The following is a 57671-nucleotide window of genomic DNA, read 5'->3' on the forward strand; positions in this document are numbered from 1 at the left end:
TCTTCGCCTACGTCTGCCCGCCCCTGACCACCGCCCGCCAGCCCTTCCAGGCCTCGGCCACGGAAGGGATCCGGCTTCTCGTGCACGCCATCGAGAAACCCGACACCGACCCGCCGCCCGCGGTCGAACCACCCGCCGAACTCATCATCCGCGGCTCAACCGCACCCCCACCGACCCTTCGAACCTGACACGACCTCGTACAACCTGATCCGTCGTCCCGGGCGCCCCCTCCCGCCCGAGACACGAGACCCGCCGCATGCCTGTCCCGCAGCGAACCCATCGTTCACAAGCCGTGCTGCACAACCGCCCGGTCGATCTCGGACAGCACGCCCCTTGAACTCCGCCGTCCTCTTGCCGTACTCGGCCCCAGGGACGGCGGGTACCGAAAGACACCTTCCCCTTCCCTGCTCCGGGAGCCGCACATGTCCCCTGCCCAGCCAGGCGCCAGATCCGGCGCCGCGCCACGCCTCCGCCCAGTCACACCCCTGTTGCTGCTGCTCGCGCTCATCATCGCGGCGGCCACCCTGGTCCTGCCCGCCGCCGGCCGGGCGGACGCCATCTCCCGCCCTTCTCAGACCATGTACACCCCGCCGTCGGGCGCGCCCGCCCCCGGTTCGCTCTACCCGCGGGCGATACAGCTGCAGCACAGCGGCTCGTCCAACGGCACCATCCTGGCCACCTTCGAGCAGTACACCTCCGGCACGCCCGTGTTCCCGATCTACCGGAGCACCGACAACGGCAACTCCTGGACGAAGCTCTCCGATGTCGCAGACACCCAGAACGGCTGGGGCATGCGCTGGGAGCCGCAACTGTTCGAACTGCCCACCGCCATCGGCAACTTCCCCGCCGGAACACTCCTGATCGCGGGCGACTCCGTGCCCGGCAACCGGTCCGCCACCAAGATCGACATGTACGCCAGCACGGACCACGGCGTCACCTGGAGTTTCGTCACCAACATCGCCACCGGCGGCCAGGCCACCGCCAGTAACGGCTTCACCCCCGTGTGGGAGCCGTTCTTCCTCGTCAACGGCAACCGCCTCATCGTCTACTACTCCGACCAGCGCGACCCGAACCACGGCCAGAAGCTGGTGCACCAGGTCAGCACGGACGGCGTCAACTGGGGTCCCGTCGTGGACGACGTGGCGAACCCCAACTACAGCGACCGCCCCGGCATGGCGACGATCGCGCAGCTGCCCAACGGCAACTACGTGATGACCTACGAGTACGGCGGCGCGCCGGAAGGCAACTTCGCGGTCTACTACAAGATCTCCGCCGACCCGGAGGCGTTCGGCAGCGTCACCGGCATTCCGTTGAGAACGACCGACGGCACTGTCCCCTGCTGCAATCCGTTCGTCACCTGGCTGCCCACCGGTGGCTCCAACGGCACGCTCGTGGTCAGCGCCCAGAACAGCACCGATCTGTTCCTCAACACCCAGAACGGCGCAGCGGGCGCCTGGACCCGGATCCAGTCGACCGTCGCGGGCGGGTACAGCCGCGGGCTGCACCCCCTCCCCGACGGGCACAGTCTGCTGGTGCTCAGCGGCGGCTACAACGGCTCCAGCCTCAACCCCGTCACCTACGGCACGATTGATCTGGGCGGCGGTATTTCCGACGGTGCCACCTACACCCTGTCCAACGCGAACAGTGATCTGATGCTCGCCATCGCGGGCGGTTCCACCGTCAACGGCACGTCCGCGACCCAGCAGAGCGCCGACAGCGCCACCGACCAGCAGTGGCGGTTCGTGCAGCAGCCCTCCGGCTTCTTCAAGATCTTCAACGTGGCCAGCGGCAAGGTCCTCGGCGTGGAGAACCAGTCCACCGCCAACGGCGCCAGGATCCTCCAGTGGGACGACAACGGCACCCTCGACCACGAATGGGCTGTAGCCCCCCATCCCTCCGGCGGCTACAGCCTCACCAATCGCGTCACCGGCAAGTACCTGGAGATCCCCAGCGCCTCCACCGCCACCGGCACCGCCGCCGGCCAGTGGAGCGGCACCAACTGCGCCTGCCAGCGCTGGAACTTCACCCAGACCGCCCTGCCCCCGCTGGGCACCGGTCAGTATGTCTTGGTCAACAAGAACAGCGGCAGGTACCTCGACATCCCCGGCGCATCCACCGCCGCTGGTACAGCGGCCCAGCAGTGGCACAACTCGGCCTGCTCCTGCCAGCTGTTCACCTTCCAGTCCGCCGGCAACGGCGCCTGGACCATCAGGAACGCCAACAGCAACCTCAACCTGGACATCCAGGGCGCGTCCACCTCGGCGGGCACTGTCGTGGTCCAGAACACCCCCTCCACCGCCGACTCCCAGAAGTGGACACTCGTCGACGCGGGCGACGGCTACTTCAAGGTCCGCAACGTGAACAGCACCCTCGTCGCCGGCGTCGCCCAGTCCTCCATCACTGACGGAGCGGCCGTCGTCCAGTGGAACAGCCTCAGCGTCGACGACCAGCTCTGGAAGATCATCCGCATCAACTGACAGCGAGGAAGCCGACCAATCGACCCTGACCACCAAGCCGGTCCCGCCGACCAGAAGTCGACGGGACCGGCGTCACGAACAACCGGCTCCGGGACTGCACAACCAACGATCCGTGGGGTGCTACCGCGCTGCCGTGGTCCAGCGAAGTGCGAGGCCCTCGGCATCCGTTCACGCGCACGGCCTGACGGCCTGGTGGACCGAGGTGAAGCAGTCGATCAGGTAGCGGGCCGCACCGCTCAGGACCTGGAGGCGGAACCGCGCCTCCCCAGCGTCCGAGGTGCCCGGATACGGGCCATTGGTATGCGTGATCTGCCGCAGTCCGTGAACGAAGGAGCCTCCGTCGTTGTCGGGCAGGAAGCTCTGGTCGGCGAAGTACCTCGAGCATCGCCCTCAGCTGGCCGTTCGCCGCTTCGAAACGCTGCTCCACCAGGTTGTCCACGGCCTGGAGTCCACCTTGTGGCACTGCGGTTCGCGGCCGTAGCGGGCCATTGACGATGGCGCTTACGTTGTCGCCGAGTGGCCGCCCGTCCAACACCTCTCCGACAGCTCACCCACCGTGTCGACAAACCCTTTCGCCGCGTACGACATCGTCCTGATCATCCTCGCCGCCACCTCCGCCGGGGACTCCCTCGCCCTCGGCCTGCTGTGGGCAAGGCTCCCGCTCGTCCGCCGCGGCTCCTGGCTGCGCTGACCGCGCGAGGATCAGCCTCCTAGACTTTTCCACAGGGTTTTCCACAGGCTCTGGATCGCAGGCCAGCTGCTATGGCGGGGCATCGCCGACGCTCGACGTGGCGTGCGGGCCCAAGCGCCACGCCCGACCTCTGCTCGCCCGGCCGAACGCCTGGCTCGCTCCTCGACGTCCATAAGTGAAATCAGAGTCGGGCGACTCGTACTCCTCGGGGCGTCAACGCCACTTGGGCTCCACTCGACGCTTTGGCGCGCGTCAATGAACGACATGAGCGTTGTCCGCGCGCTCTGCGGACACAACAATCCGCCCCAGTTGATGTCACCGCCAGTCGGATCGAGCAGGACATCTGCGCCGTGATGGGCCGCCGACCACAATCGGATGCCGTCCGGCGCCGCCGCACGAGGCTGGGTCTGACCGCGCCGCCGCCCGGATTCTTCCGTCAGAACGCTCCGCCGTTGGCGTAGATGGTCTGGCCGCTGATCCATCGGCTGTCGTCGCCAGCCAGGAACGCCACGATGTCGGCGATGTCAGCGGGCTCGGCCATCCGGCCCAGCGGTGGAATCTGAGCCGCCACGTCCTGTACCCCAGGGGTGAATCGGGCCGCGGCCATCGCTTCGGTGTTCACCGGACCGGGCGCGACGCTGTTCACCGTGATCCCACGTGGGCCGAGTTCCTTGGCCAGTACCCGGACGAAATGATCGACCGCCGCCCTGGTGGCGCCGTAGACACCGGTGTCCGACGGACTCACGGCGGTCACGATGCTGGACATCACCACGATCCGGCCGCTGTCACGCAACCGCCGGGCGGCTTCCCTGAGCGCTGTGAAGGTGGCTCTGGTGTTGGTGTCGAAGAGGAGATTGTAGTCGTCGTCGGGGGTGTCGACGAAGGCGGAGAAACGGGTGATGCCGACGTTGTTGACCAGCATGTCCAGCCCACCGAAGTGCTCGTCGGCGGCGTCGAACAGACCGCGGAGCGAGGCGGGCTCCGTGACGTCGGCGTGCACCGCCACCGCCTTCCCCCCGAGATCCTGGATCCTGGCCGTCACGTCCTCGGCGGCTTCGCGGTCGGAGCGGTAGTTGACGACAACGCTCATGCCCGTGGCCCCGAGCCGCTCGGCGACAGCCCGGCCGATACCTCGCGAACCACCCGTCACCAGCGCCACTTTGTCCGTCTGCACTGTCAGGTCCTGACCTTTCTCGTACGGCATCACGTGAGTTGAGCATGGCGTCGGCCGCGGTCCACTCCGTGGCCTTCTCCATGTGCTCGGCAGCAATCGGCATCCAGTAGGTGCAGGGGGCAGCCCTGCCTCGGCGAGCCGCCCGAGGTCATCGGTGACGTTCGCGGCGGCGGGAGCATCGCCGCCGAGCGGTCGTCCCGGCAGCGGTTCCAGGGCAGCCACCCCCGACGGGACGAGAAACTGCGCCGTCTCGATCGTCAGACGCTCGTCGCCCGCAGTGCTGTCGGCCGCCTCCGCCAGGCGGTGTCGTACGTCGGTGTCGCCGCCGAGACCGCTGTCGGAGACGGCGGTACGGGGCTTACGGAAGTTCTGTTCCGTGCTCGGCCGCGATTGTCCCGGTGATGTCCCACAGTTTGGCCGTGTGGGTGGTGTCCATGGCGAGCTTCTCGGGCGAGAAGCTCGTCGCGTTGCGCAGCACGGTGCCGTTGACGTCTTGTGCCGAAGCGGCGGTGAGCACGCGCACGGCGTTGCGCGCGGACCGCTCCGGCGGCATTCCGAACCTCACGGCCAGGCGGTTGACGGGATGCATGTTCTTGTCTCCCATCACCTTGGTCTTGGTCGGCCCCACGCAGAACAACGTCAGCGTGACCGGCCGGTCCGCCCAGCGCCGGGCCGCTTCCTGCACATGGAAGTAATTCAGTTGGTGGTTGGGCAGCATTGATTTGAAGAACCCCCACGTACGCCGCTCGAACTGGAGATCGTCCAAGTCCGGCATGAACAGCTTCGACGCGATCCCCCGGACACTCCCCGAACCATGAAGGATGCGCCCGTCGCCCGAGGCCGCGAGTTCGTCGACCAGCAGGCGGTTGATGACGGCCCGCGCGAGGTATCCGATCGCGAAGTGGGACTCCAGCCCGTCGGCCGTGGTCTTCCTGGTCCTGGACACCGACAGGGCCGTGTGCATCACACCGTGCAGTTCCGGGCGCCACCGCTTCACTCCTGCCGCCGCCTCGGTGGCGCCCGCCACCGTGGAGAGGTCACCGGCCAGGAAGTCGGCGGAAGCGGCCCCAGCCGCTTTGATCTCGGTGGCGGCCGCTTCACCAGCTGCGCGACCCCGGCCCACGATCAGGACGTCGGCTCCTCGGCGGCCGATCTCGAGGGCGGTGGCGTGGCCGAGGCCAGTCGAGCCCCCGAAGAAGACGAAGTTGGTTCCGCGCAAATCGCGTTCGACGGTCATTGAAATCTCCAAAACGGTCGGTGGAGAAGATACGGAGCAGGTGAATGCGAGGTGGTCACGCCTCAGCCAAGTGCTCGGCGAAGAACTCCTCGATCCGGTGCCAGGCATCGGCGGCTGATTCGGGTTCAGGTCCGATGCCTGCGATCCGGGTAAGGGGCCGCATCCAACGCGGGGCGTTCTCGGCGGCGTTGAGGAAGGAGTGCCCGGCAGCGGGGTACTCCTTGACGTCGTGCGGTACGCCCGCCTGCGCCAAGGTGGTCTCCAGTCTGGCCGCAGTCCCTCTGAGCATCCGGTCCCGGCCGCCGAAGCTGGCCACCACAGGACATGAACGGACAAGAGTCCGCTCGGCGTCCTTGGGCAGCAGGCCGTAGTTGACGGAGGCCGCGTCGAACGCGCCACGGCCCGCGAGGACCAGGGCGAAGCTGCCGCCCATACAGAAGCCGATGACACCGACTCGCCCGCTGCAGTCGGGGTGCGCGGCCAGGGTCCGTCGCGCGGCTTCCAGGTCGGCGTAGGCACGACCTCGGCCCGACGCCGCGGCGCGCATCGTCGCCACCAGACAGCGGCGCACGCCGCCGTCGGCGAACAGGTCCGGCATGAGCGTCAGGTAGCCCGCCCCGGCGAGCCGTTCGGTCTGGCGCAGCATGACCTCGTCCGCCCCAAGCGCCTCGTGTACGACGACTACACCGGGCCAGGGACCGACACCATCTGGCCTGGCCAGATAACCGAGCAGGCGGCGTGAACCGCCGAGAGGCGTACCGAGTGCGGTCAGATCGACCGGCGTGGGAGTGGGCATCGAGTTCTCCGAAGGGCGGAGCGAGAGGAAGGTTGGGAAACATTCCCCTTGGACGGTGTCCAAGGGGATTCACTAGTATCATTGGACGGTGTCCAAGACGTCAAGTTCGACCGAATCCCGCGGCCCCGCCCTTCGCGCCCATGTCGGCCTCACCAAGGCGCAGATCATCGCCGCCGCGATGGATCTACTGGATGAGGACGGCCTCGACAAGTTGTCCCTGCGGGCCGTGGCCGGCCGACTCGGAGTACGCGTCAACGCCGTGGCCTGGCATGTGAAGGACAAGAGCAGTCTGATCAGCGCAGTGACCGACGCGATGATGGCCCACTGCGTACCGTCCCCACTGCCCGAAGATCCGGAGGAACGGGTCCGCGCCCTGCTCACGGCACTGCGCACCACGCTGCGCTCCCACCGGGACGGCGCACGTCTGGCGCGCGAGGGCTTCTCCCTGGACCAGCCCCACCAACTGGCGTTCGCCGAGGCGTTCAACACGGCTCTGCACGCCACAGGCCGCACGCCGCAGGCAGCCGCCTGGACAGCGTGGACTCTGGTCTACTTCACCATCGGCCTGGTGAGGGAGGAACAGACTCCACCGCACCGCACCCTCTGCGCCCAGGCCGCTGCGGCCGACCCTGCGGACTTCCCCTCCCTCGCGGCGACCATCAAGCACCTGACGGCGGAAAGCTTCGACGACCGCTTCGCGTTCGGCGTCGATCTGATCCTCACCGGGCACTCGGCCGCGCCGGCAACAGCAGACTGACCCATGCTCACGCGAGCGCCGGCCGAACTCGCACCCCGATCTCCGATCCTGGTTGCGGCGGCGAGCCTGTCGGTCGCTCTGCAGGCCCCTCAGAGACCTTGAGACGAGCGAAAAGCCCGACGCCTCCGCGCCGGCTGGCCGGTGCGGATGCGTCGGGCATGAACTCCCCTGCGTCAGTGCTGGCCGGGGCGGTCGCGGCCGACCGTCAGCTGTGCCGGGCGGTAGGTGACGTAGGCCGCCCCGTCCAGACCGAGTGCGGTCGCGGACCGCTGGAGTGCGGCCGGGGTCGCCGCGTCGTCCCAGTGGCCGGTGCTGACCCGGTGTTCGAGTGCGTGCAGGGCGGCCACGGTCTCGGCGGTGGTGAACGTGCAGTGCCCCTGCCGCTCGACGAACGCCTGCCGTAGCAACGCACCGTCTCCGGAGGCGCGTACGCGGGAAGCGAAGCGGCTCTCCTGCTCCACGGGAACCAGGTTGTCGGCCGTGGTGTGGATGTCTAGCAGGGGCACTTCGAGCCCCTGGCCCGCGGTGAAAGTTCGCTGTGCGGTACGGACGGCTGCCGGATCGGCAGTGATGCCGGCTCCCGCGGTCAGGGTGCTCAGGTCGGTGCGCAGGTCGAGGCCGGCGGCCCGGTAGAGGGCACGGACCTGCGGCGCGTGGACGGAACCTGCCAGCAGTCGGGCGTAGTCCACGCCCTTGTTCCAGGAGTTGTTGCCGCCCGCGGACTGCTCCATGGCAAACCTGCCCCCCTCGACGAACGACAGGATGCCCTGGGCGAACCACGCATACTGCTGCTCCTGCTGGCCCGCCCAGTCGGTCGCCGGGGGCTGCTCCTGTCCGGGCGCCCAGGCGGGCAGGTTGAGGAAGGCCGCGGCCAGTGCGATCCGGGCGCGGCCCTGCGGGGTCGCCTGGGCGGCGGTGACGGCGTCGGTGAGCTTCTTGGCGGTGGCAGCCGCGTCGGCGGCGGAGTCGAAGCGGACCAGCTTGACCTCCTCGCCCGGCAGCAGCAGCCGGGCGAGGGTGTACTCGGCGTCCAACTGGTAGTTGTCCAGGTCGACGCCGCCCGCGACCAGGCCGCACTGACCGAGCGCGCCGTCGATGCGTCCGCCGCCATCCCGGGCCAGCTGCGCATTGACGAGTCCGCCCATCGAGTTACCCATGGCCAAAGTTCGCTGCGGGGTGCCTATCTTCGCGATGACGGCGTCGAGCGTGGCGAACTGGTCGCGTTCCGCACTGTTGAGAGCCCACATCGGGCCATTGGGGTCGTACGACGACCCGGCCAGCGCATACCCCTGGCTCAACAATTCGGTGCGCACGGCGTCGGTGGGAGCGTTCCGGGCGACAAGGGGGCCGAAGCCGTGGCTGAACAGCAGCAGGGTGCCGTTCCACTGTTCGGGGACGTCCGCGACCCAGGTGGCGCCGTCGGCGAGGGTGCCGGTGAGATGACCAGCGACGTGTGCGTCCGCTTGTGCGTCCGCCGAGGGAAGCGGGGCCACGAGGGCCGTGGACGCCACCACAGCCGTGGAGGCCAGGGCGATACGGATGCGGCGGGTGCGGGGACGGGCGCTGGCATTCATGGGGGGCTCCCTGAGGGCGGCCGCAGAGCGGGCACACGGGCAGATACTCAGTGCACTGAACGAAGACGCAAGGAATCTAGGGCTATTTTCTTGCGTGCGTCAATATTGTGCACAACGTCATTGAGGGCGTCAGTGCCGAGTCCGCGTCCAGCATGAGGGCAGGCTCTCTGACCTCGGTGAATCCGGTACAGGGGAAGGTTTCCTCCCCCTCACAACCAGCCGATCCGGTGCCATGCTGGCAGCCATACCCCGCAATTCCCTTTCGAGGAGCAACCCCCTCATGCCTTCCCCCTCCCGCCCCACGGTCGCCGTCGCCTTCCACTCCGGATACGGCCACACCGCCGTCATCGCCGAGGCCGTCGCCCGCGGAGCCACGGAAGCCGGCGCCGACGTGATCTCCATACCCGTGGACACCATCACCGACGAACAATGGGCACAGCTGGACGCCGCCGACGCCATCATCTTCGGCGCCCCCACCTACATGGGCACCGCCTCCGCCGCCTTCCACACCTTCGCCGAGGCCAGCAGCAAGCGCTGGTTCACCCAGAGCTGGGTGAACAAGATCGCCGCCGGGTTCACCAACTCCGGCGCCAAGAACGGCGACAAGTCCTCCACCCTGGGCTACTTCTTCACCATGGCCGCCCAGCACGGCATGCACTGGATCAGCCTCGGCGTCCAGCCCGGCTGGGCCTCCACCCAGGGCAGCGAAGACGACATCAACCGCCTCGGCTACTTCGTCGGCGCCGGCGCCCAGACCCCCACCGACGCCGGCCCCGAAGCAGTCCACAAGTCCGACATCGCCACCGCCGAAGGCCTCGGCGCCCGCGTCGCCCAACAAACCGCATACTTCCGCGCAGGCCGCACCGCCCTCGCTGCCTAAGTCTCACAAATGGTTCGATCACCCGATCGGGTCGCTTTGATGGCCGTACTCCACGCCAGGGACGAGAGTCGGACATGAGCCAGCACTCACCGGCCGTCGGCCTGCGGCTCGGGCCAGAGCCCGCGAGTGAACGAATCGACACACACGCACATACGGGCGCTTGCGCGCCGACCCAGAAAAAGAGGTTGTGACGATGGACAGCAACGCGACTCTTCCCAGCGTGGGACAGACCTGGCTGGCGGACCTCGGCCCGGACACGCCGCTCGGCCACTTCACCGTCGAGATCACCTTCGAATCGGCGACCCAGGTCAGCTTCGAGGTCACCAGCGGTGCCATCAAGGGCCGCAAGCAGACCATGGAGTACACGACCACCCAGCTCCGCGACGGCCTGTACGTCGTCCGCTGGACCGAGCCCGACGCCGGTGACCACGTCACCCACATCGAGGACTACACCGAGGGCACCTGCATGGCCAGCTCGGTCATCGGAGGCAACTTCGTCCAGCTCCACGGCAAGTGGACCCGCGTCCGCTGAACGCGCGAAGCGCCTCGGGCCCGCCGACTTCGGTCGGCGGGCCCGAACTGTTTACGCGGTGAGTGATGGTCTCGCCGCCAAGACATCAGCGCAGCCGCTGCTCCATAAAGGTGACGACGGTCCGCCACGTCGGGGTCACGGGACGGGCTGGTGCACTGTGCCCGTTCCGGGTGCTCTCGGCATAGGCCCCCGCGCGGGTGTCGTCATCGGTGAGCATGTCCTCCACCGGTCCGTGCCCGGCCTTCGGGAGCGACACGAGCGTGGCGTCGTGACCCGCGGCCACCAGCTTGCGGTACAGCAGACGGCTCTGGTCGTACGGCACGAACGGGTCCGACTCACCATGGAAAATGAGGAACGGCGGAGTGCGCCGCCCCCCGATGTAGGTGAGCGGACTTGCGGCGGTGACCTCGGCGGGACACGCCGCGATGGGGCAGCCGAGGAGACGTGACTCCGGGGAGCGCGCGTCGGAGTGGCAGTCCGTCAGTCCGAACGTCGAGTTGAACTCCTGGCAGTTCCCCAGCATGTGAGCGTCCATCTCCAGGAAGGCCGTCGGCGGGTAGAACGGCACGGCCGCCTGGACGGCGCTCGAAGGGTCACGTGGGCCGATGTCGCCTTCCAGTTCGGGGATGTCGCCGGTGACCGCGGCCATCGCCGTGGTCCAACCGCCCGAGGAGTCACCCATGATGGCGAGGCGACGCGGGTCGAGGTTGTATTTGTGCGCGTTCACGCGCAGCCAGCGGATGGCTCCCTTGATGTCGTACAACTGGGCCGGGAACCGGGCCTGCGAGCTGGAACGGATCGACACCCCGGCGACGGCGAAGCCGTACGGGTTGAGGTGTGCGGCCACCTGGTCGGCACCCCGGCGCCCGCTGTCCGCCATCCATCCCGAGCCGCTGGAGTAGATCACCAGCGGGACCGGCCGTTCGGAGCGCGGGACATAGAGGTCGAGCAAGTGGCCCTCGCTACCTGCCGGTTGGGCCGGGGCATACGCGAGGTCCTTGGTGACGGTCACCCTTGTGCCTGTCGCTTCGGGAGCGGGGGTGGCGGGGGCGACCGCCGCAGCCGTGAGCAGAGCCACGGCCGCGGCGGTCGCCAACACCGCGCGAGGGATGTGCCCTGAGCCGAACCGCAGAGGGCGTAATCGGCTACGGGAAAACATCGCGTCGTCTCCTCTTCGTCAGGGGTTGAGGGAACGCGGGGCGCCCCGTCAGCCGTCCAAGGCGCTCGCGGCGGCGACGGGCGCAGGGGCCGGCACTCCATTTCCGCCGAGTCGCCGGGCGAGCGGCACGAGGGCGATCGCGATCGCTCCCACCAGCCCTGCCAGGGCGAAGGTGGTGAAGCCCCAGCTCTGGTTGCCGCTGTCGGCGAGCGCGCCGATCAGCCATGGGCCGATGACGGCTCCGGTACGCCCGACTCCGGTGACCCAGCCCAGGCCGGCGGCGCGCTCGCTGTCGCGGTAGACGGTGTTGGTGGCGGCGTAGACCATGACCTGCGCGCTGAACAGCCACACACCGGTGACGGCGACGACGACGTAGGTCACGCCGAGCGGCAGGTGAGCCTTCAGAAGCAGAGCGCCGACGGCGGTAAGCACGAACCAGATCGCCGACACCCGCACCGCGCCGAATCTGTCGGCGGTGCGGCCAGCGATCAGTAGGCCCACGATGCCGCCCGCGTTGATCACCATCAGGAAGCTGACCGAGGAGCTCAGGCCGTAGCCCTCGGCACGCATCATCTGCGGGAGCCAGGTGCTGACGCCGTAGACGAGCAGCAGACCACAGAAGGAGGCCAGCCACAGCAACGGCGTCGCCCAGCGGGACCCTGGCCGGAAGAGATCACGTACAGCGGCAAGACGGCCCTGGGCGCCGGCGGCGGGGGCCGCGGCGACGGTGGGCCGGGGGATGCCGTAGCGGTCGGCGACGGCATCGGCCTTGTCGCGCTCACCACGTGCCAGCAATACGCCCGGTGACTCAGGCAACAGCCTGAGCAGCAGCGGAACGGCGATCGCGGCTGGAAGTACGCCCGCCCAGAACACCCAGCGCCAGCCGGCGGCCGGGGCCAGCGTCAGGCCGAGCCCGGTCGCGGCCATGCCCCCGAAGTGGTACGACGTCATGAGCAGAGCGGTGGTGAGGGCGGCCCGGCGCGGCGGCGCGAACTCCATGACCATCGCCAGGCACAGCGGCATGAGTCCGCCCAGGCCGAGTCCGGAGACGAACCGTCCGAAGCCGAACAGGCCGATTCCGCCCGCGAGGGCGCAGACCGCCGAGCCGACAGAGAACAGTGTCACACTGGCGACCAGCATGCGCCGCCGGCCCAGCCAGTCGGTGAGGTTGCCCGCGGTGAGCGCGCCGATGAGCATGCCGAACGTTGTCCAGCTGCCGATCGTGCCCGCGCTGGCCGCAGTCAGGCCGAGTCCCGGGTCGTCGAGCATGTGGGGCATCACGGCGCCGTAGATGTTGACGTCCATGCCGTCGAAGAAGACGGCCAGCCAGCACAGGGCGAGGACCGGGAAAACGCTCCGGAACGTGTGCTGAGGACGGGAGCGGGCGGCCGGTGGGGAGGAGATCATCTGCGTCCTTGGAGATGCGATGAGGCCCTGACATAAGGGCGAGATGTTCGCGTGGTGAAATTCGCTTCACTGCGAGTCCGCATGAGTTTCAGGCTGGGGTGGACGAGTGTCAATGGGGTTGCATCAGGCAGTCAATGGACCCGCGACCCCGCATCGCAGGAACAGAAGCGGTCGGAGAATGGTCGGAGCAGGTCAAAAGGGCTGGGACTCGTAAAGAAAACGCCAAGGGGGGTACAAAACCCTCCCTGCCTTACGTGTCGCCATGATGCAAGACTCCCCACGCGGCCCGCCATCCTCACAGCGCGCGGTCGCCCCGCATGCCCTGCGGTGACGGCGATACCACCTGCCTTCTCGCGGTTGTGCGCGACTGATCTGTCTACGATGCGAAGGCGTTCGTATGTCTGTTGACCTCCCGAAATCCGACGCTTCACCCCCCACCGGATCCGGCGAGTCCTCCCCCGCGCCCAGTCGGCGAACCTTCATCGCCACGACCACAGCGGTCGGCGGTGCCGTCGTTGCCGGCGGTGTGATCGGTGGATCCGTCCTCGCCGGCACGGAGGAAGCATCCGCTGCGGAGGCCCCGCCCTCCACCCGTGTCTCCCTGACGGTGAACGGCACCCGGCAGACGGTGACGGTCGACAACCGCACCTCCCTGCTCGACCTGCTGCGCGAGCACCTCGATCTGACCGGCTCCAAGAAGGGCTGCAACGCAGGGGCCTGCGGCGCGTGCACGGTGCTGGTCGACGGACAGCGGGTCAACTCCTGTCTGACGCTGGCCGTCCGGCTGGAGGGCGCCGAGGTCACCACCATCGAGGGCCTGGCCAAGGGCGACCGACTGCACCCGCTGCAGCAGGCGTTCATCGATGAGGACGCTTTCCAGTGCGGCTACTGCACCCCGGGGCAGATCCTCTCCGGCGTCGGCTGCATCAAGGAGGGCCACACCGGCTCTCCGGAGGAGATCCGGGAGTGGATGAGCGGCAACATCTGCCGCTGCGGCTGCTACGTGAAGATCGTGCACGCCGTCGAGCAGACCGCGGGGAAGTGAGCCATGCATCCTTTCACCTACGCCCGTGCCGCCGACACCCGCGAAGCCCTCAACGCCGGTCGCCGAGGCGGACGTTACATCGCCGGCGGCACCACCCTGGTCGACCTGATGCGGGAGACCGTCGAACACCCCGGCACCCTGGTCGACATCAGCGGTCTGCCGCTGCGCGAGATCAGAGCGACCGAAGGGGGCGGACTGCGCATCGGCGCGCTGGTGACGATGGCCGCGACCGCCGCGGATCCCAAGGTGCGCGCCCTGTATCCCGTCGTCTCGCAGGCCCTGGAACTGAGCGCGTCGGCCCAGCTGCGGAACATGGCCACCATCGGCGGCAACATCATGCAGCGCACCCGCTGCACCTACTTCCGCGACGTGACCGCCGCCTGCAACAAGCGTGAACCCGGCTCCGGTTGTGCGGCCCGAGACGGCTTCAACCGGATGCACGCGATTCTTGGTGCTTCCGAGGCCTGCGTGGCCACGCACCCCTCCGACGTCGCCGTGGCCTTCGCCGCACTGGAGGCGACCGTGCACCTGTTGGGCCCGGACGGACGCGAACGCAACCTGCCGTTCGCCGACTTCCTGTTGCGGCCCGGCAATACCCCCAACCGCGAACAGGCCATCCACCAGGGCGAGTTGATCACCGCAGTCGAGATCCCGGCACTTCCGCGTCCGCTGAAGTCGGGCTATCTGAAGGTGCGCGACCGGCAGTCCTACGAGTTCGCCCTCACCTCGGCGGCCGTCGCGCTACACGTGCGCGGTGGGGTGATCCGCGAGGCCAAGGTCGCCGCAGGAGGCGTGGGCACCGTGCCTTGGAAGCTGCCCGCCGTGGAACGGCACCTGGTCGGCGAACGTCCCTCGGCAGCCCTCTGGGCGGCCGCCGCGGAGAAGGCGGCCGATGGCGCACAGCCCCTGCGGGACAACCGGTTCAAGCCCGAGTTGCTCAAGCGGACCGTCGAGCGTGAGCTGCGTGTCGTGGGAGGTACGAAGTGAGTCCCCAGCCACAGGCCGCCGTCGGTGCGCCGCTGTCCCGGGTGGACGGACGGCTCAAGGTCACCGGCAAGGCACTGTACGCCGCCGAGCACGACGTCGAGGACGCCCTGCACGCGGTCATGGTCGACGCGAGCATCGGTCGCGGGCGCATCACGTCGATCGACACCCGCGACGCCGAAGCCCATCCGGGTGTCCTGCGGGTGATCAGCCATCGCAACGCGCCGAAGCTGCCGTACCGCGACAACGCCGGGTCCAACAACCCGCCCGGCCGCAGGTTGCGGGTCTTCCAGGACGACCGGGTGCTCTTCCACGGCCAGCCGGTCGCGGTCGTGGTGGCGCGCACGCTGGAGGCCGCGCAGCACGGCGCGAGTCTGGTGAAGGTCCGCTACGACGCCGAGCAGCCCTCGACCGACCTGCACGAGGCCGAACCCGGCACGCCGACGGACTACGCGCGCGGCGACGCGGAAGCCGGCCTGCGCTCCTCGGCCGTACGGCTGGATCTGACGTACGAGTTGGCGCGCAACCACCACAACCCGATGGAGCCACACGCCACTATCGCCCGCTGGGACGGCGACAAGGTGACCGTGTGGGACAAGACCCAGTGGGTGATGGGCACGCACGACGAGATCGCGGCCGTGTTCGACCTGCCAGCGGATTCGGTGCGCGTGATCTCGCCGTTCGTCGGTGGCGGGTTCGGCAGCGGCCTGCGCTGCTGGCCGCACACCATCGTCGCCGCCGTGGCCGCACGGGTGACGAAGCGCCCGGTCAAACTGGTGCTCACTCGCAGGCAGATGTACTTCGGAACCGGCTTCCGACCCTCCTACGCGTACCGGCTGCGCCTCGGCAGCGACCGCCGTGGCCGCCTGGTCGCCGCGGACCACCGGATCGACGCGGAGACGTCGTCGTACGAGACCTTCACCGAGGCCGTCATGCCCGCCGGGCAGATGCTCTACAGCATGCCCAACGTCAGTCAGGTCTACCGGACGGTGCCGCTGGACGTGCACACGCCGATCTGGATGCGCGGGCCCGGTTTCGCGTCGGCGTCCTTCGTGATCGAGTCGGCCATGGACGAACTCGCCCACGAACTCGGCGTGGATCCCATCGAGTTGCGGCGACGCAACGAGCCGGCCGAGGACGAGTCGACGAACGAGCCGTTCTCCACGCGGCGGCTCAGCGAGTGCTACACGGTCGGCGCTCGCGAGTTCGGCTGGGACCGCCGCAATCCGAAGCCTCGCTCAACGCGGGACGGGGACTGGCTGATCGGCCTGGGCATGGCAGCCGGGGTCTACGACCCAGGTCGGTTTCCCGCGCAGGCCCGGGCCCGACTGGACGCCGATGGCACCGCGGTGGTCGAGGCGGCCACCAGCGACATGGGACCGGGCACCTACACCTCCCAGACCCAAGTTGCCGCGGATGCCTTGGGGTTGACGATGCGTACGGTCACCTTCCGGCTCGGCGACTCCCTGTACCCGCCGACCTCGCCGCACGGCGGCTCGGCGACCATGGCCAGCGTCGGCTCGGCCGTCGTCGACGCCTGCAACAAGGTGCGGCAGCAGGCGATCAAGCTCGCCGTCGAGGACCGGGAATCGCCGCTGTACGGCGTGAACGCGGACGACGTGGTCGTGCGCAACGGCCGACTGCACGTGCGGAACGACACCACGCGCGGGGAGACGTACAAGAGCCTGCTCGCCCGCAACGACCGAACCCACCTGGAAGCAGGCGGCACCTACAACGGGGCGGGCAGCGACCGGTCCGCCTACTTCGCCTACAACGCCACCTTCGCCGAGGTCGCCGTCGACGCGAACCTGGGCCTGGTGCGGGTGCGGCGGATGCTCGGCGTGTACGACGCGGGCCGGATCATCAGCCCCAAGCTCGCCGAGAGCCAGGCGTACGGCGGCATCGTGGGCGGCATCGGCACGGCGCTCCTTGAGCACACGGTCACCGACCACCGCGACGGACGGATCGTGAACGCCAGCCTCGCGGACTACCTCGTACCCGTGAACGCCGACATCCCCGACATCAAGGCGATCTACCTCGACGGCGAGGACAACGCCGGCAACCTGCTGGGCGTCAAGGGACTCGGCGAGGTCGTCCAGGTCGGTGTGGCGGCCGCGATCGGCAACGCGGTTTTCAACGCCACCGGCCGACGGGTCCGTCAACTGCCCATCACCGCCGAGGCGTTGCTCTGACGCCGCCCCCCTGACCGGTCCGGCAGCCGAGCCCCCCGTACGGCTGCCGGACCCAGGGCCGCCGCCGCGCATGCGCCCCAAGCGCCGCGGCGGCGGCCCGTTCACTTTCTGTGACAGAGCCCGTCTGCTTTGGAGACCCCCATGCTGAACATCGCGGACACACTGCACCGCTGGTGCCGCGAGGAACGCCCCTTCGCCCTGGCCACCGTCGTCGGCGTGCACGGCAGCGCGCCCTTGCCGACCGGGACGTCGGTGGCGGTCGACGAGGACGGCGAGGCGGTGGGCAGCATCTCCGGCGGCTGCGTCGAGGGCGCCGTCTACGAACTGTGCCAACAGGTACTCAAGGACAGGGGCGGGCCCCAGCGCGCCTGGTTCGGCTATTCGGACGACGACGCCTTCGCCGTGGGACTGACCTGCGGCGGCGAACTCGACATCCTCGTCCAGCGCATCGATCCCGCGACCCAACCGTATCTCGGCGCGGCCCTCGCCGAGTCGGCCGAGGGCCGGCCCGCCGCCGTCGCACAGGTCGTGGACGGTCCGGACGGACTGGTCGGCGCCACGCTGAGCGTCCTCGGAGACAGTTGGATCGCCGGCGACGCCTTGGACACGACGCCGACGGGCCAGGCGGTGGCGGACCGGACGGCAGCCCAGCTGCGAGCCAGCCGCACCGCGCTCATCTCCGTCGGCGGCGACGCCGACACATGCCCCGACCGGCTCTCCGTACTTGTCCACGTGGCGGCCCCCCGCCCCCGGATGCTGATCTACGGCGCGGTCGACTTCGCCGCCGCCCTCAGCCGGGCCGGTCGCTTCCTCGGCTACCACGTCACGGTCTGCGACGCCCGCCCCGTCTTCGCCACCGAGGCCCGTTTCCCGTACGCGGACGAGGTCGTCGTCGACTGGCCCCATCGCCATCTGGAACACGTCGAGGTGGACACTCGCACCGCCGTCTGCGTCCTCACCCACGACGCCAAGTTCGACATCCCCCTGCTGCGGACGGCGCTCGGTCTGCCGGTCGGCTACGTCGGCGCGATGGGCTCGCGACGAACGCACACCGAACGCCTGCACCGCCTGCGCGAAGACGGCGTCACGGGCGAGGAGTTGGCCCGACTGCGGTCCCCGATCGGCCTCGATCTCGGTGCGCGCACGCCCGAGGAGACGGCCATCTCCATCGCCGCGGAGATCATCGCCCACGCCAACCGGGCGAGTGGCCTCCCGCTCGTCGGGCGCAGCGGCCCGATTCACGAACCGGCCGCACACCGCGGTTCGGGCCCTGTGACGCACGGCGTCGGAAGGACACCGGTACGCCCTGCCCTTCATGCACAGACCCGACGGTAGGGCACTTCGGGGAGGTAGATGTTCCACTGGGCCCGCGAGAGGTCGCCCCCCGCTCGGACGCAGACCTCATGGAGGGCGTGATCGGTGTCGATGCTGTAGCGCTGGAGGGACAGGTGCAGGCTGCCTGCATACAGGGTGCCGCCGTCCTGGCTGAAGGCAAGCGTGCGAATCGAGTCTCCGCCAGTCGTGAGCGGGCCGCCTATAGGTTGCTGAGTGGCTGTGTCCCACAGCTGGAGGCTCCCGCGGTCACCGGCGACCGCGATCGTGCAGCCGTCCGGGCTGACCGCCAGAGCACTGACTCCTTCAGGCGTGTCGCCGAAGGGTGCCGGGAAGACGTTCCGCAGGACACCCATGCGGTTGCGCAGGTCGCCGAACCAGAGCGAGACACGACCGTTCGCATCGCCCGCCATCAGGCCGTAGCCGTCGCGTGTGAAGAGCAGGGCCTCGATCCGGCCGCCCTGCGCCAGGTCGCGCTTCGCCACCTTCCCTGAAGGCAGCCGCGCACTACGGTTGTCCCCGACCAGGAGTCGGCCGTCGGGGCGAAGGGCCAGATGGGTGCTGGCCAGGCCCCCGAGCACGCCCTCGCGACGGCGTCGCGTCACGTCCCACACCTCGTTCTCCACCGCGTCGGCAGCCGAGCGCCGCGCGGCGTAGAGCCTTTCGCCGCCGGGCCCCAGAGCAAGGGAGAGCGGACCGGGGGAAGGCACGGAGGGCGCCAGGTCCAGCGTGGTCCGGACACGGTTTCGCCGAAGGTTCCACACCGTGACGCTCTGGCGGATACTCGCCGCCTGGGGAGTCGAGACACCATAGGCGAACGTGGTGCCGTCCGAGCTGAACGCCATGACCGGACGGTATTCCTGCGGACCGAGCGGACGGCCGTCGTCGCGGGAGGTGGGCAGTGGCGGAGCGGGCAGGGTCCGCAGCAGGCCCCCGTTGTGGGTGTCCCGCAGTTCGAAATCGTAGCGAGTGCCAGAGCGCTGGGCCGTGGCCAGGACCCGGCCGTCCGGGCTGAGTTCGACCCCGCTCAATGGCTCACCACGCCAGGCGGGCGTGACTGCTCCGGAGAGATCGAGGAGGCGGACGGTACTGCCGTCGAGGTACTTCACCACCGGTTCGGTCGGATCCCAGGCGAGGTCACGGACCTCCTGTCCGTTCAGGGGATAGCGGAAGACCGGTGCTCCGGGTGACGACAGCCGCCACACCCTGAGTTCCGCACCGCCGACGGTGGCCAGAAAGCCGCCGGAATCGTCAAATGCTGCGAACCACGCTCCCGGATCCGTGAGTTGAGCTGTCTGTACTCCTGACCGCGTGTCCCAGACGCGGGTCGTGGTGCCGGTCACGGCAATCAGTCGCTGAGCCCCGTTGGCGAACACCAGCGTCGCATGTGAGCCGCACAGGCCGTCGGCCTGTTCCCAGGATCCCGGCAGCCGCCGACGGTGGACGAGGTCCCAGACCTCGGGCGACCCGCCGAGCGGACAGACCGCGAGAAAGCGGTCATCGGAGGTGGTAGTGGCAGAGGTCCAGTCGGCGACGTGCGTCTCGAACAGCAGGTGGCCGTCTTTCGTGGACCGCATCTCAAGTCTGCCGGTGCCGGCCTGCTCCACCAGGTAGCTCTGCCCGCTCCCGCCGAAGCGCAGGCTCGTCGAGGTGACCGGATAAGAGTGAACGGACCCCGTCCACTTCCCCGTCACGGTGTTCCACAGCCGTATCCCATCACGGGTCCGCAACGCCAGAACCTGTCTGCCCGGCGCCGCGGCGATCGCGGTGGCCCGTGGTAGCCGCCCCGAGGCAGTGAGCCGGTGCGTGACGACATCCCACGCACGCCAGTGGCCCTCCTCGACGCTCACCAGCTTGCGGCCGGAGTCGGCGAGAAACCGGTCGGGACCGTCCCCCGGGGCGGGGTCGGTGAACGTGTCCCGCAGCGGCTGAATTTCGGAGGCGAGCAGAGCCCGATGGCTCTCGGACAGCGGCGCGAGGCGCCAGGCTGCGACGCTCAGCGCCATGGCCGTCCGCGGATCCGTGGTGCGCAGCGCGTCGGCGACTCCGGCGACCCGGCGGGCCGCGGCCTCGATGCGCTGCTGCTCGTTGTCGTGGTGCAGATGCACGGCGACGATGGCGGAGACGAGCGCGATCACCACCACCGTGGAGAGGCCGGAGAACAAGAAGCGCGCTCTGCGTGCCGTGCGGGTGGCGGCCCGCCGCTCGCTCTCATGGGCGCAGCGGGAGGCACGCAAGAACATCCGCTCGTCCGTGCTCAGCGTCTCTCCGGGACCGGTGTCCGTGAAGAGTTCCACGGCACGCTCCAGGCGGGCGCCCCGGTAAAGGGCGTCCGGATCGCAGCGCGATTCCTGCCAGGCCTGTGCCGCGTCGGCGAGCCGTCGATGCTCCCGCATCAGCTCCCGGTTGTCCTCGATCCACCCCTTCAGCCGAGGCCACCCCGTGATCAGGGCCTCATGAGCGAGCTGCACGTCGCCCTCCTGAACCGTCACCAGTCGGGCCCGCGTGAGCTGTTCGACCACCTCCAGTGTCTCCGGGCCCTCCCACGCTTCCAATTCGGACCGGCTGAGCGGCCGACGGGTGTCGACACCGTCTCGCCCTGGTTCGACCAAGTGCAACAGCAACTGGCGCGCGGTGCGCGCCTGTGCCACGGGCAGTCGTCCGTAGACCTCCTCTGCGCTGGCGGCGATCGCCCCACGCACTCCGCCGACTGCCTCGTACGCCGTCAGCGTCAGCATCCGCCCCTTGCGCCGCCGCCACGTCTCCAGCATCGCGTGAGACAGCAACGGCAGAGCACCGGGCTCGCCCGATACCTCTTCGACGATCCGTGCCGTCAAGGCCCGCTCCACGAGCAGCCCCACCGCGGCAGCCGGTCTGATCACCGCCTCCCGTAGCTCCTCAGCCGTCATCGGCCCGACCAGCAGTCCGGCGCCGAGCAGCGCGTCCGCCAGCGTTCGGTGCTCCGCGCACTGGGCGTAGAAGTCGGCCCGTACCGCGACGACTACCCGTAACCGGCTGTCGCGCTGAAGAGACCTCAGTAGAAGATCGATGAAGCGCATACGCTCCACGGCGTCATGGCAGAGAGTGAAGACCTCTTCGAACTGGTCCACGATCACCCAGCTGTCCGGCTCGCCCTCTTCCGGAGCCAGCACACGACGGTAGGTGGACGCGGGCTTCGTTCCCGGCGTGAGGAGCCGCAGCACTGTGGGTTTGCTCCGGCAGGTGATGTGCTCCTTCACCCTAGGTATGAGACCTGCCCGCAGCAGCGAGGACTTCCCGCTGCCCGAGGGGCCGACAAGTACGGCGAACCGGCGGTGGCACACCATCTGCATCAGCTCGTCGGCCAACCGGTCCCGTCCGAAGAACAGGGCGCGGTCGTCGGGCTCGAACCTCGCCAGTCCACGGTACGGCGCCGACCCGGTGTCCTCGGACGGCACGGCCTGCACGGCTTCGATCTCCGCCGACTTCCACCGCTCCTCCCACTCCCCCGGATCCGCGCCGCACGCAATCGCGTAGCCGCGAACGGTGGCCCATGAAGGCAGCCGATCGCCGGCGGCTGCCTGGGACAGTGACGACGCGGAGACTCCGGCTGTCTTCGCCATGAGCCGGTAGGACGGGTTGCCGACCGCCTTGCGGAGCTCTCTCAGCTCATGCGCGAGGCGCTGCACAGGGCCGGCCCCCGGGTCGACAGGCTTCTCCGGACGCCCCACAAGTACCCCTTTTCTCAGTGCAGTTGGTGCGGAGGCCAGACGTTACCGGTGCACGGTTAAGCCGGTCGGTTCGCGATTTCGAGGCATCGATCGAGCGCCGCAGACCATTGGTGAGCGTGACGAAACGGACCGTTGGGCAACGCGCGCGCTGCTCTGAGGGTTGATTAAGCCTGAGGCAGGGAGGTGTTGATCAACTTCGCTGCTGACAATCTTGATTGCTGAGGCCGACGCCCCTCCTGGCCGGAGGACAGAAGCAGCCGTCGATGCACCTCCCGGGCAGCAGTCCCTGCGCGCCGAGCCCTTGCGAGTCACCGCCGGAGTCCACAAGAAGGGATCGTGTGATGGTTGATCATGGAGCCACGTTCTGCATGCTGGGCCCGCTGCAGGTCAAAGGGGCCTATGGACAGGCTCCCTTGAGGGCGCACAAGCAGCAGCTCGTGCTCGCACGACTCCTCTGCACGCCGAACCAGGTCATCACCGTCCCCGAGTTAGTGGACACCCTCTGGGGAGCCTCTCCACCCCGCACGGCGGAGAAGGTGATCCAGGTGTACGTCCACGCACTGCGAAAGACGATCCGGCAGGGCACGGGAGTCGAAGCGGACTGGATACGTTTCGTCAACCGGAGCGGCTACACCTTCGGTGGCAGCCCGAGCGAAATTGATGTGTACCACTTCGACCATTACGCCAAGAGGGGCCTGGGCGCCCTGGCTGAAGGAAGAGACCCCCGACTCGCTCTCAGTGAACTGGACAAGGCACTGCGCATCTGGCGAGGACCCGCGCTTCAGGGACTGACCGAACCCCTTTTCCTCAGCCGCTTCGCCGACGCTCTGCACGAGCGTCACCTCGCCGTGCTGGAAGCACGGATCGAGGCGGAGATCGAGCTCGGGCGGCACGCGTTGGTCGTCCACGAACTGGTACAGCTCATTGCGGACCACCCTTTACGGGAGGGGCTCCACGCTCAGCTGATGATCGCCCTTTACCGGTCCGGGCGGCAGGGTGAAGCACTCAAGGCCTACCAGGATGTCCGCCGGCTGCTCACCGAGGAGTTGGGCGTGGAGCCGGTCCGCAGGCTTCGCGATCTCCACAGGGCCATCCTGAACCACGACCTGGACCTCATCCGGTAGAGCCGCGCGTACCGGTGTCCCAGGCGCCGGACGCCTGGAGCCCGAGCCCCTTCACCATGTCGTCGATCACGAACCTGCACGGTGGCAGCGGGCGCTGCGGCGGTCGCGGGATAGCGTGCGTCTCCGCCGGACCGGCGGCGGGTTCCGTCGGTGCCGCCACCGGGATCTCTCCCAACCATCGCGTGACGACATCCACCGAGATGTCGTGACGAGCGGCCGCTACTTCGGCGGTGAGGCTGCCGGAGAGGACACTCGCCAGGATATGGAATCTCTCGACAGGGGAAATACGCCGGCCTGTCATCTGCCGTCCCCTTCCCTTTCGATTTCCTCGACCGGTGAGGCTCATTTCGGCAAAGTGCCCGACGTTGCTTCACCTTCGGTTAAGCGATCCACGCGACCGATTCCGCTTAACCGAAGGTGAAGTACGAGGCGTAAGAGTCTGTTCCGTTCCGACGGAGCCGGGCTGAGGGGATTGCGTGCCGATGAATCCGTTCGATGATCCGGAGGCCAGGTACCGGGTCCTGGTCAACGCGGAAGAGCAGTACTCGCTGTGGCGTGTGGACATCGCCGTCCCGGACGGTTGGACGGTGGTACTGCCGGACGGCGGCCTCGCGGAGTGCCTGGAGCACATCGACGCCCACTGGACCGACATGCGCCCGCTGAGCCTTCGGCAGAACCGACCGGGCCCGGTCCGGTCATGAGGCTTCCTCTCTCCTCCCCGCAGCGCGGTATGTGGATGGCGGAGCAACTGGAACGGGGCCGGTCACAGCGGGACATCGCCGAGTACCTGGACATCCGGGGGCCTCTCGACCGAGGAGCGCTGGTAGAAGCTTGGCGACGGGCGATCATCGACACTGAGGCCGTACGGGTGCGCTTCGCCGACGACGCCGGGGGCGACGCCGCGCACGGCGCCACCGACGGGTCATCAGATCGATTCGGCAGGGTGGGCGCACGGGACCTGAGCCACGCCCACGGCCTCGTGCAGATCCTCGAGGACTGGTCCTCGCCGGAGATGCAGCTGCTGGATCTCGCCGACCGTCCGGACCCCGAGGCCGCCGCGCTCGCCTGGCTGGACGCCGACCGGGTCCGACCGCTGGACCTGCGCCGGGGCCCTCTGTTCGAGGCGGCCCTGATCAGGCTCGCCCCAGACCGCCACTTCTTCTACCACCGGACCCACCACATCGCCCTTGACGGATACGGAGCGGCGCTGTTCAGCCGTCGGCTGGGCGAGGTGCACGGCGCCCTGCGCCGGGGGCTGACGGCCGAGCCCGCCTCGTTCGGCTCGCTGCGCGACCTGGTCGACGAGGACGCCGCGTTTCGCGCCTCGGACGACTTCGAGCGCGACCGGGAGTTCTGGACCGGGCGATTCGCCGACGGACTGCGTCCGACGAGTCCGGCAAGCGGCGAACTTCCGGCGCCCGACGCATTCCTCCGTCCGGTCCGTCGCGTCGACCGAACGGTACTGCAGGCCATGCCGGCCGGACTACGGGTCCACCCGTCCGCCGTACTCACCGCGGGCATGGCGGCCTACCTGCACCGGATCACCGGCGCCGCCGACGTCGTGGTGGAACTGCCGGTGGCCGCTCGGACGAGCCCGATGGCCCGGCGCACCCCTGGCATGACCGCGAACGTCGTGCCGCTGCGACTGCGCGTGACGCCGGACAGCGACCTGGCCGAGCTCGTCCGGCATGCCTCCCAGGAGATCCGGACGGCGCTGCGCCATCAGCGATACCGCTACGAGGATCTGCAACGCGAACTCGGCTGGTTGCGCGGTGGCATCGGCCTCGCGGCACCGTCCGTCAACGTCCTGCCGCGACACGACGATCTGACCACCGCGTCCTGGCCCGGCAACCGGGTCACCCGGCACCGCCTGGCCGGCGGCGCCGTCAGCGACTTCTCCGCGATGGCCACCGACCAGGGCACCGACCACGCCGTACTGCTCGACTTCGAGATCCATCCCGAGCGTTACCGGCCGGCGGAGGCACTGGCACACCAGGAACGCTTCCTGCGCGTCGTCGCGGCCATGGTCGGAGAACCGACCCGCCCGGTCGGCGGGATCGACCTGCTCGGTACGGACGAGCTACGGGTCGTCGCCGCCGGCTGGAGCGCGCCCCGTCGGCCCAACGACGAACGGCCGCTGCCCGCTCTGCTGGAGGAACAGGCCGAGCGAACCCCCGACGCGGTCGCCGTCGTGTCCGATGACCGCTCGGCGACCTTCCGAGAGTTGCACAGCGAGGCGAACCGGCTGGCCCGGTATCTGATCTCGCTCCGGGTGGGTCCCGAGTCGGCGGTGGCCGTCGCGTTGCCGCGATCGGTGAGCCTGATCACCACAATCCTGGCCGTCGTGAAGACCGGCGCCGCCTATCTGCCGGTGGACACCGGCTATCCGCCGGAGCGCATCGGCCAATTGCTCGACGACTCGGCGCCGGCCTGTGTGCTGACCGACAGCACCTCGGCGCGGGGGCTCCCGCAGGGCCCGCCGCGCGTGGTACTCGACGCCCCCGAGACCGTCACGGCGCTCTCCTCGTTGCCGGACGGCAACGTCACGGATGCGGAGCGGACAGCTCCGCTCCTGCCTGCGCATCCGTCCTACGTGATCCACACTTCTGGCTCCACCGGGCGGCCCAAGGGCATAGCGATGCCCGGTTCCTCGGTGGTCAATCTGATCACGGGGCATGCCGAGTTGCTGCCCGGCTCCACAGGCACGGTCACCGCCCAGTTCGCGCCGGTGAGTTTCGATGTGTCGGTGCAGGAGATCTTCTACTCCCTGGCCTCCGGCCGGACCCTGGCCGTACCCGACGCCGAAGTAAGGCGCGATCCACGTGAACTGGTGGCATGGCTGGGCCGGCACAGGGTCAACGAGTTGTTCGCACCGAATCTCGTGATCGAGACACTTTGCGCCGCCGCCCTGGAGCAGGGATCCGCTCTGCCGTACTTGCACGATCTGGTGCAGGGCGGCGAGGCGCTGACGATCGGCCCGGCGACCGCGGAGTTCTTGCGCACCGGACCTCCGCGCCGACTCCACAACCACTACGGGCCCGCCGAGACCCATCTGGTCACGTCGGCCACGCTGCACCGGGACGGTTCACCGTGGCCCGCCCGGGTACCGATCGGCCGTCCGTTCCGCAACGTACGGATCCATGCGCTGGACGCCCGGCTGCAGCCCGCGCCGGTGGGAGTGACCGGAGAGTTGTACGTCGCCGGTGACCAGGTCGCCCGCGGCTACTGGCACCGTCCCGGCCTCACCGCTGCCCGCTTCGTTGCCTGCCCGTTCGGACCCCCAGGACAGCGCATGTACCGCACCGGCGATCTCGTACGCCTGCGCCCCGACGGCACGCTCGACTACGTGGGCCGCGCCGACCACCAGGTAAAGATCCGCGGCATGCGGGTGGAACCCGGCGAGACGGAGGCGGCTCTGCTGCGTCAACCGCGCATCACCGCAGCCGCCGTCGTCGCCCGTGAGGACCGACCCGGCGACCGACGCCTCGTCGGTTACGTCGTTCCGGTCCCCGGCACCGCCGTGGACCTCCGTGAGATACGCCGCCGACTGGCCGCGGAACTCCCCGAGTTCATGGTCCCTTCCGCGCTCGTGGAACTCGGCGCGCTGCCACTGAGCCCGAACGGCAAGCTCGACCGTACGGCGTTGCCGCGCCCCGTCCAAGCGTTCCCGGCCGCCTCGGGCACCACTCGGTCTGGCACGCAAGCGGCCCTGCTCGGCCTGGTGGAGGAGGTGCTCGGCGTCACGGGAGTGGGTCTCCACGACAACTTCTTCGAGTTCGGTGGCCACTCACTGCTCGCCATGCGCCTCACCGCTCGCGTACGGGCCGTGCTTGGAGCAGAACTGCCCGTCCGTGCCGTCTTCGAGCATCCGACAGTCGCGGAACTCGCCGCCATGCTCGGGGCAGCCTCCGGAGCTCCTTCGCCACCACTCCTGACCAGGACCGAGCGACCGGATCGGATACCGCTGTCCCCGCCTCAGCGCCGACTGTGGTTCCTCAACCGGGCCGAGCCTGACGCCGCCACGTACAACATGCCGATGGCCATGCGACTTGCGGGAGAACTCGACCTCGGAGCGCTGCGGGCCGCCGTAGCCGATCTGTCAGACCGTCACGAAATCCTGCGCACGGTGTGCCCGGAGTCGGACGACGGTGTGCCGTACCAGTCGGTGGCCTCCTCCCGCCCTCGTGTCGAGGTCACCGACACCAGCCCCGCAGATTTGCCGGGAGCGGTGGCCGCGCTTGCCGGGCGTGGTTTCGATCTGCGGACCGAACCGCCGGTCCGTGTGACGCTCCTCCGGCTGAGCGCCACGGACCACGTCCTGGTGGTGGTCCTGCATCATGCGGCGGGCGACGGCTGGTCGGTCGCGCCGTTCGCTCGCGACCTGTCGCGCGCCTACACCTGTCGACTGCGCGGCGCGGCCCCGGACTGGGCCCCCTTGCCCGTGCAGTACGCCGACTACACTCTCTGGCTCCACCGGCTGCTCGGAGACGAGAACGACCCGGAGAGCACGGCCGCCCGGCAGGCGAGGTACTGGACTGCCGCTCTGGCCGGTCTGCCGGAGGAACTCGGCCTGGTGACGGACCGGCCTCACCCCGCCAAGTCCTCGGGCAGGGGCGGCACAGTACCGGTGCACATCGACCCGGAACTGCACGAGCGGCTGGACGCGCTGGCACGGGAACACCGGGTCAGCCCCTTCATGGTGGTGCACGCCGCGTTCGCCGCTCTGCTGCACCGGCTCGGGGCGGGCTCGGACCTCGCCATCGGAACCCCGGTCGCTGGCCGGGGCGACCCCCTCCTCGACGATCTCGTCGGTGTCTTCGTCAACACACTGGTCCTGCGGACCAACCTGTCCGGCGATCCCTCCTTCGGCACCCTGCTGGACCGGGTCCGGGAAACGGATCTGACGGCCTACGCCCATCAGGAACTGCCCTTCGAGCAGCTGGTGGAACTGCTGAACCCGCCCCGCATCCCCGGCCGCCACCCCCTCTTCCAGGTACTGCTGGCCTTCCACACCACCTCCGAGGCCGAACTGGAACTCCCGGGTCTGGCGACCCACCCCCTGCCCGCGGTCCCCCGTCCGGCCAAGTTCGACCTGTCGCTCAGCCTGACCGAACGACTCGCCGCCGACGGACGTCCGGCAGGTCTCGATGGCCGACTGGACTACGCGGCCGACCTGTTCGACGTGGACACCATGGAACTGATCGCCGCCCGTTTCGAGCGCCTGCTGACAGCGGTCACTGCGGACCCCTCTTGCCCGGTGTCCGGCCTGGACCTCATGCTTCCCGGCGAGCGCCGACGCGTCCTGGCCGAGTGGAACGGTACGGAAGAGGCCTCTCCCCCGACCTCCGCGCTGAGCCTGTTCGACAGCCAGGTGGCCCGGACTCCCACGACCACCGCCGTCGTCTTCGGAACCACGCACATCTCCTACGCCAGGCTCGACGCCCGGTCCAACCGCATCGCCCACCAGCTGCGGGCCATGGGGGTACGGCCGCAAGATCGCGTGGGCATCTGCCTCGGCCTCTCGCCGGACCTGCCGACGGCACTGCTGGGCGTGCTCAAGGCGGGTGCCGTCTGCGTCCCCCTCGACCCCACGCACCCGGCTCAGCGCCTCGCGACGGCGTTGTCCGACACAGGTGCACAGGTTCTGCTCACCGATGTACGCACCGCGTCCGGGCCAGTGGCGGATGCCGTTCGGGTGCCGGGGACCGATCCGGGACGGGGGTCGTCGGCCGTGCGGGTGCTCACCCTCGACGACCCCGGCGCCTTCACCGGCCGACCGTCGTACGCGCCGGCCCCCCAACCCACGCCGGGGGACGCCGCGTACGTGATCCACACCTCGGGTTCAACCGGCCGCCCCAAGGGTGTCGTGGTCACCCACGGTTCGCTCGCGGCCTACCTGATCCACTGCCGTGACACCTACTCCGGTCTTTCGGAGACCGTCGTCGCCCATGCCTCACCCGCCTTCGACGGAAGCCTCACCGCTCTGCTCGGCCCCTTGGTGAGCGGCGGACGGCTGCGACTGCAGCTCCTTGACGAGCCCCCACCACGCCGTCCGGCCTTCCTCAAGGGCACGCCGAGCCATCTGCCGATCCTCGCGACCCTGCCCGACCGGCATGCACCGACCGTCGAACTCGTCCTGGGCGGCGAGCCGCTGTACGGAGCCGACCTGGAACGGTGGCGGGCTCGACACTCTGCCGTGACGGTCGTCAACTCCTACGGCCCCACCGAGACGACCGTCGCCTGTCTGGACCACCGTCTCGAACCCACAGATCCCCTGCCCCACCGGGTGCCGATCGGCCGACCGCTGCCCGGCGTACGGGTGTACGTCCTCGACAGCCGACTGGAGCCGGTCCCGGTAGGCGTCACCGGGGAGCTCTACGTGGCCGGAGTCCAGCTCGCCCGTGGCTACTGGGACAGCCCCGGTCTCACCGCCGCGCGATTCGTCGCCTGCCCCTACGGCTCCCCTGGCGACCGTATGTACCGCACCGGGGACCTGGTACGCCACCGCCGCGACGGCCGGCTCGAACACCTCGGGCGCGCCGACCTCCAGATCGACATCCGTGGTCACCGCGTCGAACCCGGAGAGATCGAGGCGGCACTTCTGCACTGTGCCGGCATCGCCGCCGCCGCGGTCGTCGCCCGCGAGGATCTCCCCGGCGACCGGCGCCTCGTCGCCTACGTCTCACCCGCCACCGCCCCGGAGGACAGCGCACTACGGCAACAACTCGCCAGCACCCTCCCGGCGTTCATGCTCCCGTCCGCCTTCGTACGCCTCGACGCACTACCCCTGACCGCCAACGGAAAGGTCGACCGCCCGGCCCTGCCACGTCCCGCGGAGGTCCCCCGGGACGGCGGCCCGACGAGCCCTCCGCGTCCCGGGCTCGAAACGGTTCTGCGGGGCCTGTTCGAGGATGTGCTGGGCACCCGGGGCGTCGGCGCGCAGGACAACTTCTTCGAGCTGGGGGGCCACTCCCTGCTCGTCGTCCGGCTGGTCTCCCGCATACGGTCCGTGCTGGGGGTCGAGCTGCCGATCCGCGCCCTCTTCGAGGCGCCGTCCGTCGCCGCCCTCGCCCTCCGCATCCGCGACGCCTCGGACGTGCTTCCCGGCGACACCGCCTTCGAGGTGCTGCTGCCGCTGCGCAGCGGCGGCAACCAACCACCGCTCTTCTGCGTCCACCCCTCCAGCGGCCTGAGTTGGCCCTACGCGGGACTGCTCGCCTGCCTCGACCGCGACCGGCCACTGTACGGACTCCAGACGCGCGGGCTGGCCCGCTCGGCGGAGGCACTGCCGTCCTCGGTCGAGGAGATGGCCGCGGACTACCTCGCCCGGATCCGGAGCATCCAGCCAACCGGGCCCTACCACCTGATCGGCTGGTCGCTGGGCGGCCTGATCGCGCACGAGATCGCCGTCCAGGCACAGGCGCAGGGCCAGGAGGTCGCGCTGCTGGCCCTACTGGACGCCCGGACTCCACGCCGTCTCATCCCCGTACCGCAGGAAACGGAGCTGGCGGAGCACCTCCCGCCGGGCACCGACGAGGAACTCCGCTCCCGGCTGCCGTCCGTCGCGACGCACGGACTACGGATAGCGAAGCGCTTCACACCCGGCCGGTTCCGTGGCGACGTCGTGTGCTTCACCGCGGCGAGGGAGCCGGTCAGGGCACCCGCCGATGCGTGGCGGCCCTTCGTGAGCGGCCGGATCACCGACCACGCCGTCGACTGCGACCACTTGTCCATGACGACTCCCGAACCGCTGAAGCACATCGCCGATGAACTCAACTCCCTCCTCAAGCAAGCGAGATGACCTGTGACCGAGACAGCCGCCAGCCCCGAAGCCGCCGTCGCGCACACCGCCTTCTTCGACGAACTCGACCACGTCGTCGCCGAGGGCTGGGCCCGTATCCACAACGGGCCGTACTACCGCCATGTGCGCGAACACGGTGCCGGCCGGGAGCTGTATCGCCGGACGATGTGCCAGCTCTGGCACTACATCCAGCACAACCCGCTCAACCAGGCGGTCGCGGTGCTCGGCATGCCCCCGCGCCGCACGCACCTGATCCGTTACGCGGTCGACCACTCGCTGGAGGAGCTGGGCCACGAGAAGATGATCGAGCACGACCTCCGGCTGGTCGGGCTGCTCGACGAACCGCTCTCGGCGTCCACGCCGTTGCCCGCCACCCAGGCCTTCATCGGCTGGCTGTACTACGTGAGCCTCCGGCAGGGAGCCGTGGCGCGGATGGGCTACAGCTACTGGGCCGAGCGTTCGTACGACCAGATCGGCGAGCTGCTGGACCGCCTCCGTAACGACCTGGGTATGACGGACCGTTCGATGAGCTTCTTCGTCGCCCACTCCACCATCGACACCAAGCACGCCGACGACGTCAGGCGAGCGCTGGAGCGCAACGCGGACACACCGGAGATCCAGCGCCAGGTCATCGAGGTGGCCCGGACGTCCCTGTACTTGAACGCCGCGCTGCTCGACAACGTCCTGGACGACTACCTCGCGTCCCTCGCAGCGAAGTCCGTGAAGATTTGAGGCTCGACGGCACATCTCCCTCCCTTCCGGTCCACGCCGATCGGTGGCGTGACCGGTACGCCTTGCGCACTGTCGGCATGGTGCCCTCCGAGGTCCGGGCACTCTTCTCGGTCGCGTCCCGCCCCGGCGTCGTCTCGCTGGCGGGCGGCATGCCGGACGTGACGGCGCTTCCCGCAGATGCCCTCGGCGAACTGCTGGGCGAACTGGCCGTCACCCGCACCGCCGTCGCGTTGCAGTACGGGTCGGCCCAGGGTGATCCGGCTCTGCGTGAACGGATCTGCGAGGTGATGGCCATGGAAGGGATCCGCGCGCGGGCGGACGACGTGGTGGTGACGGTCGGCTCGCAGCAGGCCCTGGACCTGACCGCGCGGATCTTCCTGGATCCGGACGACGTCGTGGTCACCGAGGCGCCTACCTACGTCACGGCACTGAACGTGTTCGCCGCGTACCAGGCGCGGATCGTGTCCGTGCCCATGGACTCGGACGGAGTGATTCCGAACGCCTTGGAGGAGACGCTGCGCCGACTGGCCGAGGCGGGACGACGACCGAAGCTGTTCTACACCGTGCCAACCTTCCACAATCCGGTCGGTGTCACGCTGGCCGACGCCCGCCGACCCGCGGTGGTGGACATCTGCGGCCGCGCCGGAGTGCTGATCGTCGAGGACAACCCTTACGGGCTGCTGGCCTTCGACCACCAACCCCGGCGGGCGTTACGCGCGGACGCCCCGGACGGGGTCCTCTACCTGGGGTCGTTCAGCAAGACGCTGGCGCCGGCCTTCAGGGTGGGCTGGGCCCTGGCTCCGCCGTCCGTGCGGGACAAGCTCGTGCTGGCGGCGGAGGGCGCGATCCTCTCCCACTCGGTACTGGCCCAGCTCGTCGTCGAGCGCTGTCTGGCGACCCAGCCGTGGCCCGAACACCTCAAGGCGATGCGGGAGATGTACCGCGAGCGGCGGGACGCGATGCTCGACGCGCTGGCCACGTGGATGCCTCCGGGATGCCTCTGGACCCGGCCCGACGGCGGCTTCTTCGTGTGGGTCACCCTGCCGCCGGGAGTCGACTCCAAGGAGATGCTGGCCCGCGCCGTGGCGGCCGGCGTGGCCTACGTGCCGGGCTCCGGGTTCTTCGCGGACGGCACCGGACACGGCCACCTCCGGCTGTCCTACAGCCATCCCGCGCCGGAGCTCATCAGGGAGGGTGTCAGGCGGTTGGCGGGGCTGCTCACCGCAACTGCCGACATGTAATTCACAAAGCGGTTTCCAGGGCGGGACAGAACTGACCCTTAACCGGCTCTGAAGCGGATTTCTGCACAGTGAAGGCATCCAACCTCCGAGGGAATTGTCGAGGGTTATATGAGCCTCCTGGACAAGTGTGCCACTTACACGCGCCGCGATGAATTGCGCGAAGTCGGGCTCTATCCCTACTACACCCCGTTCGAGGGACATGGCCGTCCGGTCGCCCTGCTCGACGGCGCCGAATATCTGATGTGTGGCTCGAACAGCTACCTGGGCCTGTCCACGGATCCACGGGTCCAGGAAGCAGCCCGTACCGCCATCGACGCATACGGAACCTCCTTCAACGGCAGCCGCCTCCTCAACGGCAACTCCAAACTCATGGAGGAACTGGAGGCCGAACTGGCCGATTACTTCGGCAAGCCGGCCGCCCTGGTGGTGGGCACCGGATACCAGACCAACCTGGCGGCCGTCGGAACGCTGCTCCACCGGGGCATCGGCGACCCCAAGCGGATCGTCCTGGTGGACAAGCAGGTCCACGCCTCACTCATCGACGGCATCCGACTCAGCCGGTCCTCGGACGCCGCGTTGCGCTGGTTCCGGCACAACGACGCCGAGGACCTGGATCGCAAGCTGGCCGAGTGCCCGGCGGACACCGAGACCCTCGTCATCGTCGACGGCGTGTACTCGATGGAGGGGGACATCTGCGATCTGCCCGCCATCGTCGAGGTGTGCCGACGGTACGACACCACCCTGCTGGTGGACGACGCCCACGGCGCCTCCGTCCTCGCCGAAGGGCGCGGCACTGCGGCCCACTTCGGTCTGGCGGACGACGTGGACGTGTTGACGATCAGTTTCGGCAAGGGCCTCGGCTCCTGCGGCGGAGTGGTGCTCGGCAGCGAGATCCTCATCCAGTACCTGCGCAACCACGCCCGCGGGGTGATCTTCTCCTCCGGCCTCGGACCGGCCGACGCCGCGGCGGTGCTGCAGACCGTCCGAATCATGCGAGAGGAGATCTGGCGGCCCAAACGGGTACTGGAGATCGCCGAGGAGATCCGCAGCTCGCTCACCGCCCTCGGCTACGACGTGGGGCCCAGCGCCTCGCCGATCGTGCCGGTGATGATGCCTGACGACGCCACGGTGTTCACAGCCTGGCGAAAGCTCATGGACCTCGGCGTCTACACCAACGCCGTGATCGGCCCGGCCGCCTCCCCCCGGCTGCGCACCAGTTGGACGGCCACCCACACCCCCGAGCACGTCCAGCAAGCCATCGCGGCTTTCGCCGCGATCCGCGACGAGGTCCTGCCCCGCTAGACCGCGTTCTCCTCTTCCTTCCGCCCCATCCCGGTGAACGATCAAAGGAGACGGCTGCCATGGCCACCCGGACGATCAGCGACGTAGGGGACATCAACCTTTCCTCCATCCAGTTCTGGGGCCGCTCGCTCGAGGACTGGGCGGCCGCGTTCAAGGTGCTGCGCGCACAGGAACACCCTCAGCTCTTCGCGGAGCCACCCAGCACCTGGGGAGCCGGCGCCGGCTACTACGCGCTGGTTCGCTACGCCGATGTGCTGGAGGCCGACCGCAATCCCGAGGTGTTCAGCTCCGAGCCGAGCGGACTCACCATCGCCGACATGCCGGCCGAATTCAACGAGTACTACGGATCCCTGCTGAACATGGACGATCCGGGGCACGCGCAAATACGCCGGATAGTTTCCCGATCCTTCACCCCGCGGATGATGGAGCGGATATCGGCAGATCTCGGCACGATGGTCACCGAAATCATCGACGAGCTGATCAGATCCGGTCCCGGAGAATTCGTCTCGCGAGTGTCGGCACCCGTCCCCCTGAATTTCATCAACGACATGATGGGCGTTGCCCGGTCGAGCTACGAGCTGGTCCTCAGATGCTCGAACGTCGTCGCGGCCGGCTACGACCCGGAGTACCTGGGCCGGACCCCACGCCAACAGCACCTCACCTTCCTGCGCGCCGGCCGGGACCTCAAGGAACTGATGGCCGAACTGGGCGAGCACCGCAGGCAACACCCCACCGGTGACCTCGCGTCGGCGCTCGTCAACGCCAACCAGGACGGCGAGAAGTTCACGGACCAGCAGCTCGCGTCGTTCTTCATCATCCTGCTGGTGGCCGGCAACGAGACCGTCCGCAATTCCATCTCGCACGGGCTCAGACTGCTCACCGATAACCCCGCCCAGCGCGAGCTGCTCTTGTCCGACCTGGACCATTATCTGCCCGGGGCGATCGAGGAGATCCTCCGGTTGTCGACCCCGGCCATGTGGATGCGCCGAACCGTCACCCGGGACCATGTGATGAACGGTCACCAGTACAAGAAGGGTGACAAGGTTCTGATGTTCTTCTGGTCGGCGAACCGCGATGAAACGGTCTTCGACCGGCCGGAGGAGTTCGACATCACCCGTTCGCCCAATCCGCACCAGGCGTTCGGCGGCGGCCCGCACTACTGCCTGGGCGCCCAGCTGGCGCGTATGGAACTGAAGGTCCTCTTCAAGGAACTGCTGACTCGCGTCCCGGACATCCGTTCGGTCGGCAAGCCGGACCGGCTCCTGTCGAACCACGTGAACGGCATCAAGCGCATGGACTGCGCCTTCGACGCCAGCGCCGCCCGCTCCCGGGCCTGAGGGAAGGCTGCCCACAATGCCGAACAGAGCCGCACCACGCTACTCCCGCATCCTGGGAGTCGGTGCCCACCGCCCCTCACGCATCGTGCGGAACGCGGAACTGGCCGCGGTGACCGGCCGCAGCGATGAGTGGATACGCCGCCGCACCGGCGTCGCGGAACGACGCTACGCCGCACCGGACGAGACCGTGCTGGAGATGGCCGTACAGGCCTCGACGAAGGCCCTGGCAGCCGCCGCCGTCCTGGCATCCCGGGTCGACGTCGTCCTCCTGGCCTCGATGTCGGACCTGCGCCAGAGCCCGCCCTCGGCGCCGCAGCTTGCACACCGACTCGGCAGTACCGCGGCCGCGCTGGACCTGGGCGCGGCGTGCTCCGGCTTCTGTCACACCCTCTCGGTCGCCGGATCACTGGTGCGCAGCGGGCAGGCCGATCACGTACTGGTAGTCGGATCCGAGCGCATGACCGACATCGTCGCTCCTGACGACCCGTCGTCAGGTTTTCTGTTCGCGGACGGCGCGGGCGCTGTCGTGGTAGGACCGTCCGACGAGCCCGGCCTCGGCCCCACGGTATGGGGATCCGACGGTGGCCGGGCCGGGCTGATCGGCCATGACGCGAGCTGGCTGGAGTACCGCGACGATCCTCAGCGGCGCTGGCCGACCATGCGGATGGACGGTCAGGACGTGTACCGATGGGCGATCGAGACCCTACCCGCCGTCGCTCACCGGGCTCTGGCCGATGCGGGGGTCAAGGCGGCCGATCTCGACGCCTTCATCCCGCATCAGGCCAACCTCCGCATGGTCGACACCATCGTCGAACGCATGGAGCTGCCCGATCACGTCGCGGTGGCCCGCGACGTGATCCACTCGGGCAACACCTCCGCCGCCTCGATTCCACTGGCGATGGCGCAGTTGAGCGAGACCGGCGCGCTGCGCAGCGGCGCGCTGGCCCTGCTCGTCGGTTACGGCGCGGGCCTCTCGTACGCGGCACAGGTGGTGCTTCTGCCGTGAAAGGCCCACTCTCGCGCCCAGGGCTCCTGCCGGCCTCAGCAGACGGCGAAGGGATCGACTCCGTCCCATGCCTCGCGCCGCGCCTCAAGGAGGCGGTCCGGGACGAGACGCGGCTCCACGTCGAACGACAGGCAGGCCCGCCCCCGAGGAGTGAAGGCCGGCCAGTGCGGCAGCGCCCGCGTCGAAGGGCTGCCTGTACGTGCGAACGAGGTGAAGGAATCCACCATCGTCGAGGACAGGGCGCGAGCCGTGGCGAGGTCCGCCGGCGCGGAGCCGGTGAAGTCGCCCTGCCCGAAGTTGCCGAAGGTGAGCTGGACGTCGCTGCCGTGCGCGGCTCCCAGCGGACCGGCGCCGGCCCAGTCGAAGCGGTACTGCCACACACGGGCGCCGGCCCGGTGGGCGTACTCGGCCAGCCAGATCGAGGGCATCACGACGAACCAGCCGCTGATCACGTCGTTGAGGGTCGTGTGCCCGGGCAGCGCGGTGTCCTCGTAGACCTTGAGCAGGCGGTCCCAGGCGCGGTCGCCGGTCGCACGATGGGCGAGCGTCTCGAATCGCTCCTGGAAGACGGGGGACATCAGGAGCGGGTCGGCCTCTTTGGAGCAGGTGCCGATCAGCAGGTCGACGCTGCCGTCGATGGCGGCCAGGGGATGTCGCGGGAGCACCTGCCCGTCGATCACATGCCCGTATTCCGGCCGCTGAGGGTCGGCCGAGACCCGTGCCGAGGCGTCGAGCAGTTCGTCGGACGTCACCGTCATCAGGCGCGAGGCGTCCGTGGTGCCGAGGAGACGCAGGACCTCCTCGCGGGTCGCGGAGGCGACCTCGGTGGTCTCGGTGGGGCGCGGGCCACCGCTCTGGATGATGGCACGGCGGAACAGCCCCCGGGCCTTCGGGGCACCGAGCAGCGCGCCGATGGACATCGCACCGGCGGACTCCCCCATGACCGTGACGGCACACGGGTCACCGCCGAAGGCGGCGATGTTGTCGCGCACCCAGCGCAGGGCGGCCATCTGGTCCAGTAGCCGCAGGTTCCCCGAGCCGTACCGGTCGGGCTGGTAGAGACTCCCGAAGGCGCCCAGGCGGTAGTTGAACGTGACCAGGACGCAGTCCCGTTGCGCGTACTGGGCCCCGTCGAAGGTCGGGTCGTTGCCCGTGCCGGCGATGAACCCGCCGCCGTGGATCCACACGATCACCGGCCGCTTGCCGGTGGTCGACGGGGACCAGACGTTGAGGTAGAGACAGTCCTCGCTCTGGTTCGGCGTCTCGGGCAGGGTGGGCAGCAGCGGGACCTGCGGTGCGGCGTGGCCGTACTCGCTCGCGTCGCGGACCCCGGTCCAGGAGGCCGCCGGCTGTGGCGGAGCGTAGCGCCGCGGGCCGGTCGGTGGAGCGGCATAGGGCATGCCCTTCCAGACCAGCACGCCGTCACCACGCTCGACGCCACGCACTCTGCCCGAGCGGGTCGCGACCACGACCGACCGGGCGGCGCGGTCACTGCGCGGGCTCGCCACGGCGCCGGCAGGGGCGAAGCCGCCGGTCCCCAAGGCCACCCCGGTCAGGCCTGCACCCGAGAGTCCTAGAAATCCTCTGCGTCCAAGTTTCCGGCTCAAGGAACACCCCTTTCTACGGTGCTTTCATGATCCGAAAGCTTTGCAAGTCTTTCGACTGGGTAGGAGGGGAAGAATCCTTCCCCCCACAGGCCGTCCCACGGGCCCCGCAGCCGTCTCAGGCCTTCTTGCGCTTCTTCGCGGGTGCCGCCGTGCTACTGCGTACGGTGAGGGTGGTCGCGATTTCCACGCCGATCTGTCCCGGCCGCTCACCACGGCCGAGAGCGAGTGCGAGTTCGGTGGCTGCCGCCGCCATCTCCGTCAGGGGCTGGTGAACCGTCGTCAGCGGTGGGTCGACCCACGCCACAACCGGCAGGTCGTCGAAACCGACGACGCTCAGGTCGTCGGGAATGGTGAGCCCCAGTTCGCGGGCGGCCTGGTAGACGCCCAGTGCTTGTAGGTCGTTCGAGGCGAAGACGGCGGTGGGCCGATCACTCCGCATCAGCAGCTCGCGCGCGGCCTCGCAGCCGTCTTCCCTGGTGAGCGGCGCGTGGACCACCAGGTCGGGATCGGCGGGCAGTCCCGCCGCCTCCAGGGCGGACGTGTATCCGGCCTGCCGTGCCCGGAAGCAGGAGACATCACGAGGGCCGCCGATCATGGCGATGCGGCGGTGCCCGAGCTCGATCAGGTGCCGAGTCGCCGACTGGCCGCCACGCCAGTTGGTGGCGCCGACGAAGGGTACGTCGTCGGGGGGCTCCTCCGTCGGGTCGAAGACGACGAAGGGAATGCCCTTGGCGCTGAGTTGTTCGCGCTCCTCATCGGACAGCTGGGCCACCGACAGCACGCAGTGCGGACGGCGGCCCACCATGTCCTCCACGGTCCGGGTGGGTGCGTCGTGGAACCCGAACTCCGAGACCATCACGCCCACCCGGTTCTTGCTGGCCACTCGCTCGACGCCCCGGATGATCTCAACCGCCCACAGGCTCTTCAGCTCGCGGAACACCAGCTCCACGGTGTTGTTCCGGCTGCCCGGGGGCTTCTTGTAGCCGTAGCGGTTGATCAGCTCCTCGACGCGGGCGCGGGTGTCGCTCGAGACGCCCGACCTGCCGTTGAGCACCTTCGAAACGGTGGGGATCGAGACTCCGGCCGTCTCGGCGATGTACGCGATGGTGACCGGCCCTCGCGATTCGTCCGCGGTTTCCTGGACATGCTCTGCCGACGCGTCCGCCCCGTTGTCCGCCACGCTCGCCTTCTCTCGCTGCCCAGCACTTTACGTTGTCGTTGTCGTCGGGCTCATTGTGGCACTTCAGGCCGACGAGCGACGGTCGCGCCTGTTTCTCGTCTTCGATCCGAAGCGCTTTGTGTTTCGCGATCGGACCGAGGCCAAGGGTCAGGCATCATCGCCCGTCACCGTCGTACCGGAGCGGGTGACGTGGTACGTCACGGTGGCGCCGCTCCAGAAGTGGAACGTGAGCGTGACCGGCGCGCCGCCGGTGAGGCTGCCGAGGAATTCCGACGTGAGGTCGATCGCCCCTCCTGAGTAGTCCGGGGAGAACGTCGTGTTGAACTGCTGGTAGGAGGTCCAGGTGGCGGTGCCGGCGTTGGATCCGTCCGCGTACTTCGCCTCCATGGTGGCCAGTTGGTCACCCCGGAAGTCCGTGGGGATGACCAGGCCTCCGCTCGTGCCGGACGCGTTCGAGAGTGCGGGCGTGTCGTAGGTGCGGATGTGGACGGGCCAGGGCAGGCCGCAGGAGAAGCGAAACTGAATGGTCGTGTTCTCGCCGTAGGCGCGATCCCCGGCGAGGCGGGTGAGAGTGGCGGCGCCGAAAGTGACCTGGTCGCCGGAGAGGCTGTAGTCGCGGCCCTGGACGAGCTTCCGGTTGCCTTGCCACACACCTCGGAAGGAGGTTCCGTTCTGGTTCAGGGCGAGCGTCTGTGCGCCGACGGTGCCCGACTTGGGCAGGTACACGGTGTCGCTGGAGGCGGTTCCGGAACGCGTGGTCCAGGCGGACCTGATCCTGTTGATCAGCTCAAGGTCACGCCACTCCAGTGAGTCCCGGTTGAGGTAGTTGAAGGCATCCCACACCGCGGTCGTGACCCCGTTGACCCTGGCCTCGTAACCCAGCTGTTCGAAGTACTTGAACCCCTCGCCGCGCTCGATCATCGCCGGGTGGTGGAAGTCCGGGTAGTTGAGGAGGCCGAACTCGCCCAGGTACACCGGGATGCCTTTGGCCACGAAGATGTCATGCATCAGCGTGAAGGCCCGCGTCATGTCCTGCTGCGAGACGGCGTCGAAGCGGGTGTAGCCGGCGATGTTGACGCTGAAGGGCCAGAAGCCGTAGTAGTGCACGGTCGCGACGAGGTTGTCGTCGTTGAGCGAGGCCATCTCGGCGGCGAGGCCTTCCATCAACACCTGGCTCGGCGTGGCGTACACGGTGGGCAGGAGCAGCAGCCTGTCGGTGTTGCCACCACCGGAGGCGCGGACGATGCGGTGGAACGAGGTGTTGAGTTCGTTCAGCAGCTCCTGCTTCCGGGCGTCGGTGGCGTTGTCGAACTGCGGCTCGTTGACGCTCTCGAACAGGAGGAGACGCGGCTCGTCCCGGAAGGCGGTGGCGATCTGGGTCCAGGTGGCGTCGAACCGGGCCAGCACGCCGCCGTGGTCTGCCGGCATGGTGTTGATCCAGGTCCACGAGTCGTGGTGGAGATTGAGATCCACGTAGAGGCCGTCGGCAATGGCCCAGTCGACGACCTGCTTGACACGGTTCATGAAGGCGGGGTCGATGGTGTACGGCGCTGTCGTCGACTGGTGGCTGCTCCAGGTAACGGGGATCCGGACGCTGCGGAAGCCCTGGGCCTTGACGGTGTCCAGCAGTGGCTTGGTGATCGGCGGGTTGCCCCAGGACGTCTCGTCCGGAATGGCGTCCAGAGTGTTGCCGAGATTCCAGCTCGGCTGCATGGCCTTGACGACGGCCATGCGGTCGGAGGCTCTGCTAGAGCCCTGGGGCACTTGCGAGTCGGCGAAGGCGGCGCCGCCCCAGGCGATGTGGATTGCCGCTACGAGCGCGAGCAGCAGGCCGACGGAACGGCGAAACGGTCTGGGGCTTCGGCTGTTGCTCTGATGACTGTGCCGCGTGATGCGTTGTGTCCTGTGCAAGGTGCCATCCCCTCTGTGCGGTTGGGTGGTTGTCGGAGGTGTGAGGATCGAAGCTCCTCGTCAGCGAGGACCGGGGCGGTAGTCGAACCAGTCGAAGTGCACCGCGCCGTCGGAGGCGTACAGGCCGATGACCCGGCCGGTGAAGCCTCCGGCGACTTCGGTCGACAGGTAGCGCCCGTCCAGCGAGGCCACATCCGTCGTCGTCCCGTCGGGTGCCTCGTATCCGAAGACCAAGGAGTCGGGGCCGGTGCGCGAGTCGTGAGGCTCAGGGGCCCCTGCGGTACGCACGGTGAGCACGAGGGGACCTTCGGGCAGCGGTAGTTCGGCTGCCACGGAGCGCAGCGACCCGACGCGGGCGATCACGCGGACCGTGCCCTCGGACGTGGCCTCGATGGCGTAGTGGTGCCGCTCGTCCAGGCGGACGGCCAGGCCGCCGGTGCCTTCGGAGCAGTCGACCAGGGTCCGCGCCTCGAAGGAGAGGTGCTGCTGGCGCCGCCCGAGGAGGATGATGTCGGGCTCGTCCAGGGAGGACCCGCGGGCACGCAGGGTCAGCCAGCTGGAACGCTCCTTGGTGGTGAAGTGTTCGACGGGCCGATCGTGCAGCGAGATCCAGGAGGGCTGGAATTCGTTCGTGTCGAAGTCATCTCGCTCGGCCGACGCCGCGACGGATGTCAACGGCCAGGGAATCTGCGGGAGTTCGGGGTTGACCTCACCGACGACGGGCCAGCCGTCGACCCAGGTGACGCCGGCCAGGAAGGTCTCCCGGCCCAGAATGTGCCATCCGGGTGTGCCACCCTGCGGACGGACGCCAAGCAGGACCATCCACCACGAGCCGTCCGTGGCCTGGACGAGATCGGCGTGACCGGTGTTCTGGACGGGCCGGTTGGTACTGCGGTGGGTCAGGATCGGGTTGGCCGGACACGGCTCGAAGGGCCCGTTGGGGGAAGTACCGCGAGCGATGGACACACCGTGGCCGCGCTCGGTGCCGCCTTCGGCGATCATCAGGTACCAGTGGTCACCAATCCGGTACAGGTGTGGGGCCTCGGGCGCGGCGGCACCCGGGGTGCCGGACCACACCTCCTGCGGCTCGCCGAAGGTCTCGCCCGTGCTCGGGTCGATGCGGACCTGGGCCACTCCGGCGACGGTGCACCAGCAGTTGCCCTCCTCATCCCACGCCAGGTCAGGGTCGATACCGGGGACGCCGGGGAGGCGGACCGGGTCGGTCCAGGGGCCGGCGGGGTCCGTCGCGCTGACGACCAGATTGCCCTCGCCCGGGGTGACGTTGGTGACGATCAGCCAGAACCGCCCGTCGTGATGGCGCAGGGTGGGTGCGTAAAGACCGCCGGAGGAGGGGGTGTTCCGGGGCAGGCGGAGCTGCCTTGGCCGGTCCAGCACATTGCCTATCTGGGTCCAGTTCACCAGGTTCCGGCTGTGGAAGAGGGGGATGCCGGGGAAGTACTCGAAGCTTGAACAGACGAGGTAGTAGTCCTCACCGACACGGCAGACGCTGGGGTCCGGGTGGAATCCCGGGATCACGGGATTGGCGGCACTTGCCGTTGCGTGCGTGTCCAACACCTGGTCAGGTCCCTTCAGTTGCTCGGTGTGCGCCTCGGTTGATCGCGAGGCGGTTCAGGGGGTGAAGGTCAACGTGCGCAGCCGCTGTTCTCCGGAGAGGACGATCCGCAGGTCGTGTGTGCCCTGAAGTTGCTCGGCCAGCGGAACCGTGACGGTGGTCCAGGCGTAGCGGTCGCCGGTGACGGGCACCTCCAAGGCTGCCAACTCGTGGTCGCCCGCATGGAGTTCGAACACGGCGGCGGCCCCCTCGCCTGTCCGTGACACCTCGACCGCGAGGTTGCCGGCCCCGCCCAGGTCCACCTGGTGGAAGTGCAGCGTCGCGGCTTTGCCGACCGGGGTGACCGCGTCGCCGTCCTCACGGGTGGCGTCGACCAGGGCGAGGTCCTCGTAGTCGTCGAAGTCGGTCGCGCTCAGCGGGGCTTCGAGGGCGTGGCGGGAGCGCGGGGCGGGGCCGGTGACGGTCAACTCCGCGGTCAGCGCCCGAGCCGCCGCCGAGTGGGCGACCACCAGTTCGTAACGGCCGGGGTCCACGGTGAAGGCGCCGGTGACCACGTCCCAGTGGGACAGCGCCTCGGCGACCGGCAGACGGAAATCCAGCTCCGCCACCTGGCCCGCTTCCAGGCATACCTTGCGGAAGTCGACGAGTTTCAGCTGCGGCGCCTGGTAACGGGCGTCCACGGCGCGGGCGTAGATCTGCACGGTTTCCGTGCCGGCGCGCGTCCCGGCGTTGCGCAGCGAGACTCGTACCCGGAGCTCGCCGTCCTGGGTCGTCCCGGCCTGTTCCACGGCGAGTCCGGTGTAGTCGAACCGGGTGTAGGAGAGGCCGTGGCCGAAGGCGTAGAGCGGGGCGGCACGGTGGTACTGGTACGTCCAGCCGGCCTTGATGATGTCGTAGTCCAGGCGGCCGGGCAGTTCGTCGTCGCCCCGGTACCAGGTCTGCGGCAGCCGGCCGGCCGGGTCGGCCTCGCCGTGAAGCACCCGGGCCAGGGCACGGCCTGTCTCCTGGCCGGCGTGTGAGATCCATAGCACTGCGGGCACATGCTCGTCGGCCCAGTCCAGTGCGTAGGGGTAACTCGACATGATGACCAGCACGGTGTCGTCGTGGACCGCGGCGACCTCGCGCAGAAGCCGGTCCTGCTGGGGCGGCAGGCGCAGACCGGCCCGGTCCGTGGTCTCCCGGCCGTTGATGTGCGGGTCGTTGCCGAGCACCACGACGACCGTCTCGGCGGCCCGCGCGGCCGCGACGGCTTCGGCGACACCGTCGCGCACCACGGTCCGCGCGAACCGCACAGCCTGCTCGGGGGTTTCGGCGGTCATGGTGAGGACGCCGGTGTCCGGGTCGACCTGCGCGTAACGGCCGTTGCAGAGATTGAAGAGAAGTTCCGCTCCGTCATCCGCGATGTCGAGGCGGAAAGTTTCGTGGACCTCCCACTCACCGGGCTGGTCCCGATCCGCTACGACCCGTTGGTCGTCGTCACGTAGCGAGGCGTAGCGGCCCGTGGCCGCGGAGCGCAGCGTGAGCACATCCAGGTCCCAGTCGAAGAGGTCCCACTGAGCGGCGGGGTCTGCGTCCTGGATGTCTGTCAGTGCCAGCCGGCCCTCCGGCCCGGCGGCGGTGACGGCACGGCCGTCGGCAGTGCGCAGCACGATCCGGTCGACACCTTCGACGCCCTCGACGCCCAGGCCGTCGGCGACGGTGACCCGGTACGGATGGGTGCCGCTGTACCAGTCCTCGAACAGTGTGCGGGCGAGCGGCCCGACCACGGCCACGCGGCAGTCCGTGGCCAGCGGCAGCACGCCGGTGTTCTTGAGCAGCACGATCGACTCGGTGGCCGCGCGCAGCGCGAGCGCCTGATGTGCCGGGGAGTTGACGACATCCCAGCCGATGCCCGCGTATGGGTCCCGCTCAGCGTCGAACTCACCGAGCCGGAACCGGATTGACAGCTGACGGCGTACGGCCCGGTCCACGTCCGCCATCGACAGCAGGCCGCGCTCCAGGGCCGCGCTGATCCGGCCGAACGTGGGCGCGGTGTCCTGGAAGTGGTCGGTGAAGCTGTCGATGCCGGCCTTCAGCGCGGCGGCGTGCGACTCGGCATGGTCGTCGAAGTAGTGCTCCGGGTCCACCAGGTTCGACGGGGCATCGGCGTCGCTGACCACGAAGAGTTCGTGGCCGGTGGGTTTCGCCCACTGGCGCAACTGCTGGTCCAGGAGCGGACTGACATGGCAGGGATGGCCGTTGACCAGGTTGTAGGCCGCCATCACGCCGGTGGCAGCGCCCGTGACGATGGCGAGCCGGAAGGCGGCGAGGTCGTACTCGTGCAGTACCCGCGGCCGCAGGCCCGAGGAGGTCGTGCAGCGGTTGTCCTCGTTGTTGTAGGCGAGGAAGTGCTTGAGGACCGGCGCGGTACGCAGGTGCTCCGAGTCGTCGCCGGACATACCCCGGCAGAAGGCGGCACCGAGCCGGGCGGTGACAAGGGCGTCCTCGGAGTAGCCCTCCTCGTTGCGGCCCCAGCGTGGATCGCGCAACAGGTTCACCACCGGGGCCCAGCCCTGGAGGCTGTTACGGCCGGTGCCGACGACCGGGCGACGGTGGTGGTGGAAGGCGCGCTGCTCGACGGAGATCGCTTCGGCGACTTCGCGGATCAGGTCCTCGTCCCAGGTCGCGCCCAGGCCGACGGCCTGCGGGAAAGTGGTGGCGGCGCCGAGCCAGGCGACGCCGTGCAGGGTTTCGGTGCCGGTGCGGAACTCGTCGACTCCCAGGCGGGGAATGGCGGGCGAGTACTGGTGCAGCATCGCGACGCGTTCCTCCGGCGTCAGCCGGGAGAGCAGGTCCTCGACTCGTTCGGCCAGCGGGAGCCCCGCGTCTTGGAAGGGCAGCGTGGCGGATGCGGCGGCGGTGTTCACAGATGAAAGTCCCTTGCGGAGTGCGGCGACAGGACAGACGGCACCGTACGGCCAGAGCACACGGCGCCCGGAGCCGAGTTGAAGCGCTTCGACGCTGACAGGGTGCCAGTGGAGTGTCAAGAGAAAGTTTCCAAGAAACATCGCTTAAAAATTGGCGGTTCACTTTCCTGCACGACCCTTGCCTGTCGCCTCAGGGCGCGCTTAACCTCTCGGCGATATCGAAGCGCTTCGACAGGCAGGCGACGAGCCGCCCCGTGTCGCTCCTGGCCGAAGCCGCTCGCGCCTCCTGCGCCGAAGCCAGGCGGCAACCGCGCAGCCCTCCCGCACGACGTTCGTCACAGAACCTCAAAGGCGAAGGACCGCCCACCATGAGCATCGCAATGAACCGCAGAGCCTTCGTGAACGGCGCCGTCGCCGTTGCCGGGGCCACCGTCATGTCCCCGCTGCTGTCCGCGTGCGGAAGCGGCTCCTCCGGCTCGAAGGGGGGAACCAACTCCAAGTCGGGGCTCGCCGCCGCGCTTCCCGATTACCACGCCAGCACCTCGGTGAAGCCGGACATCCCTTCGGCGGGCGGAGCCGATGGAGCGTTCACGAGCCCGGGCTTCCTGTCCTACCCGGCCCATGCCGTGGCAACGGTTCGGGGAGTCCCCGGCAAGGGCGGCAACTACACGGCAGTGACACCGATCTGGGGGACCCTGCCCTCTCCGAACAACTCCTACTACCAGGCCATGAACAAGGCCCTCGGCATCGACCTGACCATGAAGCCGGCCAACGGCAACGACTACGCGACCATCGTCCCGACGATGACCGCGTCCAAGAAGCTGCCGGACTGGGTCCAGCTGCCCTCCTGGTGGAACGCCACCTTCAACGTCAGCGCGCTGGCGGGCACGCAACTGGCGGACCTCACCCCGTACCTGTCCGGCGACAAGATCAAGCAGTACCCGAACCTCGCCGCGATCCCCACCGGCGCCTGGCAGGCCGCCGCCTGGGAGGACAAGATCTACGGCATCCCCTCCTTCGCCAGCGGCATGGCCGTCGCAGGGGCGGTCTTCTTCCGCGCCGACGTGCTGGGAGCGAAGGGCATCACCGCGGACCAGGTCAAGTCCGCCGACGACCTGTGGAACCTCGGCAAGGAACTGACCGACGCCAAGCGCGGCGTCTGGGCATTCGACGATGTGTGGACCTATCTGTACCAGTCGTGGGGTGTCCCCAGTAAGTTCGCCGTCAAGCGAGGCAAGCTCGCACACAAGTACGACATGCCCGAGTTCCTGGAAGCCTTGAACTGGCACTACCGGCTCGCCAAGGCCGGCTACGTACACCCGGATTCGCTGGCGGGCGACACCAACAACGGCATCACTCGCTTCTTCGCCGGAAAGTCCCTGATCGAGGGCGGCGGCACCGGTGCGTGGAACCTGGCGGACCACCAGTCGGGCACCGCCGCGAACAAGAACTACCGCCGTGCCGCCTTCGACATCATCGCCGCCGACGGCAAGTCCACGCCCCAGACCTTCCTCGGCCCCTCCACCAGCATCATGAGCTACCTCAACGCCAAGCTGAAGAGTGAGCAGATCGAGGAGCTGCTGAACGTCGCCAACTACCTCGCCGCGCCCTTCGGTTCCGCCGAGTACACGCAGGTCGTCTACGGCGTCGAAGGCGTCCACTACACGATGGTCGACGGCGTCCCCACCTACACCGAGGAGGGCAAGAAGACCGCGCAGCAGCAGACGTTCAACTTCCTGGCCTCGCCTCCGCAGGTCGTCAGCAACCAGGGCGCCAACCAGGTGACGAAGGACTACACCGCCTGGCAGGCCAGGACCGTGAAGTACGTCTACAAGCCGGTGTTCTGGAACATGAACATCACCGTTCCCAAGCGCTTCGCCACCGTCGACACCGCGCAGGCCGTCGAGGACGCCATCAAGGACTGCTACCACGGCATCAAGAAGGTCTCCGAGGTCCAGGCCGCCATCGCCGCCTGGAAGTCCAGCGGCGGCGACCGGCTGACCGACTGGTACCAGACCGCGGTCCTCGACAAGTACGGCACCGGCCAGTAGCAGACGACGGCGTGCGGGCGGGCCGCATGGCAGCGGCCGCCGCGCAGCAAGGAGGAACGGTGGCCGCCACGATCACCACCAAGGCGAAGAAGGAACCCACGGGGGCAGCGGTCGAGGGAGGCGACAGGTCCGTTCCCCGATCGAACCGCATGAGCTTTCGCATCCGGTTGCGCCGGGACAAGTCGCTGATCATCATGACCCTGCCGGCGGTCGCGCTGCTGCTGGTGTTCAACTACGTCCCGCTCTTCGGCCTCATCACCGCCTTCGAGTACTACGACCCGCTGGTCGGGGTGGTGCACAGCGAATGGGCCGGCCTCGACCAGTTCCGGCAGCTCTTCCAGGACCCGCTGTTCTGGGAGGCACTGCGCAACACCCTCTGGCTCAGCTTCGTCCAGCTGATCCTCTTCTTCCCCGTGCCGATCGTGCTCGCGCTGCTGCTCAACACGGTGCTCAGCGAACGGCTGCGGAACTTCATCCAGTCCGTGGTCTACCTGCCCCACTTCTTCTCCTGGGTGCTGGCCATCACCGTCTTCCAGGAGATGCTCGGCGGCGCCGGAGTGCTCAACCACTTCCTTGCCCAGCACGATCTGGGCACCTGGAACATCATGACCAACCCGGACACCTTCGCACTGCTGGTCACTTCCCAGGCCGTGTGGAAGGAGGCGGGCTGGGGCATCATCGTTTTCCTCGCCGCCCTCGCCGCCATCGACCAGAACCTCTACGAGGCCGCCGCCGTCGACGGCGCGGGCCACCGGCGCCGGATGTGGCACATCACCCTCCCGGGCATGCGCGGCGTCATCGTGCTGATGCTCGTGCTGCGCCTCGGGAACGCTCTGACAGTCGGCTTCGAGCAGTTCCTGATCCAGCGCAACGCGGTGGGCCACGACACGGCCGATGTGCTGGACACCTTCTCCTTCTACTACGGCATCGCCACCAACAACTACAGCTACGGCGCTGCGGCCGGACTGTTCAAGAGCGTGATCTCGCTGCTCCTGATCTGGGGCGCCAACAAGGTCGCGCACGCTTTCGGTGAGGACGGGTTGTACCGCAAATGAGCCAGACGCTGACACAGACACAGACCGTCTCCGTCCTCCGGCCGGGCCGCCACCGCGGCCGGGCCGTCTGGGAGGAGAAACCCACCGTCGCCGGGCAGACCCTCAAGGGCGGTGTCCTCTTCCTGGTGCTCGCCGCCGTCCTGGTGCCGCTCTACATCGTCGTGCTCACCAGTTTCTCCACCCCGGGGGCCATCAACCGAGCCGGCGGACTGGTGCTCTGGCCCGACGGTCTCACCCTCGGCGCCTATCAGCAGATGCTCACCGACGGCCCGGTCACCCGCGCGGTCCTGGTCAGTCTGGGCATCACCGCCGTCGGCACCGCGCTGTCCATGGTGGTATCGGTGCTGTGCGCCTACGGACTCTCCCGGTCCCGCTCACTCGGCCACCGCAGCATCCTGATGGTGCTGATCATCACGATGTTCGTCAGCGGCGGGCTGATCCCCACCTACCTCGTCGTCACCGGCCTCGGCGGCTACGGCGAGTACTGGGCACTGATCCTGCCCAGCGCCGTCTCCGTCTTCAATATCCTGGTGCTGCGCTCCTTCTACTCCTCCACCGCCGCGGACCTGATCGACGCGGCCCGGATGGACGGCTGCAGCGAATGGCGCATCCTCTGGTCGGTGGTGCTGCCCACCTCCCGTGCGGTCACCGCGGTCGTGGCCCTGTTCTACGCCGTCGGTTACTGGAACGCCTTCTTCAACGTGATGCTCTACATGCCGACCGACAGCGCCAAGTGGCCGCTGCAGTACGTGCTCCTGCAATACGTCAACTACGGCTTGAGCATGCCCGGATCGGTCAACAACGGCTTCGGCGGAATCCACGCGCAGACAGCACCCCAGTCGCTGCAGATGGCCGTGGTGGTGCTGACGCTGATCCCGATCCTCCTCGTGTATCCCTTCATGCAGAAGCACTTCAAGACGGGTGTCCTCACGGGCGCCATCAAGGGCTGACGACCCGCCGGGGCTGTCCCCTTGAGCGGTATCCCGAACCACCTAGCAGATGGAGGCCTCCCTTCATGTCCGGCTTCTTCCATGCCCCCGTACTCCCCATGCGGGCGGGTGGGTCGTGACCGATCGGCTGACCCGTCGCCTCGGTGGTCTGGCTTTCGGCGGGGACTACAACCCCGAGCAGTGGGACGCGGACGTGTGGAAGGAGGACGACCTGCTGATGCGTCAGGCGCGGGTCAACCTCGCCACCGTCGGCGTCTTCTCCTGGGCTCTGCTGGAGCCGGAGGAGGGTCAGTACGAATTCGGCTGGCTGGATGACCAGTTGGACCGGCTGCACGCCAACGGCGTCGCCGTCGACCTGGCCACCCCGACGGCTTCCCCACCGCCATGGTTCACCCTGGCCCACCCGGACGCCCTGCCGGTCACCCCCGAGGGCGCCCGGCTCGTCCACGGCAGCCGCGACACCTACTGTCTGGCCGCGCCCACCTACCGCCAGGCCTCCCTGCGGATGGCCACCGCCCTGGCCGAGCGCTACGGAAACCACCCGGCCACCGCGCTCTGGCACGTCCACAACGAGTACGCCACGATCTGCGTCTGCGACCACGCAGCAGAGAGGTTCCGCCGCTGGCTGCGACACCGGTACGGCAGCCTCGACGCCGTCAACTCGGCCTGGGGCACGGTTTTCTGGAGCCAGCGCTACGGCGCCTGGGAGGAGATCCTGCCGCCCCGGGCCACCCAATGGCACAGCAACCCCGCGCAGGTCCTCGACTTCCGCCGCTACTGGTCGGACGAAGCCCTGGCCGCCTACCGCGAGCAGCGCGACGCCATCCGTGCCCACAGCGACCGGCCGGTCACCACCAACCTCATGCTGCCCGGCTACCAGAACCTCGACCTGTGGGCCTTCGGCCGCGAGGTCGACTTCGTCGGCATCGACCACTACCCGGACGCCCCGGGACCGGACGCCGCCGCCGACATCGCCTTCGGTGGCGACCGGGCCCGCTCCTTCGGCGGCGGCAAGCCCTGGCTGCTGATTGAGCAGGGCCCCAACACCATCTATGCCGGGGACCGTACGTTGCCCAAAGAGCCCGGAGAGATGCTGCGGCACTCCCTCCAGCACCTCGCGCACGGCTCCGACGGCGTGCTCTTCTTCCAGTGGCGACAGCCGCAGGCAGGCGCCGAGATCTGGCACTCCGCTCTGGTCCCGCACGCCGGACCGGACTCCAGGATCTTCCGAGAGGCTGTCCAGGTCGGCGAGGCAGTCGCCCGGCTCGGGGAGCTGGCAGGCTCCCGGATCACCGCCGAGGCGGCCGTACTCCACGACGCGGACGCCTGGTGGGGCTTGGCCAGTCAGGGCCTGCCCTCCTCAGAGCTGGACTACCACGGCACCCTGCGCCGCGCCCACCGCGCTCTGTGGGACGCCCACGTCACCGCCGACTTCGCCCACCCGGAGGCCGACCTTACGCAGTACCGGCTGGTCGTCGCCCCGGCGCTGTACCTGATGTCGGACGCGGCGGCGGAGAACTTGCGCGAGTACGTGCGGCAGGGTGGCGTGCTGCTCGTCCAGTACTTCAGCGGCGTCGTCGACCAGCACCACCGGGCCCGCCTCGGCGGCTACCCAGCCGCGGCGCTGCGCGAGGCCCTGGGCGTTCGGGTCGAGGAGCACCGGCCGCTGGCCGCCGGTGCAGAGATCACCCTCTCCGACGGATCGTCGGGATCCGTGTGGAGTGAGTACCTCAGCACCCGGGGAGCCGCCCGGCCCGTGGCGGCGTACCCGGACGGCCGCCCAGCGCTCACCCAGCACCACTTCGGTACGGGCAGCGGTTGGTACCTGTCCACCTGTCTGGACGATCGGGCCTATGCCGCACTGATGGACCGCCTGCTCGGGGAGGCCGGGGTACGGCCCGTCCTCCCCGGCCTCCCCGAGGGGGCCGAGGCCGTCGTCCGCCGTGCCGAGGACGGCCGACAGTGGCTGTGCCTGCTGAACCACGGCAGCGAACGACCGTGGCAGGTCGCGGTGAGCGGACACGAACTGCTGACGGACCGTCCGATACCGGCGACCGGACTGGATCTGCTCCCGGGTGCGGCAGCGGTGGTACGTCTGCCCGCAGAAACACTTGGCAGCCGGTCCGAATGATGCGGCCAAGGTCCAGCGCTGTCGCCGGATCCGACGATGCCGAGGAGTCGCAGCGCATGCCTCCCCCATTCCGCGTCCGGCGCCGATGACAATTCCTTCGGCGGCCATGAGCAACTCCTTGATGAAAAGCTGCACTTGGGGTGCGCCGGAGCGCCCCAGGTTTCCCGACGAGATGCGCCGTGGCCAGAACCCTTCGTCCCGAATCGGCTTCCGCCCTCCGCACCGTCCCGCGACGGCCCAGCTCGACTGGCAGAGCATATGAACGACCAGTGAAGCCCGACTGCAGGCCTAATTGCCTAACTCAAGCAACACGTCGGGTCTCGCCGAAAGCGCCCGCGCTCCCCGAAGTGGCCTTCCCGCTACCCGGAACGGCATATGCGGGGGAAAGTTTCTTCCCCCTCACAGGGCGTTCTCCGAGTGCAATGCTGACCACACACCGAGCAAGACATTTCGAGGAGTGTGGGCGTCGTGCCTCATTCCGGCCGCCGTAAGGCCGCCATTCCATTTCGTGCGGGACACCATCACAGCCGTAATAACGGTCGCGCCACTCCCGCCGCATGACCGTGAACTCCTCCCCTCCATCCGATCTCTCCATCCCCAAGGAGCGAACCATGTCCGATTCCCCGAACGTCGCCCTGATCCGGCGCGTCTACGAGTCCGGGATGGCCCCGGAAGTCACTGCCGAGGTCTTCGCCGACGACCTCGTCTGGGACATCACCCCGGGCTTCCCGTACGGCGGCGTGTACCACACGTGGGCCAGCGCGGGACAGGACTTCTTCGGGCGCCTGGCGCCCAGCTTCGAGGCTTTCGGCGCGGTGCCCGAGGAGTACTTCGGGGACGACGACGGCCACGTCTTCGTGTCCGGGCACTACCACGGCAAGTCCAAGACCGGCGAGGAGTTCGACGCCCGGTTCATCCACTTCTGGACCATCCGCGACGGCAAGGCCGTCCAGCTGCGCCAGGCCGCCGACAGCTACATCGTGCAGTCAGCCCTCCAGGGCTGACAACAACACCAGGAGACCAACCCCATGACGAAGATCCTCTTCGTGATCACGGCGTCCGACCACTGGACGCTCGCCGACGGCACCCCCCAGCCGGCCGGCTTCTGGGCCGAGGAAGCCATCGGCCCCTACCAGGTCTTCAAGGAGGCCGGGTACGAGATCGCGGCGGCGACCCCCGGCGGCGTACCGCCCACGGCGGACGCCCTGAGCCTCACCGCCGAGTTCAACGGCGGCGAGGAAGGCGCGGAACGCATGCGGACCGCGCTGCGCGAGGCGACCGAGCTGGCGCAGCCGCTGCGCATCGAGGACGTCACCATCGACGACTACGACGCCGTCTTCTATCCGGGCGGCTGGGGCCCCATGGAGGACCTGCCCGACAACGCCGAATCGGGCAAGCTGCTCACCGACTGGCTCGCCTCGGGCAAGGTCGTTTCCCTTGTCTGCCACGGCCCCGCGGCCCTGCTCGCCACCATCGGTCCCGACGGAACGTCCCCGTTCAGCGGGTACCGTCTGACCGGCCTCTCCAACGCCGAGGAGAAGCTGAACGGTCTCGCGGACCGCGCGAAGTGGTTGCTCCAGGATCGCCTGGTCAGTGACCTCAAGGTGGACTATCGGGAGGCCGAGCCGTTCACCCCGCACGTGGAGGTCGACCGCAACCTGTACACCGGGCAGAACCCGTACTCGGCGGTTCCCCTGGCGCAGGAAGTGGTCAAGGCGCTCAGCTGACACCGCCCTGTGGACCCGTTCGGCGGCCCGGTACCCCCCACCGGGCCGCCGAGCGCTGTTTCCCGTCCTGCCCCATTGGGGTGGAACACCTTCTGTCCCTCCCTGCCCCGACCACGCCAACGTAGGTACAATTTCTCCCCCTCAAAACGAAGAGCTTCTGTGCGAGGCTGGAGATCATGAACCACAACCCGCATCTGAACGAGCTGGGTGAGTTCCTCAAGGCCCGGCGTGCCGAGCTGAGTCCCGAGGATGTCGGGCTCCGCGGCGGGCAGCGGCGGCGGGTACGCGGTCTGCGCCGTGAAGAGGTGGCTCTCCTCGCCGCGATCAGCACCGAGTACTACGCGCGGATCGAGCAGGGACGTCTTCAGGCGTCGGCCCCTCTTCTGGGCGAGATCGCCGACGTGCTCCGGCTGAACGACGACCAGCGCACCTATCTCTTCGAACTCTCTGCGAAGGAAACCGCGCGCCCGGCAACGCCTCGTGATCGTCAACGGGTGGACACACAGTTCCAGCGGATGCTCGACGATCTCACGGCCACGCCGGCCTTCGTCATTGGCCGACGGACCGACATCCTGGCCTGGAACCGCCTCGCCGCCGCCTTGTGGACCGATTTCGGGCAGTACCCGGAGCAGGAGCGCGAGTTCGTCCGGCTGCTGGTCACCGAGCCGTGGATGCGCGAGGTGTACGTGGACTGGGAGGAGGTCACCCGGCTGGCCATCGCGCAGCTGCGCATGGAGAGCGCGCGATACCCCGGTGACCCGCGCCTCGCGGCATTGGTCGAGGAGTTGTCCGCCCGCGACGAGAAGTTCCGGCAGTGGTGGACCGAGCATGACGTCGCCATGCGTGGCAAAGGGACCAAGAAGCTGCGTCACCCGATGGTGGGCGAGCTCACGCTCGACTGGGACACGCTCATGTGCGCCACGGACCCCGAGCAGAGCATCATCGTATGGACCGCCGCTCCCGGATCGTCCTCCTATGACGGACTGCGCCTGCTGGCTTCCTGGGACGTGGACCGGAAACGAACGGCTTCCGACACCACCGCGTGAAACGTAGGTCAGCGAGGGGCGCCTCGCAGACGCGCCCCTCTCCAGGGGGGAGAAATCCTTCCCCCGGACAAGAGCGTCCCAGCCATGAAACCTCCCCTTTTCCCTGCACGCGCACAGCGGAATTGTCGGATACCTCAACGTTCCCAGGTCAAGCAACGAGGTAATTCGCATGAAGGCTGTAGGTTTCACGGAATTCGGCGGGCCGGAGGTACTTCGACTCCTGGAACTGCCCGCTCCCGAGGCCGGCGCGGGTGAGATCCGAATACGGGTGCATGCCGCGACCGTCAACGCGGTCGACGCCCTCCAGCGCGGCGGTCCCTCCGCTTCGCCGGACGCCCGGCCCCCGTTCGTCCCCGGTATGGACGCGGCAGGCGTCGTGGACCAGATCGGCCCGGGCACGGACACGGATCTGACCGTTGGCGACAGGGTGATGACGATCGTCGTGCCCAACGGCGCCCACGGAGCGTACGCCGAACAGGTCGTGGTCCCGGCGCAGTCGGTCGTCCGCGCTCCCCACGACGCCACTGACGCGCAGGCGGCGTCGCTGCCGATGAACGGCCTCGCCGCACGTCTCGCGCTGGACACGCTGGGCCTGAAGGCCGGGCAGACCGTGGCGATCACCGGTGCGGTCGGTGCGGTCGGCGGGTATGCCGTCCAGCTGGCCAAGGCGGACGGGCTGCGCGTGGTGGCCGACGCCTCGGAGCAGGACGAGGCCTTGGTCAAGGAGCTGGGGGCCGATGTCGTACTGCGACGTGGTACCGAATTCCCGGAGCGTGTCCGTGGAGAAGTCCCCGACGGCGCCGACGGGCTCGTCGACGGTGCGCTGCTCGGCGACATCGCCGCTCGTGCGGTGCGCGACGGCGGCCGCGTGGTGACGCTGCGTGGCTACAACGGGTCCGGTGAGCGGAACGTCGTCTTCGAACCCGTCGTCGTATTCCGATACGCCCAGGAACGCGCCAAGCTCGACCAGCTCCGACAGCAAGCGGAAGACGGCCGCCTCACTCTCAGGGTCGCGAAGACCTTCCCCGCGGAGCAGGCCGCCGAAGCTCATCGGCTGCTCAGCGCGGGCGGCGTCCGAGGCCGATTGGTCCTGACGTTCTGAAGCCGTCGCGACACCGTCCGGGCGCCCCCAGAGCCGACTCACACGGCAGGGGCCCCGGACGGGTCGGCGATCCAGGACGCGAGGAAGCGCAGAGCGTCGTGGGACATGCTCCCGGGCTCGGCAGTCCCGATCACCAGACGCTGGGCAGGGTCCGCCGAGCAGGTCAGGCTGTCCCACTCAAGGGTGATCTCACCGGCGACCGGGTGGCGCAGTCTCTTGGTCCCCATCCGCTGGGCCGGCGTCTGACGACCGGCCCACCAGAGACGAAAGTCGGCGTCCGCCATCGACAACTCGCCGACAAGGGCGGTCAGTTCCGGATCGTCGGGGCACGCCACGGCCTGCAGGCGCAAGTGAGCCACACAACTGCGGGCGACCGTCGTCCAGTCGGGGTAGACCTCCCGGAACCCGGGATCCGTGAACAGCAGTCGTGCATAGTTGCGCTTCTTCTCCGGGACCCGTTCGAAGTCGGTGAGCAGAGCGGCCCCCAGGGTGTTCCAGCCGAGGATGTCCATACGGCGCCCCAGCACCAGCGCAGGAGTCGCGGTCAACCCGTCCAGAAGACGCCTGAGTTGTGGATGGACCTTCTGCGCCGGCCGGCGTCGCGGCGTGCGTTCGCATGTCCCGGCCAGCTCGAAGAGACGGTCGCGCTCCTCGTCGTCGAGATGCAGAACGCGGACGAGCATCGTGAGTACCGACGTGGACGCGGAGGTGCGCCCCTGCTCCAGACGCCGGTAACAGTCGGTGCTGATCCCCGCGAGCCGGGCGACCTCCTCTCGGCGGAGTCCGCTCACCCGCCGGGGCGCACCGGTGTCGGGGAGGCCCACGGTACGCGGGCTGAGTCGTGCGCGGCGTTCCTTGAGGAATTCCCCCAGTTCAGACAAATGCCGTTTACTGTACATGGAAACAGTGTGGCACCGCTCGGCGCCGAAGTGAGGGGGAAGGTTTTCTCCCTGGGTTTCCGAAGGCGCCCTCGGCTCCGCCGACTCAGGACGAGTTCACCGGCTGAGGGACCTCGACGGACCAGGTTTTTCGTCAGGCGCTCCTGCCCACGCTTAGAGCCCGGAATTTCGGTCTGGCTGTCTGAGTCCACGACGTGTCTGCTCACTCATCTCGACCGACCAGACAGATCGGAGAATCCACCAATGACGACATGGACGAACGACGAACTCAACCGCATCGCCAATGCCGACGAGTTGGAAGTGGCGCCACTGCGGCGTGACGGCATCTCACGCAAGCCGTTGCCGATCTGGGTAGTGCGCGATGGTGACGACCTGTACGTCCGCTCCTACCGGGGCACGGCCGGCGCCTGGTGGCGTACAGCGCTTGCGACCCACGAGGGACACATCAGCTCCGGCGGCGTCGACAAGGACGTCACCTTCGTCGAGGTGACAGACAACACGATCAACGATCGTATCGACACGGCATACCGCACCAAGTACGGCCGCTACGGCAGCGCGTACGTCAGTCCCATGGTCGCCTCTCGCTCCACGACGCTGCGACTGGTCCCCCGATGAGCAAGACGTCCCTCGACAAATGCCGCTGAACCGCCACCCGTGGCTGATCTCGAACTCGACGTAGTGCTGTGTGGCCGTTCTCGAAGCTCGCCAACCGAGTCACCAGTGGTCACCACCAACTGACGCCTCAGTGCTTCTGCTGTCCACAACGTGGTGGGCCGTGGACAGCAGAAGCAGCGCGTGCCTCGCTAGACGACGCGTATCTCTGCGAGTTGGAGACGGTACTTGGTTGCCTCGTCGGACGCTGGCGCGCCGAGTCTCGTAGCTTGCAAGCGCAGGTAGCGGCCGGTCACGAGGGTGAGGGTGTAGGTCTGGGCGGCTCCGTCGGGGTTGGACTGGCCGGTGACGGTACGGGCTGTGGTGTAGTTGCTGCCGCTCTCGGTCCGGGTCTGGATCGTGAAGTCGACGGGGAAGCCCGCGGTTCCACC

General features: G+C 68.6%; 40 protein-coding genes and 1 pseudogene (1 of these 41 running past the window's edge). 27 read left to right on the forward strand and 14 right to left on the reverse strand.

Annotation, left to right across the window (positions count from 1 at the left end):
• From ABZ928_RS51755 to ABZ928_RS51765, 3 genes and pseudogenes are all read left to right on the forward strand, one after another.
• Positions 1-188: substrate-binding domain-containing protein (locus tag ABZ928_RS51755; RefSeq protein ID WP_361536529.1), on the forward strand; the 188-nt coding region annotated here is incomplete at its 5' end.
• 234 nt (positions 189-422) lie between these two features.
• On the forward strand, positions 423-2477 hold the full coding sequence (locus ABZ928_RS51760) for an RICIN domain-containing protein (protein WP_361536531.1): 2055 nt from the start codon (positions 423-425) through the stop codon (positions 2475-2477).
• Between the two features lie 456 nt (positions 2478-2933).
• Positions 2934-3168 (forward strand): annotated as a pseudogene (locus ABZ928_RS51765) (hypothetical protein); the annotation flags it as partial.
• Between the two features lie 436 nt (positions 3169-3604).
• On the opposite strand, the gene ABZ928_RS51770 reads toward ABZ928_RS51765, so the two are convergent.
• The 3 genes from ABZ928_RS51770 to ABZ928_RS51780 form a co-directional block, all read right to left on the reverse strand.
• Positions 3605-4342: an SDR family oxidoreductase gene (locus ABZ928_RS51770; protein ID WP_361536533.1), complete on the reverse strand. Its 738-nt coding sequence runs from the start codon at positions 4340-4342 to the stop codon at positions 3605-3607.
• 358 nt (positions 4343-4700) lie between these two features.
• Positions 4701-5579 (reverse strand): SDR family NAD(P)-dependent oxidoreductase, encoded by an 879-nt coding sequence (locus ABZ928_RS51775; RefSeq protein ID WP_361536535.1) that lies wholly within the window; start codon positions 5577-5579, stop codon positions 4701-4703.
• Positions 5580-5634: 55 nt separating this feature from the next.
• Positions 5635-6375: a dienelactone hydrolase family protein gene (locus ABZ928_RS51780; RefSeq protein WP_361536537.1), complete on the reverse strand. Its 741-nt coding sequence runs from the start codon at positions 6373-6375 to the stop codon at positions 5635-5637.
• Between the two features lie 88 nt (positions 6376-6463).
• On the opposite strand from ABZ928_RS51780, the gene ABZ928_RS51785 reads away from it, so the two are divergent.
• Positions 6464-7132 carry a TetR/AcrR family transcriptional regulator C-terminal domain-containing protein gene (locus ABZ928_RS51785; RefSeq protein WP_361536539.1) on the forward strand — a complete coding sequence of 223 codons (669 nt, stop codon included), beginning with the start codon at positions 6464-6466 and terminating at the stop codon, positions 7130-7132.
• Positions 7133-7305: 173 nt separating this feature from the next.
• Here ABZ928_RS51785 and ABZ928_RS51790 read toward each other — a convergent pair whose 3' ends face one another.
• Complete coding sequence (locus tag ABZ928_RS51790) at positions 7306-8706, reverse strand: alpha/beta hydrolase (protein ID WP_361536541.1); 1401 nt, start codon at positions 8704-8706, stop codon at positions 7306-7308.
• Positions 8707-8986: 280 nt separating this feature from the next.
• On the opposite strand from ABZ928_RS51790, the gene ABZ928_RS51795 reads away from it, so the two are divergent.
• A complete protein-coding gene (locus ABZ928_RS51795; protein ID WP_361536543.1) occupies positions 8987-9586 on the forward strand; it encodes a flavodoxin family protein in 600 nt (199 codons plus the stop codon).
• Positions 9587-9779: 193 nt separating this feature from the next.
• Positions 9780-10118 carry a hypothetical protein gene (locus ABZ928_RS51800; RefSeq protein ID WP_361536545.1) on the forward strand — a complete coding sequence of 113 codons (339 nt, stop codon included), beginning with the start codon at positions 9780-9782 and terminating at the stop codon, positions 10116-10118.
• An 85-nt stretch (positions 10119-10203) separates the two neighbouring features.
• On the opposite strand, the gene ABZ928_RS51805 is transcribed toward ABZ928_RS51800, so the two are convergent.
• Both ABZ928_RS51805 and ABZ928_RS51810 read right to left on the reverse strand, forming a co-directional pair.
• A complete protein-coding gene (locus tag ABZ928_RS51805) occupies positions 10204-11196 on the reverse strand; it encodes an alpha/beta hydrolase (protein WP_361536547.1) in 993 nt (330 codons plus the stop codon).
• A 129-nt stretch (positions 11197-11325) separates the two neighbouring features.
• Entirely contained in the window at positions 11326-12684 is a 1359-nt protein-coding gene (locus ABZ928_RS51810) for an aromatic acid/H+ symport family MFS transporter (protein WP_361536549.1), read from the reverse strand.
• Between the two features lie 397 nt (positions 12685-13081).
• On the opposite strand from ABZ928_RS51810, the gene ABZ928_RS51815 reads away from it, so the two are divergent.
• The 4 genes from ABZ928_RS51815 (at position 13082) to ABZ928_RS51830 (ending at position 18240) form a co-directional block, all read left to right on the forward strand.
• Entirely contained in the window at positions 13082-13729 is a 648-nt protein-coding gene (locus ABZ928_RS51815) for a (2Fe-2S)-binding protein (RefSeq protein WP_361536551.1), read from the forward strand.
• A 3-nt stretch (positions 13730-13732) separates the two neighbouring features.
• Entirely contained in the window at positions 13733-14716 is a 984-nt protein-coding gene (locus tag ABZ928_RS51820) for a xanthine dehydrogenase family protein subunit M (RefSeq protein ID WP_361536553.1), read from the forward strand.
• Entirely contained in the window at positions 14713-16905 is a 2193-nt protein-coding gene (locus ABZ928_RS51825) for a xanthine dehydrogenase family protein molybdopterin-binding subunit (protein WP_361536555.1), read from the forward strand. Before ABZ928_RS51820 ends, ABZ928_RS51825 begins: the two co-directional genes overlap by 4 nt.
• Positions 16906-17046: 141 nt before the next feature.
• Positions 17047-18240: an XdhC/CoxI family protein gene (locus tag ABZ928_RS51830; protein ID WP_361536557.1), complete on the forward strand. Its 1194-nt coding sequence runs from the start codon at positions 17047-17049 to the stop codon at positions 18238-18240.
• On the opposite strand, the gene ABZ928_RS51835 is transcribed toward ABZ928_RS51830, so the two are convergent.
• Complete coding sequence (locus ABZ928_RS51835; RefSeq protein ID WP_361536559.1) at positions 18219-21905, reverse strand: hypothetical protein; 3687 nt, start codon at positions 21903-21905, stop codon at positions 18219-18221. The two genes, ABZ928_RS51830 and ABZ928_RS51835, sit on opposite strands and share 22 nt — an antisense overlap.
• Positions 21906-22315: 410 nt before the next feature.
• On the opposite strand from ABZ928_RS51835, the gene ABZ928_RS51840 reads away from it, so the two are divergent.
• The 8 genes from ABZ928_RS51840 (at position 22316) to ABZ928_RS51875 (ending at position 36490) form a co-directional block, all read left to right on the forward strand.
• Positions 22316-23071, forward strand: coding sequence for an AfsR/SARP family transcriptional regulator (locus ABZ928_RS51840; protein WP_361536561.1), 756 nt, complete (start codon positions 22316-22318; stop codon positions 23069-23071).
• Between the two features lie 482 nt (positions 23072-23553).
• Entirely contained in the window at positions 23554-23772 is a 219-nt protein-coding gene (locus ABZ928_RS51845) for an MbtH family protein (RefSeq protein WP_361536563.1), read from the forward strand.
• Entirely contained in the window at positions 23769-30872 is a 7104-nt protein-coding gene (locus ABZ928_RS51850; RefSeq protein WP_361536565.1) for an amino acid adenylation domain-containing protein, read from the forward strand. Before ABZ928_RS51845 ends, ABZ928_RS51850 begins: the two co-directional genes overlap by 4 nt.
• Before the next feature lie 3 nt (positions 30873-30875).
• Entirely contained in the window at positions 30876-31604 is a 729-nt protein-coding gene (locus tag ABZ928_RS51855) for an iron-containing redox enzyme family protein (protein ID WP_361536567.1), read from the forward strand.
• 77 nt (positions 31605-31681) lie between these two features.
• Positions 31682-32845 carry a PLP-dependent aminotransferase family protein gene (locus ABZ928_RS51860; RefSeq protein WP_361536569.1) on the forward strand — a complete coding sequence of 388 codons (1164 nt, stop codon included), beginning with the start codon at positions 31682-31684 and terminating at the stop codon, positions 32843-32845.
• A gap of 108 nt (positions 32846-32953) precedes the next feature.
• Positions 32954-34147: a pyridoxal phosphate-dependent aminotransferase family protein gene (locus ABZ928_RS51865; protein WP_361536571.1), complete on the forward strand. Its 1194-nt coding sequence runs from the start codon at positions 32954-32956 to the stop codon at positions 34145-34147.
• Between the two features lie 59 nt (positions 34148-34206).
• Positions 34207-35484, forward strand: coding sequence for a cytochrome P450 (locus tag ABZ928_RS51870; RefSeq protein ID WP_361536573.1), 1278 nt, complete (start codon positions 34207-34209; stop codon positions 35482-35484).
• A 16-nt stretch (positions 35485-35500) separates the two neighbouring features.
• A complete protein-coding gene (locus ABZ928_RS51875; RefSeq protein WP_361536575.1) occupies positions 35501-36490 on the forward strand; it encodes a beta-ketoacyl-ACP synthase 3 in 990 nt (329 codons plus the stop codon).
• Positions 36491-36525: 35 nt separating this feature from the next.
• On the opposite strand, the gene ABZ928_RS51880 is transcribed toward ABZ928_RS51875, so the two are convergent.
• From ABZ928_RS51880 to ABZ928_RS51900, 5 genes are all read right to left on the reverse strand, one after another.
• Positions 36526-38037, reverse strand: coding sequence for a carboxylesterase/lipase family protein (locus ABZ928_RS51880; RefSeq protein ID WP_361536577.1), 1512 nt, complete (start codon positions 38035-38037; stop codon positions 36526-36528).
• Positions 38038-38212: 175 nt separating this feature from the next.
• A complete protein-coding gene (locus tag ABZ928_RS51885) occupies positions 38213-39202 on the reverse strand; it encodes a LacI family DNA-binding transcriptional regulator (RefSeq protein WP_361536611.1) in 990 nt (329 codons plus the stop codon).
• Between the two features lie 222 nt (positions 39203-39424).
• Positions 39425-41008, reverse strand: coding sequence for a cellulase family glycosylhydrolase (locus tag ABZ928_RS51890; protein ID WP_361536579.1), 1584 nt, complete (start codon positions 41006-41008; stop codon positions 39425-39427).
• A 240-nt stretch (positions 41009-41248) separates the two neighbouring features.
• Positions 41249-42763: a glycoside hydrolase family 43 protein gene (locus tag ABZ928_RS51895; RefSeq protein ID WP_361536581.1), complete on the reverse strand. Its 1515-nt coding sequence runs from the start codon at positions 42761-42763 to the stop codon at positions 41249-41251.
• Between the two features lie 54 nt (positions 42764-42817).
• Positions 42818-45667, reverse strand: coding sequence for a glycoside hydrolase family 3 C-terminal domain-containing protein (locus ABZ928_RS51900; RefSeq protein ID WP_361536583.1), 2850 nt, complete (start codon positions 45665-45667; stop codon positions 42818-42820).
• Between the two features lie 368 nt (positions 45668-46035).
• Here ABZ928_RS51900 and ABZ928_RS51905 point away from each other — a divergent pair, with 368 nt between their 5' ends.
• The 8 genes from ABZ928_RS51905 (at position 46036) to ABZ928_RS51940 (ending at position 55729) form a co-directional block, all read left to right on the forward strand.
• The gene (locus ABZ928_RS51905; protein ID WP_361536585.1) at positions 46036-47718 is read left to right on the forward strand and encodes a Tat pathway signal sequence domain protein; all 1683 of its coding nucleotides are present in this window, start codon (positions 46036-46038) and stop codon (positions 47716-47718) included.
• A gap of 59 nt (positions 47719-47777) precedes the next feature.
• Positions 47778-48773 (forward strand): ABC transporter permease subunit, encoded by a 996-nt coding sequence (locus ABZ928_RS51910; RefSeq protein ID WP_361536587.1) that lies wholly within the window; start codon positions 47778-47780, stop codon positions 48771-48773.
• The gene (locus ABZ928_RS51915; protein ID WP_361536589.1) at positions 48770-49723 is read left to right on the forward strand and encodes a carbohydrate ABC transporter permease; all 954 of its coding nucleotides are present in this window, start codon (positions 48770-48772) and stop codon (positions 49721-49723) included. Before ABZ928_RS51910 ends, ABZ928_RS51915 begins: the two co-directional genes overlap by 4 nt.
• 115 nt (positions 49724-49838) lie before the next feature.
• Positions 49839-51854: a beta-galactosidase gene (locus tag ABZ928_RS51920; RefSeq protein ID WP_361536591.1), complete on the forward strand. Its 2016-nt coding sequence runs from the start codon at positions 49839-49841 to the stop codon at positions 51852-51854.
• Between the two features lie 611 nt (positions 51855-52465).
• Positions 52466-52858, forward strand: a complete 393-nt coding sequence (locus tag ABZ928_RS51925) for a nuclear transport factor 2 family protein (RefSeq protein WP_361536593.1) — start codon at positions 52466-52468, stop codon at positions 52856-52858.
• Between the two features lie 24 nt (positions 52859-52882).
• Entirely contained in the window at positions 52883-53581 is a 699-nt protein-coding gene (locus ABZ928_RS51930; RefSeq protein ID WP_361536595.1) for a type 1 glutamine amidotransferase domain-containing protein, read from the forward strand.
• 176 nt (positions 53582-53757) lie between these two features.
• Complete coding sequence (locus tag ABZ928_RS51935; protein WP_361536597.1) at positions 53758-54627, forward strand: helix-turn-helix domain-containing protein; 870 nt, start codon at positions 53758-53760, stop codon at positions 54625-54627.
• A 169-nt stretch (positions 54628-54796) separates the two neighbouring features.
• A complete protein-coding gene (locus ABZ928_RS51940; RefSeq protein ID WP_361536599.1) occupies positions 54797-55729 on the forward strand; it encodes an NADP-dependent oxidoreductase in 933 nt (310 codons plus the stop codon).
• Positions 55730-55767: 38 nt separating this feature from the next.
• Here the strand turns inward: ABZ928_RS51940 and ABZ928_RS51945 are convergent, their stop codons facing one another.
• Positions 55768-56628, reverse strand: a complete 861-nt coding sequence (locus ABZ928_RS51945; protein WP_361536601.1) for a helix-turn-helix transcriptional regulator — start codon at positions 56626-56628, stop codon at positions 55768-55770.
• A 243-nt stretch (positions 56629-56871) separates the two neighbouring features.
• On the opposite strand from ABZ928_RS51945, the gene ABZ928_RS51950 reads away from it, so the two are divergent.
• A complete protein-coding gene (locus ABZ928_RS51950; protein ID WP_361536603.1) occupies positions 56872-57243 on the forward strand; it encodes a DUF2255 family protein in 372 nt (123 codons plus the stop codon).
• A gap of 188 nt (positions 57244-57431) precedes the next feature.
• Here ABZ928_RS51950 and ABZ928_RS51955 read toward each other — a convergent pair whose 3' ends face one another.
• Positions 57432-57671, reverse strand: partial view of a discoidin domain-containing protein gene (locus ABZ928_RS51955; protein ID WP_361536605.1) — the 3' portion only. The gene runs 3123 nt beyond the window's last position; only the last 240 of its 3363 coding nucleotides appear in the window; the start codon falls outside the window, past its right edge — the gene reads right to left on this strand; it ends in the stop codon at positions 57432-57434.

It is taken from the genome of Streptomyces sp. NPDC046909 (genome assembly GCF_040644695.1).
GTDB lineage: Bacteria > Actinomycetota > Actinomycetes > Streptomycetales > Streptomycetaceae > Streptomyces.

Coding starts and splice junctions, on each gene's coding strand:
- ABZ928_RS51840 (WP_361536561.1), top strand. CDS start 22,316: ATGCTGGGCCCGCTGCAGGTCAAAGGGGCCTATGGACAGGCTCCCTTG.
- ABZ928_RS51905 (WP_361536585.1), top strand. CDS start 46,036: ATGAGCATCGCAATGAACCGCAGAGCCTTCGTGAACGGCGCCGTCGCC.
- ABZ928_RS51865 (WP_361536571.1), top strand. CDS start 32,954: ATGAGCCTCCTGGACAAGTGTGCCACTTACACGCGCCGCGATGAATTG.
- ABZ928_RS51850 (WP_361536565.1), top strand. CDS start 23,769: ATGAGGCTTCCTCTCTCCTCCCCGCAGCGCGGTATGTGGATGGCGGAG.
- ABZ928_RS51795 (WP_361536543.1), top strand. CDS start 8,987: ATGCCTTCCCCCTCCCGCCCCACGGTCGCCGTCGCCTTCCACTCCGGA.
- ABZ928_RS51800 (WP_361536545.1), top strand. CDS start 9,780: ATGGACAGCAACGCGACTCTTCCCAGCGTGGGACAGACCTGGCTGGCG.
- ABZ928_RS51820 (WP_361536553.1), top strand. CDS start 13,733: ATGCATCCTTTCACCTACGCCCGTGCCGCCGACACCCGCGAAGCCCTC.
- ABZ928_RS51830 (WP_361536557.1), top strand. CDS start 17,047: ATGCTGAACATCGCGGACACACTGCACCGCTGGTGCCGCGAGGAACGC.
- ABZ928_RS51945 (WP_361536601.1), bottom strand. CDS start 56,628: ATGTACAGTAAACGGCATTTGTCTGAACTGGGGGAATTCCTCAAGGAA.
- ABZ928_RS51760 (WP_361536531.1), top strand. CDS start 423: ATGTCCCCTGCCCAGCCAGGCGCCAGATCCGGCGCCGCGCCACGCCTC.
- ABZ928_RS51915 (WP_361536589.1), top strand. CDS start 48,770: ATGAGCCAGACGCTGACACAGACACAGACCGTCTCCGTCCTCCGGCCG.
- ABZ928_RS51860 (WP_361536569.1), top strand. CDS start 31,682: ATGGTGCCCTCCGAGGTCCGGGCACTCTTCTCGGTCGCGTCCCGCCCC.
- ABZ928_RS51845 (WP_361536563.1), top strand. CDS start 23,554: ATGAATCCGTTCGATGATCCGGAGGCCAGGTACCGGGTCCTGGTCAAC.
- ABZ928_RS51810 (WP_361536549.1), bottom strand. CDS start 12,684: ATGATCTCCTCCCCACCGGCCGCCCGCTCCCGTCCTCAGCACACGTTC.
- ABZ928_RS51940 (WP_361536599.1), top strand. CDS start 54,797: ATGAAGGCTGTAGGTTTCACGGAATTCGGCGGGCCGGAGGTACTTCGA.
- ABZ928_RS51780 (WP_361536537.1), bottom strand. CDS start 6,375: ATGCCCACTCCCACGCCGGTCGATCTGACCGCACTCGGTACGCCTCTC.
- ABZ928_RS51930 (WP_361536595.1), top strand. CDS start 52,883: ATGACGAAGATCCTCTTCGTGATCACGGCGTCCGACCACTGGACGCTC.
- ABZ928_RS51935 (WP_361536597.1), top strand. CDS start 53,758: ATGAACCACAACCCGCATCTGAACGAGCTGGGTGAGTTCCTCAAGGCC.
- ABZ928_RS51870 (WP_361536573.1), top strand. CDS start 34,207: ATGGCCACCCGGACGATCAGCGACGTAGGGGACATCAACCTTTCCTCC.
- ABZ928_RS51925 (WP_361536593.1), top strand. CDS start 52,466: ATGTCCGATTCCCCGAACGTCGCCCTGATCCGGCGCGTCTACGAGTCC.
- ABZ928_RS51815 (WP_361536551.1), top strand. CDS start 13,082: ATGTCTGTTGACCTCCCGAAATCCGACGCTTCACCCCCCACCGGATCC.
- ABZ928_RS51775 (WP_361536535.1), bottom strand. CDS start 5,579: ATGACCGTCGAACGCGATTTGCGCGGAACCAACTTCGTCTTCTTCGGG.
- ABZ928_RS51790 (WP_361536541.1), bottom strand. CDS start 8,706: ATGAATGCCAGCGCCCGTCCCCGCACCCGCCGCATCCGTATCGCCCTG.
- ABZ928_RS51875 (WP_361536575.1), top strand. CDS start 35,501: ATGCCGAACAGAGCCGCACCACGCTACTCCCGCATCCTGGGAGTCGGT.
- ABZ928_RS51950 (WP_361536603.1), top strand. CDS start 56,872: ATGACGACATGGACGAACGACGAACTCAACCGCATCGCCAATGCCGAC.
- ABZ928_RS51890 (WP_361536579.1), bottom strand. CDS start 41,008: ATGGCCGTCGTCAAGGCCATGCAGCCGAGCTGGAATCTCGGCAACACT.